The sequence below is a fragment of the Limosilactobacillus vaginalis genome (assembly GCF_025311515.1).
Lineage (GTDB): Bacteria > Bacillota > Bacilli > Lactobacillales > Lactobacillaceae > Limosilactobacillus > Limosilactobacillus vaginalis.
Map to the genome: position 1 here is coordinate 346,030 of NZ_CP104399.1, position 57,671 is coordinate 403,700.

Here is a 57,671-nt window from a genome sequence, read left to right on the forward strand (position 1 = left end):
CTGTTACCCTTAAGTAGTCTAACTTCAAATAATTTTCAAAAGAGGTTGAACAATTCTGTTCAGCCTCTATTTTTGTTTAAAAATGTCGCTTTATAAGACAGATATCCAAAAATGAGTTTGCTATCTCTTTTACCCTTTTATAAAATAAAAGTAGGTTCTATGTAACCGTTAACATTTACTATAGGGAGGAGATAGGATGTTATTTTAAATTTATGGTAGCCAGTCAGGTTGGCAATTATTTGGTTGGGTATTAGTATTTGCTTGTTTGATTATCACAAATGAAATAGCACGTCGAAGCAAAGCTGGAGGCCTGTTTTTCTTCGTTATTCTACCAATTGCGCTGACAATTTACTTTACAGCAATTTATATTGGTGCTGCTCATGGACAGGCATGGGCGTTACATAATCAGACCTATGTTCATATGAATAGCTGGTTCCACTATGCGAAGCTATACGCTGCGACATTTGGCTGTATTGGTTTTATGATCCTTAAGTATCATTGGGGTAAATTAGGAAAAGCATACTGGTTTAAGTGCTTCCCGTTTGTAATTGTTGCAATTAATATTTTTATCGCTGTAGGGAGCGATTTTGAATCAGCTATTCGTGGGATGAATGCGTTACAAACTACCGGAAGTCAGTGGTGGCTTTCTTCAGAAGGTGTTTGGCTTTATGGTGGTTGGTGGAATGTCCTTAATGGTATTGCTGGAATTATTAATGTTTTCTGTATGACTGGTTGGTGGGGAATTTATTCTTCAAAGAACGAGGACGATATGTTGTGGCCTGACATGATTTGGCTATTCATTCTTGCCTATGATGTTTGGAACTTTGAATATACCTACAGCAACCTTCCAATCCACTCATGGTATTGTGGGGTTGCTCTTCTGCTTGCGCCAACCTTTGCAGCCGCAATTTGGAATAAAGGTGTTTGGATTCAGAACCGGGCAAATACGTTAGCAATTTGGTGTATGTTTGCTCAGGTGATTCCAGAATTTCAAGACAGTGGTCGATTCGCAGTCTTACCAGTTCTATACAAGAATGGTGTAATGAATCCAGCTGTTCACCCAGGGGCTGCTGATCCAACAATGATGGGAGTAATTACTATCCTTTCACTTGTAATTAACGTTGTGGTCTTTGCAATTATTTGGAAACGGGCTACTAGTAAGGGAATCAACCCTTATACTCACGAAGTCTTTGTTGGAACCAAGGATTACGAAGAAGCTATGGCTCGGGCACAAAAGTAAAACTAGCTTTTGCGGAAATATTTAATTATTGAAATAGTGAAAAGGGACGTAACGAGGAGGAAAAACTTCTCGTTGCGTCTTTTTTAGTGCGGCAAATAAATTCAGTGATAAATAAAAGATTCTCCCTAATAAAAATAATTTATTGGGAGAATCTTTCTAATTATTATTTTTTTCTTTTAAAAGTTCGGTGATTTCTTTAAGGTACTGAACTTCCTCACTTGGCTTGGCAGGCTCTTCATCCTTTTTTGTTCGGAAACGATTAATTGCTTTGACCATCAAAAAAACGACGAAGGAGATGATCAGGAAGTTAATTACTGAATTAAGAAAGGTTCCGTACTTAAATTGAGCATCGCCGACTGTCCAGACGAGGTTTGAAAGATCGATTTTGCCGACAAAAATACCAATTAATGGATTGATGAGGTTATTTACTAATGACTTTACGATTGAAGTAAATGCAGCCCCAACGATAATCCCGACTGCCATATCAACCACATTTCCCCGTGCAATAAAATCCTTAAATTCTTTTATCATGTGAGCCTCCTTTTTGTGGACTGTTACTTAGGTAAGATATATTTTATCAAACTAAATCACAGGAACTAGGAAAAGATCAATCAAATTTAATTAAATTTTAAGATCATACTATATTTAAATACAATATTATACATGATATAATATTGTGGAAGTTAAGGAGGAAGATTAAATGAAAATTCAAATAACTGCTGAACTCCTTGATGGACTGGTATTAGCGATTCTCAAACAGGATGATTATTATGGTTATGCGTTAACCCAGAAAGTAAAAAACGTAATTGATGTTTCTGAATCAACAATGTACCCGGTCCTTCGCCGCTTAAAGAAAAATGGTGACCTGACGACGTATGATAAGTCATTTCAGGGAAGAAACCGGCGATATTATCAAATAACGGATGTTGGTAAGCAGCACCTACAAGAAATCTTGCAATTATGGGAAGAATATAAGAGTAATTTGGACCGAATCTTTTATCGGAAGTGTGGAGAAGAATAATGGATGGTCGCCAGAAATATATTTCGGAATTAAAGAAATTATTAGCACCATTAACTGTTGAAGAGCGAACGGATGCACTGGACTTTTACAATGAGTATATTGAAGATGCTGGTTACAATAGCTATCAGCAAATTGTTAAGGAGATGGGTAATCCGCGGCAGCTAAGCCATAAAATTTTAGCAGACTATTCGATTAAGGCTAATGATGAGGAAACTAAAAGCGGTCATACGGCATCTCCACATTCCAGTTGGCGGGTCTTTTGGCTAATTATCATTGCAATTGTCACATCACCAATTACGTTTGCGATGAGTTTCGGAGCGCTAGTTGTTCTTATCTGTGCTTTAGCAGCTGTCTTCGGCGTTAGTGTTGGTATTTTGGGAACTTTAGCTGGCTTGGTGTTCGCCGCTGGAGTGCTTCTCTATTCAGGAATTGGGGTTGTTGTTGCGGCTCCGATGACCGGAATCTTATATATCGGCTTTGGGATAACAATACTGGGGATTCTGTTATTCTGTATTCCGTTAGTTTATTGGATCATTCGCTGGCTAGCACAGGCAATTGCCAATTTAGCTAAGTATATTTACCAAAAGTTAGTTCAGAGGAGGGCAGAAAAGCATGAAAAGAATGTTTAAGATTAGTTTGGGAATACTAATTATTGGAATTATCCTGATGATAGTTGGTTTTGCTGGTCATGGGATGAAAAATATCAGTTTTAAGGGAACAACTCCGGTGATTGAAAAACAAGTTACTAAGGAATTAAGCACTAATAAGGAATTTACTAAAATTAATCTGACTAGTTCGACTGCTAATGTTCTGATTAAGACGGGCTCAAAATTTTCCATTAGCTATCAAGGAAGTAACGCTCGTCTCCCTAAGGTTAGGGTAACTAATCAGGTTGCCACTATTAGTCAAACCGGTAGTCATGGAACGTTCTTCTCTTATAATGACGGGGATGACACCATTGTCATTACGGTACCTAAAGGAAGTAAATTAACCGGGGAACTCGATATTGCTGATGGTGATTTGAGTATTACAAATGTTGATTTAGAGAACATGGATGTTAACGATGCTGATGGTGACGTTGTTTATAATAATCTCACGGTAACTGGAGGAAAGACAACTCTTGGCGACGGTGACTTCACTAGTAACAGAGTAATCTTTAAGGGACACTACACGGTGAAAACTGATGACGGTGACAATAAAGTGATTGCTTCGCATGCCGATGGCTTTATTCTCCATACTGATGATGGGGATAATAAACTCGATGGGGTTGACCATGGAACTGAAGACCTTCAGCAAAATGAATCAGCAGCGAACCTTCTTCGCTTGGAGGCAAATGACGGTGATAATTCGGTAATTAACATTAAAGCGGTCCAATAAGTAAAAATGGTCCTTAGTATTAGTAAATTCTTAGTACTAAGGACTTTTTGTATTTATTTTATTCAAACGATCACTTGAGGTGAGTTCCTCATTCATTATGAATTGCTCTGCGAACGCAAAGGGGAGCTTAATTATGCCTTTTTTAAGGAATGACAGTAATTAAGAAGGAGCGTTGCAACTTGCTCTTGGATGCTTGTCCTTGGTCCATAGGGATAGGAGAGATAAATCCTTCTATGAAAGCCATTCTTCCCAATTTTATGTAATGAAATTTTTTCAAGGTTAGTTGTACAGTTCCAGGATAACTCAGGAACAAAGCATGAAGCATAGCCCTGAGCTACTAAATTAATCATGAGATTACGATCGCCTGTTCGCAAGACAACTTGAGGATCTATTCTTTGTGCAGAAAGAAAGCGTTGGGTAAAGTCGGCAAATGGTGACTCGTTCATTTCAATTAGGGGTAGTTGGTTAATTTTTTCCAATTGAAATGTTGACTGTGAATTTTCCTTACTCGTCGCCAAAAAGACTTCTTCGGATAGTAACAATTCGTTATGTTGCTCGGGGACCGGTAGAGGTACAAGCTGAAAATCATAATGCCGAGGATCATTGTCGATTTTACTTTGGATAAATTGGAGGTTAATTTGGGGATATTTGTGATGAATGATTTTGAGAAATGAAACCAGTAAGGGAGTAGTTTCACACATCTTAATAGTGATCGTTTTATTGTTAAGTGAGTGAATTGCCTTTACATTTTCCTTTGCTAACCGTAATTGATTGAATGACCGATTAACTACCGTAAAGAAATAATTACCTTGAGCGGTTAAGATTAACTTTTTCCCTTGACGAATAAATAGCGAAACGCCTAATTCGTTCTCTAACTCCCGAATACTGCGACTAATAGATGGTTGAGCAATATGTAATTTAGTTGCTGCCTTTGTCATATTCATTGTTTTGACGACTTCGGTAAAGTATTTTAATTGCGTTAAGTTCATCTTTGTTACCTCTTTCATAGCAATTTTGTTATTAACTAGGCAGATTGTAAAATTTAAGTTGAACATTTTAGTGGACAGAAAAACCCATAAAGGTCTTTAATGGTGTCGTCACAACATTCCATTAGAAAGAAGGACCTTTATGGGCACCACTATTTTATCATTTGAAGACCGCATTGTCATCGAAACGCTTCGTCATGAAAATCGATCTCTTCGATATATCGCTGATTACCTGGGCTTTAGTAAGACTACTATCTTTAATGAAATTCACCGGTTAAAGGGTGAATACCATGCGACTAGTGCGCAAGCCGACCACGAAACTAAACTTAGTTATCGTGGCCGGAAATGCTTATTAACGGTTAACCTCAAACGACTAATCGAAGAAAAGATCAAGGTTCAAAAATGGTCAATTGAACAAGTAGCCCATGTGGTTATGATTGCCTATAAGACTATCTATAACTGGGTTGATCAAGGCCTCTTAGAGATTAGCTTAGCTGACTTACCAGATCATGGTATTCGCCGTAAGCGGGCTAAAGAAACTCGTGGTACTTTTAGTCATGGTCGTTCGATTGAAGATCGTCCAGCTGAAGCTTCTGATCGTAATATTGCAGGCCATTTTGAAGCTGATACAGTTTTATCTGGTAAGCGCAAAGGTCAAGCAGTAGCTACGTTTGTCGAACGCAAGAGTCGCCTTACTATCGTTAAACGGCTTGATGGACGAGATAGCACTTCAATGACTAAGGCTATCCTTGAGTTAACTAATCAATTAGGAACTAATCTCAAGACACTGACGGTTGATCACGGGAAAGAGTTCGCCAACTACCAATCAATTGAGAAAAATACCGGCGTGCCGTTGTACTTTGCACATGCTTATTCTCCGCATGAACGTGGTAGTAATGAGAATCGTAATCGAGTGTTACGGCGATTTATTCCTAAGGGTCAGCCAATTGAAGAGATTAGTGATGATGAATTGATTCAGATTAACTGGTATCTGAATTCACGGCCTCTCAAATGTTTGAACTGGCGAACTCCAATTGAGATCTTTTTGCTTAATCTGCGTCATTAAATTTGTTCAAGTTATTTATTGCAATCTGCCACTACATAAAAAGTAATATTGGATTTTAAAAATAAATGATAATATTCTAATTATATTATAATTTTGGAGGTGATGAAATGACGATTGATGACTATGTTAGGGAAAATCAGCAGCAGTTTATTAATCTATTAGCTAACTTTGTAAGTCAAAAAAGCCTTAGTCAAACAGGAGAAGGAATCCAAACAACGGTTAAATTCTTGAAAGAACTTTTAGAACAATTCATTCATGCGAAAGTTGAGATTATTGAAACGGCTGGTAATCCAATTATTATCGCAACCCTTTCTCCAGAGAAGGATAATGAATACTTGTTTTATGGGCATTATGATGTTCAGTTGCCAGGAAAATTGGCTGAATGGAAAGTAAAGCCATTCAAATTAACTCAGCGTGACGGCCGCTTGTATGGTCGCGGTACTGGCGATAATAAGGGCCAATTAGTGGCACAAATATGTGGTTTTTATGTTTATCAGCAATTATATGGGGAGTTACCTTTTACAGCCAGAATTCTCATTGAGGGTGAAGAGGAGATTGGAAGTCCGCACCTCCTTCAAACAGTTCGTGCCTTGAAGGATCCGTACCTAAATAACCTTTCAGCAGTTTTTGTAATGGATGGATCAATGAGCCAATCAGGAGACCATGTTTTACGATTAGGAAACCGGGGTGTTTTATCGTTTAGGTTAGGAGTAAGAACTAACGAAAGCGCTCTGCATTCAGGGAATTTTGGAAATGTTAGTAAGAATGCGGCCGTTGAACTTATGCGGGTTTTAAATAAGCTAATTAACCCACTAACTGGTCAATGTAGAATTAAGGAATTTTATAAAGAAGTGGTTGAGCCAAGCAGTCAAGAACGAGAGTGGCTAAGTTCTCTGCCAAGTCCGTACAATATTCCAGCACCAATTTATAAGGATAAATTTGATTATTATTATCGGCTAATGTTTCAACCATCAATGACAATTAATGGTTTGAGTAGCGGCTATGAGGGTGACGGGGTAAAAACAATTATTCCTGGTAAAGCAACTGCAATTATTGACTGCCGCTTGGTTGCTAACCAGACATGTGATGAGGTAATTAAATTAATTAACAACACGCTTAAAGCGGAATTAAATGAAGAACAAATCCAAATTAAGTACTTGGTTAAGCTTGATCCTGTAAAAATTGCAGCAAGCAACCCATTAATCCCTCGGCTGGTTTCTACAATTACAGAAGCCACCGGTAAAGCACTGATTGAGCCGGTAATGCCTGGCAGTGTGCCTAATTATATTTGGAAAGATATTATCGGGATTCCGCCATTTACTATTCCATTGGCAAATTATGATCAGCATAATCATGCACCAAATGAGAATATAACAATTGATGCTTTTCTTGATGGAATAAAAATTATTACTTACCTCTGTCGAAATTTAAATTCTAAATAGTGGAAAGAAGGTTACCTTATGGATGAATCACAACAGTTAATGGGCCAGAATGAAAGGCTAAAGTCATATCGAACACTAGTATTGGTTTTCTTGGGATTTATTGTTTGTTTTATTGATCGTTCCGCAATGAATATTGCGCTTGCTTATGTTGGAAAAAGCTTTACGTTGACTCCGGCTCAATTAGGAGTAGTCGGCTCTGCGTTTTTCTTTAGTTATTCATTAATGCAGGTTCCAGGTGGTTGGCTTGTTGACCGGTTTAGCACTAAATGGATGACGGTACTCTCGCTTTTGGCCTGGTCAGTATTTACTGTGATGACAGGATTTGCCTGGTCATTTACTTCGCTGATTATTATTAGGGTTCTGTTTGGAATTGGTGAAGGATCATATCCGTCAGCAGCAATGAAACAGGTTCGCTTGGCATTCCCGGAAAATAAACGTGGTCAAGCATCCGCGGTTGCTATTTCATCTAATTATATTGGGAACGCACTAGCACCGTTTATTGTGGCTCCCTTGATTGCCCTGTTAAGTTGGCGTGGCGCGTTTCATGTTGTTGGAGTGTTAGGCCTTGTTTATTTGGCGTTCTATTACTTCTTCGAACGACCATTAAATCGCGAAATTCCAGATTATGATACAGGAGATCAAAAGGTTAAAGGAAAGTTTGACTGGCGAGTATTAAGCTTTTCGGTAGTTGTGTTTGGCTTTAGTGTGATTACAAAGGGATTAGATACTTGGATGCCTACTTATCTTCTTCAAGCACGCCATATTAATCTAAAAGGAATTGCTTGGTTAGTTCCTCTTCCTTCCATTACGGCAGGGATTGGATCATTTATTGCCGGATTCATCATGGTTAAGTTCTTTACCGGTCATGAGAAATGGTTAATTTCTCTTTCAGCATTAGTGACTATGGTATTCATGTATGGAATGTTCCATTCGCTAAGCTTAACTGGAGTAATTACCTTTGAAGTGTTGGCCTACTTTACTAAATCAATTGGTTTCGCTGCCTCCTATGCGTTTGTGGCACAATTGGTTGCAAAAACAAATTACGGAGCATCAATTGGGGTAGTTAATTTTGGTGGACAACTTGCGGGCTTCTTAGCACCAATTTTAATTGGCCTTGTTATCCAAGGTACTCATAGCTATACGGCAGCCTTCTTGGTATTAACATTCTTTGCATTACTGGCATTTGTTGCTTCATTAACTATCCATGGTAAAAAGGCAAACTAGTAGGGAGAAAGTGATAAGATGAAAATTGAAAAAGCACGATTATTTAAAATTGATTTACCCTTAAGGAATGCTTTTGAGGTTAGCTTCGGGGTAATTAAGTATAAGCGCACGATTATCTTAGAGTTGACGGATCAGGATGGCAATTGTGGATATTCAGAGTGTTCAGCTTTTGATGTTCCGTTTTATAATGAAGAATTTCGCTCAGGAGCATGGGACCTATTAAAAGAACAATTATTACCTAAAGTTGTTGGCCATGACATTAATCATCCAGATGATATTTATCAACTATTTAGCCATATTCGGCGAAATAATATGAGCAAGGCATGTGTAAATTGCGCACTCTGGGATTTATATGCTAAACGGCTTCAGCTACCGTTAGCAAAAGCGCTGGGCGGAGACAAACAAAAAGTTGAAGTTGGGGTTAGTATTGGTGTTCAATCCTCACCGGAGAAATTAGTTGAAACAGTTCGTGGCTATCTCAACGATGGCTATCGGCGAATAAAAATGAAAATAAAACCGGGAGCCGATTATCAGTTCATTAAAGCTGTCCGGAACGAGTTCCCAGAAGCAATGCTCATGGCTGATGCCAATTCTGCATACCGCTTAAAAGATCTACCAATGTTACAACGGCTTGATGAGTTGGGGTTACTCATGATTGAACAGCCGTTGGAACCGGGCGATTTAGTTGATCATGCACAACTTCAATCCAAATTAAAGACAGCAATTTGTCTGGATGAAAGTATCCTTTCTTTGGCTGATACTAAGAAAATGATTCAATTAGGTAGTGGTCGTATTATTAATATTAAAGTTGCTCGGGTTGGTGGACTAGGAGCAGCAAAACAAATTCAGGAATATGCAAGTAAGCATGGTATTCAATGTTGGTGTGGCGGGATGTTAGATTCTGGAGTTGCAAGGGCAGAAAATGTTGCAATTGCTACTCTCCAAGGATATACACTTCCTAATGATATTGCTGCCTCAACTCGTTATTATAATCAAGATATTATCAAACCAGTAGTTGAGCTAGATGGAACTTACGTCAATGTTCCTCATCAGCCCGGGCTAGGCTACGAAATTGATTGGGACAATATGAGAAAATTTTGTAAAGCGGAACTGGTATTAAAGTAAGGAATTTAAGTAGCAAAAAGAAGACCGAGAAAACTCGATCTTCTTTTTGAATTTAATCAGTTGATTAGTCTTTTTCTACACCAGTACCTTCGTAGCAACGTTCAAGGAGTTCCTTAAGTTGGCTAACGAGTGGTTCAACTGGGTTAGTGGTAGTACATTGATCTTCGTAGGCAAGAACAGCAAGCTTATCAACAACTTTGTCAAAGTCTTCCCGGCTAACACCGTTGTCCTTAAGGCTTAACTTAACACCACACTTGTGAGCAAGTTCAATTACTTTCTTGGCGTATGCTTCAGCTAATTCTTCATCAGAGTTTCCTTGAAGACCGATGAAACGAGCAATGTCAGCATAGTCCTTAGTTGCGTGGTAAGTTTCGTAGTGAGGCCAGAGAGCAAGCTTTTGTGGCCGCTTAGCATTGAAGCGGATAACTTGTGGAAGGGCAATTGCAATCAATAAACCGTGAGGAAGGCCGAATGCTCCACCCATCTTGTGGGCAAGAGAGTGGTTAATTCCAAGGAATGCTTGACCAAATGCCATCCCAGCCATTGTTGAGAAGTCGTGCATCTTCCGACGAGCAAGCTTGTTACCCTTTACGGAGTTAGGAAGGTATTTCATAACCCCCTTGATAGTTTGAAGTGACCAACCACGAGTATAATCAGTTGCCATTACTGAAACATATGATTCAGTAGCGTGACAAAGGACGTCCAAACCCGTGTAAGCAGTGGTCTTGGGAGGAACAGTTTCAACGAATTGTGAATCGACAATCGCAATGTTTGGAGTTAATGCGTAGTCAGCAAGTGGGTACTTAACGTGGGTCTTGGAATCAGTAATTACGGCAAATGGAGTAACTTCTGAACCAGTTCCTGAGGTAGTAGGAATTCCAATTAATTGTGACTTAGTAGGCTTCTTGATTTGGTAAGCACGCTTACGGATATCAAGGTACTTTTGCATAACACCGTACCAGGAAGTTTCTGGGTGCTCATAGAACATCCACATTGCTTTGGCAGCATCCATTGGTGAACCCCCACCGAGGGCGATAATGGTGTCAGGCTTAAAGTCGTTCATCATAGCAACACCCTTTTCAACGGTGTTAGTTGATGGATCTTCTTCAACATCATCAAATACCAAGAAAGCAGTTTCGTTTTGACGAAGACGTAATTCGTCAATTACTCGTTGAACGTAACCACGCTTGCTCATTCCTGGACCGGTAACGATAAAAGCCCGGTCAATGTTAGGAATGTCGCGCAATTCTTTTAGTGAGTTGCGTTGAAAGTATACTTTTGGGGGAATCTTAACCCATTGACGGTTTTCACGACGCTTAGCAATAACCTTAATGTTCAATAGATCCCAGTCAGTAACGTTGTGTGATACTGAGTTACCACCGTATGAACCGGTACCAAGAGTAAGGGATGGAGTCATGTTGTTGTAGATGTTACCAATACCGCCGATACCAGATGGTGAGTTAACGATAATCCGGGAAGCACGCATTTCAAGACCGTACTTAGTAGCCAAATCATCATCAAGGGTATGAATGGCAGCGGTGTGTCCTTCACCACCGTAGTGAAGTAATTGACGACAAATATCAAAGGCATTTTCGTGAGAAGTTGCCCGGTACATAGTAAGAACTGGGGAAAGCTTTTCAGCTGAAAGTGGGTAATCGTCACCCACACCTTCGTATTCAGCAATAATTACCTTAGTGTGTTCAGGAACATCTTTCAAGCCACACATTTCGGCAATTGCGTTAGCAGAACGACCAGCAATCGGGCCACGTACTTGGTGCCGCTTAGTGTCAATAAATCCTTCAGTGAAGGTATCTAATTCATTTGGCTTAACGAAGTAACAATTCCACTTCTTGAATTCTTCTTTTACTTGGTCGTAAATTTCGTCATCAACAACGACTGAGTTTTCAGTAGCACAAATCATACCGTTATCAAAGGTCTTAGATAAAACAATGTCGTAAACGGAACGAGCAATGTTAGCAGTCTTTTCAATGTAAGCAGGACCGTTACCAGGACCAACACCTAATGCAGGGTTACCTGAACTGTAGGCAGCCTTAACTAATGCAGGACCACCAGTTGCCAAAATAGTAGCAATGTTAGGGTGACGAAGCAATGCATTAGTAGCTTCAAGACTACATTGTGGAATCCATTGAATCATGTCCTTAGGAGCACCAGCTTTTTCAGCAGCTTCCTGAAGAATCTTTGCGGTCTTAATGGATGACTTCAAAGCTTGAGGGTGGAAGGAGAAAATGATCGTGTTCCGTGTCTTAGCGGAAATAATGGATTTGAAAATTGTGGTTGAAGTTGGGTTAGTAACTGGGACAACACCAGCGATAATTCCCAGCGGATCAGCAATTGTAATTGTTTGATCTTCATCATCGTCTTTGATAATACCAACAGTCTTATCATGACGAATGTTGTTCCAGATGTATTCACTAGCATAGATGTTCTTAATTGCTTTATCTTCAGCAACACCACGACCAGTTTCGTTCGCAGCGTCTACGGCTAAATCCATGTGGTGTTCTTCTGCTGCCAATGCCATTGCTTGACAGATCTTATCAACTTGTTCTTGGCTGTAGTAACGTAATTTGTCAAAAGCCTTTTGACTACGCTCTACTAAGTCATTAATCATAGTTTGAGCTTCTTGTTCTTTATCAACAGGTGTTGTAGTTTCAAGATTTTTCTTATCTTTAGCCATGAGAATAAGCTCCTTTAATTTTTATTTTTGTTAATCATTGAACATAAATAAATATACTATATTTTTAGAAAAAGTAAATAGATATGTGATTGAATGAACAATGGTAAATACTAATGTTAGCGTTTCCAATATTATAGCCTCAATGACTGTAAAAACAATAAAAATATTGGTATTATTTTTGGGATAGTCCACTGATAAAAGATCTTTTATTTGTTAACGATTGAAACTTAGTTCACAATCTTATAATAGAGATATTCAGTGTATAATTGATAGCCATGTTCTTAGTTGAACAGGATAAAGAAAAAGCTGCGAGATAACTTTAAGTAATGATTATCTCGCAGCTTATTAAATAAGATGTTTAATTTTATTCTTTATCGTTCTTATCTTTTGTAGCGTTTGGATCCGCAACGTTGTAGTCATCATCATTCATTGCTTCAACAGCACCTAAACGGTAGCCATTTCCTACTTGGCTAAAGAAGTCATGGTTTGCCGTTGATGTGGAAATCCCGTTCATAACGACTGGATTGACATCTGAAGCAGTATCGGGGAAGAGCGGGTCTTGCCCGAGGTTCATTAGTGCCTTGTTGGCATTGTAACGAATGAAGGTTAAGACGTCTTCTGTCCAGCCAACTTGATCATAAAGCAAGTGGGTGTACTTTTCTTCGTTATCATATAACTCGTAAAGGAAGTTATACATCCAGTCCTTCATGTCTTGTTGTTGCTTTTCTGTTCGGTCGTGCATCCCCACTTGGAACTTGTAGCCAATGTAAGTTCCGTGAACTGACTCGTCCCGTAAAATTAACTTAATAATTTCGGCAACGTTATTCAGCTTATTGTGTCCTAGATAATAGAGTGGGGTATAGAAACCAGAATAGAAGAGGAAAGTTTCAAGGAAAACATTGGCAACCTTCTTCTTTAATGGATCTTCCTCTGGATTGCGGTAAATATTAGCAATTTGAACCGCCTTATTTTGTAAGTACTCTTCGGAATCTGACCAGTCAAAAATTTCGTTAATTTCTTCAGGGGTATTTAATGTTGAAAAAATTGTTGAGTAACTCTTGGCGTGAACTGATTCCATGAATTGGATGTTATTCAAGACTGCTGTTTCGTGTTGTGTTTTAACGTCTTGCTTTAAGGCTGTTAAACCAGCTTCAGACTGAACAGTATCCAGAAGGGTTAATCCACCGAAAACGTGACCAACAGTCCATTGATGATCGGTGTCAAGTTCTCGCCAATCATCTAAGTCGTTTGAAACGGGAATCCGCGTATCGAGCCAGAATTGCTCTGTCAGCTTTTCCCAAGTTGCTTTATCGATCATATCGGAAACTTCATTCCAATTAATCGCTTTGTATTCTGTCAAAGGTTTATATTCTTCAAGCTTCATTTATTAGGCTCCTTATTCGCAATCAACCATTTTTAAGACGTGAATTTTTAAAATTCATATATTTTTAAGTTTAGCAAGCATCGATCTGAAAATCAATTTAATCCCGCTTAGATAACACAGCTTTCACATTGGTTTGCACCAATTTCATCATTATCATCGGTAAATGTCCGGACGTAGTAAATTGACTTGATCCCTTTCTTATAAGCGTAGTGGCGCAGAATATTGAGATCACGAGTAGTCATTTTATTTGTCCGACCGTTCTTCCATTCATAGAGGCCCTCTGGCATTGTTGAACGAACAAAGAGGGTAAGAGATAGTGATTGATCAACATGTTGTTGGGCAGCTGCGTAAGTATCAATTACTGTTCGCATATCCATGTCATATGCGGAACGGTAATATGGCATTGTGTCATTAGAAAGATATGGAGCGGGGTAGTAAATCTTCCCAATCATCTTCTCTTGCCGTTCTTCAATCCGGTTAATGATTGGTGTCAAGCTTGCAGTTGAATCATTAATGTAGGAAGTAGAACCATTAGGCGCAACCGCTAACCGATATTCATTGTAAAGTCCATCAGCCATAACGTCATCCTTTAGCTTCTTCCAGTCATCAATCGTTGGGATATGGATGTTCGCAAAAAGCTTCTTAACAAGGTCAGACTTAGGACCCCAATCCTTACTTACGTACTTATCAAAGTATGAACCATCGGCGTACTTGCTCTTTTCAAAATTATGGAACGTTTCGTGGCGTTCCTTTGCAATTTCATTAGAAGCAACTAGTGACCAGTAATTAAGTAGCATGAAGTAAACGCTAGTGAATTCAACAGCAACCGGACTTCCATATTGGATATGATTCTTGGCCAAGTAGCCATGAAGTCCCATTGCCCCAAGTCCGATTGAGTGACTAAGCTCATTTCCCTTTTTGATTGAAGGAACCACGTCAAGACTTTCTACGTCACTGATCCGTGTTAGACCGCGAACAATTGCGCGAATTGAACGGCCAAAATCTGGTGTATTCATCATATTGGCAATATTAGTAGAACCTAAGTTACAGCTAATGTCAGTACCAAGAGTCTCGTAGCTTTGATCATCGGCAACAATGGATGGGGTTTGAACCTGGGCAATTTCAGAGCAGAGGTTGCTCATCACGATTTTACCGTCAATTGGATTGTCACGGTTAACGGTGTCAATGTTGATAATGTAAGGGTAGCCAGATTCTTGTTGAAGCTTACTGATTTCATCTTCGAGGTCACGGGCATTCACTTTCTTTTTGTGAATCTCATCGTTAGCAACCATATTATCGTATTCTTCGGTAATATCAACATAGGAGAATGGTTTGCCGTATACCCGTTCTACATCGTAGGGGCTGAAAAGGTACATATCTTCATCTTTTTCAACCAATTCATAGAACTTATCAGGAACAGTAACTCCAAGAGAGAGGGTCTTTAACCGAATCTTTTCGTCAGCATTTTCCTTTTTAGCACCTAGGAATTCAATAATATCCGGGTGGAAGACGCTAAGGTAAACAACCCCGGCACCTTGACGCTGACCTAGCTGATTAGAGTAGGAAAAACTATCCTCTAACAATTTCATTACCGGGACAACCCCACTAGCAGCATTTTCGATTTTCTTAATTGGGGAACCTGCTTCACGAAGATTGCTCAGATTGATTCCCACACCGCCACCAATCTTAGAAAGCTGGAGCGCAGAATTGATTGTTCGACCGATAGTGTTCATGTTATCCGTTGGCTGAATGGCAAAGCATGAAACGAACTCTCCCCGCCGTTTCCGACCAACGTTCAAGAAGGTAGGGGTTGCTGGTTGATAGCGTTGATGAATAATCTCATCAGCCAGGATCATTGCTAGCTCTTCATCTCCATTCGCTAAGTAAAGGGCGTTCATTGCAACCCGGTCAATATAGTTTTCAAGGTAATATTCCTTGTCATTAGTCCGCAGAGCATATTGGGCATAGAATTTGTAAGCGGCCATAAATGAATGAAAATGAAAATTTTGTTGCTTTAAGTAGTCGTATAACTTTTCAATAAAAGCATCACTATACTTATCCATAAAGCCGTCTTCAATGTAGTCATTGTCTTCTAACCACTTATAGCGAGCGGTCACGGAAGCAAATTGCTTGGTATTAGGCTTTACGTTATTCTCAATAAAGTCTTTGAGAGCAGCTTGATCCTTATCTAACTGGATTTTGCCATCCTTGGGAATATTAACCTCATTGTTAAGGTCATAGTACTTAACTTGTGTTAAATCAATATCAGATAGTGCCATGTTTATTCTCACTTTCTATCATTTTTTAAAATAGCGAATAAAAAAAGCGGTTGCGATAAAAAATACTTTCTATCACTAACCACTCTAAAATCACCAAATTCCGGTATAAATTGATGAATTTTGAATAGTCCTTGCGATTAGATTAAATTGCTTGAGTTAATTTGTTTAATTCGTCAGGACGGAAACCAGAAAAGGCATTACCATTTGGTAACTTAACAACTGGTGTTGCCATGAAACCTTCTGACTTTAAACTGTTAATAAATTCTGGTTGTTCATCAATATTATGTTCAACGAAATTAATGTTGTGGGCTTTTAAGAATTTCTTAGTCATTTTGCATTGGATGCAGTTATTTTTAGAAAACACAGTAACCATTTTGATCCCCTCACTCGTCTTATTTGATGTTTTCTAGTATAGCGATCTTATGTAAAAAATCAATGAAAAAGTGCTATATATTGTGTGACTTTAAATAGTGAAACACAATATATAGCACATGAGGTGGGCAATTATGTATGTGAAACTTTTTGATTTATTTCTTGATAAATGATAGATTGATCAACAAACTAATATTATACACTTGAAAAGAGAAATTTAACATAAATTAAAGGAGAATTTTTACGATGAAGGAAAGAGTAACAGTTCCCCGAGAAGAACAAGTAAAGTTTATGCGAGCGGCCATTGCTGAAGCAAAAAAAGCAGCGTTGCTAGATGAAGTTCCTATTGGTGCAGTAGTGACCTATCAAGGGAAAATTATAGGACGCGGCCATAACATGCGAGAAAAATTTCAGGACGTGACTTATCATGCAGAAATGCTAGCAATTATGGAGGCCTGTTCCTACCTTCATAGTTGGCGCCTTGAAGATTGTGATCTATACGTTACTCTTGAGCCGTGCATGATGTGTAGCGGAGCAATTGTAAACGCGCGAATCAGAAATGTCTTTTACGGGGCAACTGATCCTAAGGCGGGAACAGTCGATAGTTTATATCATTTACTTGGTGATGACCGATTAAATCATCAGGCTTATGTGACTGCTGGCGTTCTTGGTGAACAGTGTAGTCAAATGTTAAAGGATTTTTTCCGGGCAGTGCGGAAAAAACGTAAACTGGCCCGAAAAAAGAAAAAGACTAGTAATTCTAAATAAAATGTTGTATGATGATATTTGCCGTAAGGCCTTAGAGCAAGGGTATGCTTACGAACCGTGTCAGGTCCGGAAGGAAGCAGCACTAAGTTTGATGTATCTTGTGCTCTAAGTTTTTTAAGAAATTAACCGTGAGGTCGGGATACTATTTCCTGGCCTCTTTAATTTTATAATTGAAAATTTTATTTATCTTAAATTCGGTTCAAATGATTTTTCTTTTGATAAAAGCTAGTATAATATTAAGCAGCATTAAAATTACGGAAAGGAAGCTGATTAATGAGTTACCAGGCATTATATCGTGTATGGCGTCCACAGCGGTTTGACGATATGGTTGGTCAACAAGTTGTTACCCGGACACTCAAAAACGCCATTATTACTCACCAAATTAGTCATGCCTACCTCTTCGCTGGGCCGCGGGGTACTGGGAAGACTTCTGCGGCTAAGATTTTCGCCAAGGCTGTTAATTGCCACCACTCTCAAGATGGTGAACCATGTAATGAATGTGATACTTGTAAAGCAATTACTAATGGTCAATTAAATGATGTTATTGAAATTGATGCTGCATCAAATAACGGTGTGGAGGAGATTCGTGATATTCGTGATAAGGCGAAGTATGCGCCAACGCAAGCGGACTATAAAGTTTACATTATTGACGAAGTTCACATGCTCTCAACAGGGGCGTTCAATGCTTTGCTTAAGACGCTGGAAGAGCCGCCTGCCAATGTAATCTTTATTTTGGCGACAACTGAGCCGCATAAGATCCCGCTTACAATTATTTCGCGGGTTCAGCGGTTTGATTTCCGCCGTATTTCGGCTACTGATTCATTCGAACGCATGAAGTACATTTTGGATCAGAAAAAGGTGGAGTATGACGAAAAGGCACTATGGGTGATTGCAAATGCTGCAGAGGGAGGAATGCGGGATGCGTTAAGTATCCTGGATCAGGTTCTTTCCTTTAGTGATAACCAGGTTAAGCTTGACGATGCCCTTTTAGTAACTGGGAGTGTTACTAAGCAGCTGTTAAAGAAGTACTTCCTGGAAGTTTGTCAAGGCCAAAGTGCTCCTGCGCTGGAAACGATGAAGCAGATTCTCGGCGAGGGTAAAGATGGTCAGCGGTTTATTGAAGATTTGATCTCGTTCATTCGAGATGTCCTTTTGTATCAGGAGTCGCCTGATTTAATAAAGGTTGAGAGTACGGGATTAAAAGATGAAGATTTTGCAGAACTGAGTAAAGCAGCTTCATCAACAATATTATACCGAATGATTGATGACCTAAATAATATTCAAATGGAAATGCGGTTTACGACTCATCCGGATGTTTATTTAGAGGTTTTGACCGTTAAATTATCCCAGCCAGAAGCAGAGCAGCCTGTCGCTAGCGTATCAAAACCAACTCAGGCTCACCAAGAAGCAAACCAAGCAGAAGTTGATAAACTTCAAGCGCAGATTCAAGCACTGCAACAGACTGTCCAGGTGCTTCAGCAACAAGGAACTACTACTATTAGTAAGCCAGTTGCTAATAGTGCTTCTAAAGCAGCAAAAGAGCAACCACGTGTTAAATCACGAAGTAATCGTGTCAATTTGCACCAGATTTATCCAGTTCTTGGTGCAGCTACGCGTCAGGATCTTGCTAAAATGAAGGAACTCTGGGGAGATATGCTTAATATGCTTAGCGTCCCTCAACGATCGCTCTTACACGTTTCTCAACCAGTGGCCGCCAGTCCGGATGGAATTATCGTGGCGTTTGACTATGCATTTCTTTTTCAGCAGGCAACTGATGATCAAGCTTTAATTCAAGCGATGGAAGATGGTCTTCAACGCTTAAGTGGTGATCAGCGAAAAGTTGTGTTTGTCCCTAAAGATCAATGGCCGCAAATACGTAAAGAGTATATTCAAAGTCATGGCTTAGGAAAAGGGTCTTCTCGTTCTACTGGTAATAATCCGCAACCCGCGGCAGCAAGTGCTGAAGCGCCAGCAGAGGAGCCGGTTTCAACCGCGCCGGCAACGGTTCAAGAACCACAACCAAAGTCAGACGAGCAAAAAGATTTGGTTACAACTGCCCAAGAGCTGTTCGGTAGTGATATTGTTAAAGTAGAAAATAATTAAAGGGGAATGATAAATTATGATGAACGGTATGAATATGCAACAAATGGTAAAGCAAGCTAAGGAAATGCAAAAGAAAATGATGGCTGAACACGAAGAACTTGCTAAGCAGCAATTCGTTGGTCAAGCACCAGATGGCATGGTAACCGCAACTTTTACTGGTGATAATAAGTTAGTTAATCTGGAAATTAAGCCAGAAGCCGTTGATCCTGATGACATTGACATGCTTTCAGATCTTGTACTGGCAGCCGTTAATGATGGGATGAAGAAGGTCAACGATGCTACTCAAAGTACTTTGGGTAAGTACACTCGTGGCTTGGGGATGTAAGAGTGCAGTATCCTGAACCGCTAGCAAAGCTAATTGAAAGCTACACAAAACTACCGGGTATCGGTCAAAAGACGGCTACCCGGCTAGCTTTTTATACACTGACGATGCAAGGCGATGACGTTACAAACTTTGCTAAATCATTATTATCAGCTAAGCGTGATCTCCATAGTTGTAGTATTTGTGGCAACATTACGGAAGATGATCCTTGCCCAATTTGCCAAGATAAGACTCGTGATCTTTCACAAATCCTTGTGGTTGAGCAATCACAGGATGTCATGGCAATGGAACGAATGCATGAGTACCATGGCTTGTACCACGTCTTAAATGGTGTAATCTCACCTGTTGCAGGGACTGGCCCGGAAGATATTAATATTACTAGCCTATTAGATCGTCTGAAAAAAGACGATGAGATAAAAGAAGTGATTATTGCAACTAACGCTTCGTCGGATGGCGAGTTAACTGCTAGTTACCTTGCAAAATTAATTAAGCCTGCCGGAATTAAAGTTACGCGGTTAGCCCACGGACTTTCTGTTGGGGCTGATATTGACTATGCGGATGAAGTAACCCTATTTAAGGCTGTTCAAGGACGGACGGAGATGTAACGAATGCTTTTCCATCATCGAAATCAAGAAGAGATAAAGCAAGAGCGTGACCAGCGATTATTGAATTTGATCTATGAAACAAAAGCAAGCTGGGATCATGCAAAGGAAACCGAGCGAGCTGTTTATGAGGCTAATGCAAGTACGGAACTTCATTATCGAAGTCGCTTGCAAGAACAAAAATATTTGTACCTTTACCGAATTGCGCGCAAATTTAAGGTACATGGTGAACTAAACCAGAGCGTAATCGATCGTTAGGAAGAGGATTAATGGCAGGAAAATTTATTTCATTTGAAGGACCGGATGGCGCAGGGAAAACAAGCGTAATTACTGCAATTCAAGCTGAACTAGAGCAACAGCTTGGTAAAGAAAAGGTAATGTATACGCGGGAACCTGGTGGTAATCATATTTCTGAGCAAATTCGCCGGGTTTTGTTTGATGAGCACAACACTGATATGGATGGCCGAACGGAAGCGCTATTATTTGCGGCTGCCCGTCGTCAGCATATCGTTTCAGAGATTTTGCCAGCCTTAAAAGATGGCAAGGTAATTCTTTGTGATCGCTACGTCGATAGTTCAATTGCCTATCAGGGAGCTGGACGCCATCTCGGTGAGCAGAAGATTTGGCAAATTAACCAGTATGCGATTGATGGGTTGTTGCCTGACTTAACTATTTATTTGGATATTGAGTCAAAATTAGGGTTGCAGCGAATTGCTGAACACCGGGCCGATCAAGTTAACCGGTTAGACGAAGAGCAGTTAAGTTTCCATAAAACTGTTCGTGAAGCATTTCTTCGCCTTCAACGAGAAAATCCAGAAAGAATTAAGTTGATTGATGCTAGTCAGTCACTGCCTAAGGTAATTAGTGACGTGAAGCAAACGATTCATGCGAAGTTTAATGATTTATTTTAAGCTAGTGGCATTTAAAGAAAGGTGATTTATTATGAAAATGATAATTGCGATTGTTCAATCCAAGGACAGTAATCGGCTCCGGAAAGCATTTGCCAAGAACCATATCCAAATGACTCAGCTTTCTACAACAGGTGGCTTTCTCCGTGAAGGGAACGCAACGTTTTTGATCGGGATTGAAGATGAACGGGTTCAAGATGTTCTTGAGATTATCAAGAAGAACGCTAAGTCTCGTGAACAATATGTTACGTCGCAAATGCACATGGATGTTGAAGGTGGTTCTGCCTTTCCAGTTAATGTTCAAATTGGTGGAGCAACCGTCTTTGTAATGCCAGTGGAACAGTTCCACAAGTTTTAGTTGAGTAGGTGAAAAGAAGTGGCTGACCAGTTGCAGGCAGAGCGTTTGCAGCCTTTAATAGTTAAACAACTGCAAACGGTAATAAAAAATCATGAATTAGCACATGCTTACCTCTTTGTTGGTCCAACCGGCTCAGGAAAAAGTCAATTGGCCACGTGGTTAGCGTTACGACTTTTCTGTCTCCATTTGCAAAATGGTGAGCCTGACCTTACCTGTCCAGAGTGTCAGCGAATTTTAAGCGGTAATCATCCTGATGTGGTCGTTGCTAAACCGGAAGGCCGACAGATTAAGGTTGACGAGATCCGTCACTTGAAGGATGAATTTACTAAAAGTGCTGTTGAGGGCAATAAAAAGCTTTTTGTAATTCATGATGCCGAAAAGATGACGAATAATGCTGCTAATAGCTTGTTGAAGTTTATTGAAGAGCCGGGTCCAGGAATTTACATTTTAATGTTAACAACCAATAAGAGTGCTGTCTTACCAACAATTCGCTCGCGGACACAAGTGATTGAGCTGCGTCCATTGGCACGGGCTGAACTTGAAAAAGCATTGGCTAAGCAAGAAATTCCACGGACCGAACGAAGTGTTGCTATCGGGTTAACGGATTCTGTAAGCGAGATTCTGGAATGGCGAAAAGATGACTGGTTAAAGCAAGCAATTTCAGCAATCGCACTGTGGTATCGGCATACCAGTAATGCAAACATGCTAGGTTTCGTTGATATTCAAACAGAGATCGTCAAACTAGCAACCGATCGTCAAAAGCAGCAGTTGATTCTCGACCTCATGGCATTAATTTGGCGAGATACCTTACTGGTTGCAAACGGGATGACTGCTGAAGAAGATCTGCACTTTTTACAGGCTCAGGAACTTCTAACGACAATTGCCCAACAATATTCTGTACAAACATTGTTAGAAATTAGTCAGGAAACATTGACTAGCCGACACCTCTTGGATCAAAATATGGCATTTCAAAACGTTGCGGAACAGTTAACTATCAAAATTGTTCAAGCACTTTCGGCATAGGAGGGTAATCACAATGAGTGAACATGGTAATCCAAGTAATATTTATGATCGCTTCGCTCAGGTAACTAAGCAAACGCATGACCTAGTTGCTAATATGGAACAGCTCCAGGCCCAGGTGACAGAATTAATGGAAACGAATGCTGAACTTTCAATTGAAAATGACCATTTACGAACAATGTTAAAGAAGATGCATCAGCAAAAACATGATGATGATCATCTTTCTGGTTCACGGGAAAACTTAAAGAAATTGTATCAGCAAGGTTTTCATGTTTGCAGTGAATATTTTGGCAAGCGGCTTGAACAGAATGAATCGTGTACTTTTTGTTTAGACACGATTTTTGGTCATGATCAGCCAACGATTAAGTAGGGAGAGGACAATGCAACAGGTTAGTAGCTTTCAAAATCAGGATTCAGGAACGTTATACCTTGTGCCGACACCGATCGGTAATTTAGATGACATGACATTTCGAGCAGTTAAGGTGTTAACTGGGGCTGACTTGATTGCAGCTGAGGATACGCGGCATACTCAACAATTATTAAACCATTTTGATATTCACACGCCTGAGATTAGTTTCCATGAACATAATACGGAACAACGCATTCCAGAATTAATTGGTAAATTAAAGGCTGGCCTTACGATTGCGCAATGTAGTGATGCGGGGATGCCATCAATTTCTGATCCCGGGAAAGAATTAGTTGCAGCGGCAGTAAAAGAAGGGATCCCAGTTGTTCCGTTACCAGGTGCTAACGCTGGGTTGACCGCTTTAATTGCCTCTGGCCTCGTTCCCCAGCCGTTTTACTTCTATGGCTTTCTTGAACGGAAGCACCAGCAGCAAGTGCAAGAATTAGAGCAATTACGGAATCGTTCTGAGACCATGATTTTCTATGAAGCACCTCACCGTTTGAAGAAAACTCTCAAAGTGATGGCCGAAGTTTTTGGTGACGACCGCCAAGCAGTTTTAGCTCGTGAATTAACTAAACGTTATGAGGAGTTTAGTCGGGGAAGTTTAGCTGAGTTAACTGCCTTTTATGATGAACATCAGCCACGAGGAGAATATGTTGTGCTAATAGCTGGGAATCCTCATCCTGATGAATATGTTCAAAATGATGAAGCCGGAACACCAATTGAACAGATTGATCAGAAAATTAGTGAAGGGTTATCTACTAATGCAGCAATTAAATTAGTTGCCAAGAAAAATAAGTTGAATCGTCAAGAACTCTATAAGCAATATCATAATATTTAGGAGCAAAAATGGAATTAAAACAATCGGCACAGGAATATGAAATACCGCATCAGCTTGCTTATTACGAATGCAATGAATTAGGTCATCCAACTCTAAGTATGGTAATGAGTATGCTTATGGTTGTTGCTGATAAACAAAGTGACCAACTGGGGTTAAGCCAGGAAAATATTCAGGCGACTGGTGGAACCTGGGTTATTGTTAGTTTTGAAGGAACGCTTGACCTGCAATCACTAAAAATTGGTGATACCGTTATCCTTGGAACGCGGGCGACCGGATATAATCGTTTCTTTGCGACCCGTGAGTTTTGGCTCCGTGATAAGGATGGTCAAAAAGAGTATGCTCATGTTCAATCTTTATTGGCATTCATGAATTTAACCAGTCGAAAAATGGAACCAATTCCCGAAAAGATAATTACAGCTTATCAAGCACCAAAAGTTAAACGTGTGCCACGGGGACGACGACCTAAGCCGATTGCCGCAGATGTATTATTAACAGAAAAACGATACCATGTTCGTTATTTTGATTTAGATGCTAATCGTCATGTCAACAATGCCCGCTACTTTGATTGGCTCTTGGATCCGCTTGGTGAGCAGTTTTTAACGACCCACCAATTAAAGTCGTTTTCAATTCAATACCATCAAGAAGTTCGTGCCGACCATGATATTACTAGTGAGTTTACGATGGCAGATCCATATACCAGTCTTCACCAGATTAAAAGCAACGGTAAACTTTGTACGAAGGCTAAGTTTAGCTGGTTGGGTTAAGAATTGCTGAATTTAAGATATTCGAAAAAGGGTTCAGAAAAAACATTTTGCTTTTTCTGAACCCTTTTTAGCACGCCCTTTATGTCCATTAATGGTAGACTTAAAGTGGAAAAACATTGAGGGGTGATTAGAATGAAAAATTCGTTGACGGCAGTAATTTATTTACAACCGGACCAGATTTTCTTACGGATTATCGAGCTCCCAAGCCTCAAAGTAGTTAATGACGTCCGTTCTGGATTATTTGCTATTGGTGAAGATAATAAAACTGCTAATTATCGAAAGAACATGGCAGCAATCACTGATAATATTGAAGGCTTCAAGGAACTGATTAGCGATTATCAGGTTGATGATATTAAATTCTATGGAGCCTATGAAGATATGGATAGCGTCACCGCAAGTTATGTTGGTGATCAGCTGAAGGTTCGTACGGGACTGAAAATTGAATGGCTGAATAATAATCAATTAATGGCCCAGTCAATGAGTTATATTGTTGATCAGTTACCAGAATTTAAGAATTTAAGCAAGCATTGCCTGTATATTTTGAGTATTGGATTAGATAGCTCAACACTGGCATTTTTCCATCATGGTAATTTTGAGACTTCATGGGAAATTGATCTTGGCGGGGCCCAGATTCACCGCCTTGTTAACCAGTTACGGCAGACGACGACTAATCCGACAGAAATTATTCAGGATTACATTGGTAGTAAGCTTGGTTACTTAGCGCCTGAATTAACGCGGCAAAAGAAGACGACGATGATTGTTCAGAATGCGCCTTCGTTAGCAAAACGCTATGTGGATAAGCACCAAAAAATTGGTGAAATTGACCGTCAAAAATTCCGTGAAACGTTTAATCACCTATTAATTCCTCAGGATCGATACATGTATAACAATGATATTGACCCGACAGAAGCTCAGGATGAATATATTTTACCAAACTATTTGGTGATTGCTCGAATGTCAGATCTGATTAATCCATCAAGTCTTTATGTGACAAACCTTTCGATTATGGATGGCATTTCAAACGGGATCGCAACGGCCAATGATGTTTCTCAAGCTACCGTAAATAATATGATTCGGACCTCTGCTGATAATATTGCTAAACGGTACGGGATTGATTTTAATCATGCAGACTTTGTTAAGAAGTATGCACTTCAATTCTTCGATGAATTACGACCGATTCATCGGTTAAGCAACCATTACCGTCTTTTGCTTGAAGTGGCGGCTAAGGTTGATGATATTGGGAATTTTATTAACCAGCAAGGGCACTATCGACATTCGGCATATATTTTGGAGGCTAATCCCATGATCGGTCTCTCCAATGAAGATAACCTAATTATTGCGGAAGTTGCCCGTTACCACAGTACTGAAAGCCCAACCATTGACCAGTCTCATTATCGTCATTTGGACGAGGATATTCAGATGCCAGTTGCCAAGTTAGCGGCAATCTTAAGATTAGTTGATTCCCTAGATGATTCACGACAGCAAAAGATTAGTCGGATTCAGCTAAAATTAAAGAACGGGCGACTAATTATTAAAGCGACTAGCTCAGACGATTTAGTACTAGAAAGCTGGTCATTTAGCCAAAAGTCACAACTCTTTGACGATGTCTTCGGTATTAAACCTGTATTAAAGGAAAAAGAGGGGCGGTAAAATGTACAAGGAATTTTATAAACCACAAAATTATGTTAATCGAGAACTTAGTTGGATTGACTTTAATGGACGGGTTCTTCAAGAAGCAACTGATACCAGCAACCCGCTTCTTGAACGGGCTAACTTTTTAGGGATTACCCAAAGCAACGTCGATGAATTCTTTATGGTACGGGTTGCGTCACTTCATAAATTGGCAGCGGCGAATGTAACAACAACGGATGCTTCGGGAATGACACCTGAGGAACAATTAACGGCCGTAAATAAAAAAGAACATGAAATGGTGAAGGAACGTTATGAAGTTTATAACAAACAAATAATTCCTGACTTAAGGCAACACCAGATTAATATTATGCACCTAGCTGATTTAGATGATCGACAAAAGGAATTTATTCGGCGGTACTTCAGTGATGAGTTAATGCCGGTACTAACACCAATGGCAGATGATACTTCACGGCCATTCCCGTTCATTGCTAACAACTCACTTAACATTGCAATTCAATTACGCCGGGATCCAAAGCAAAAGAAAGCTGTTCAGGAACAAGAAATTCTTGAAGGTGATCAGGAGGTTAAGAGTCGTCAGCTAGAACCCCATGATGATAGCCGAGAATCAGATATTAAGTTTGCCACTGTTCGTGTTCCGTCCATTTATAAGCGACTAGTTCGCTTACCGGGAGAGAACAACTTTATCCTAATTGATGAAGTCATTAAGCGTTTCCTTGGCCAGCTCTTCCCAGGTTATCAAATTTTGGCTTCAGCAACTTACCGGGTAATGCGTGATATGGACTTGGATGTTGCGGAAGAAGATACTTCTGACCTATTACGGGCCGTTAAGCACCAATTACGTGAACGGGAACACGGTGAGGTAATGCGGCTTGAAGTTGAAAATTCAATTGATGAGTGGCTAGAGGATCAGCTGATTGACAACCTGCACGTGAATGAACGTTCAATTTACCGGGTAAATGGTCCGGTAGACTTAACCTTCTTGAAGAAACTTTCTGGAATGGTTGACGGACATGCTGATCTCCGTTTTCTACCGTTCCACGCCTACCAAAATCCTGCTTTAGACATGGAACACAATATCTTTGCTGCTATCCGGAAGCACGACTACCTAATGCAGCACCCGTATGATAGTTTCCAATCGGTAGTTAACTTCATTCACCAGGCTGCCCTCGATCCAGAAGTTCTTGCAATCAAGATGACCCTTTACCGGGTATCCGGAAATTCACCAATTATTAAGTATTTAGGGATGGCTGCTCAACGAGGAAAACAAGTAACCGTTCTGGTAGAAGTCAAGGCTCGGTTTGATGAACAAAATAACGTTCGGTGGGCTCAACGATTGGAACAAATGGGCTGTCACGTAATTTACGGGCTTGTCGGCCTTAAAACGCACTGTAAGGTTGCCTTGGTTATCCGGCGGGATGAAGATGGCCTTCGTCGTTACATGCACCTAGGCACCGGGAACTATAATGATGTAACTGCTCATTTCTACACTGACATGGGACTTCTGACCTGTGATCAAGAGATTGGGATGGATATGACCAACCTCTTCAACATGCTTTCAGGATTTGCTCGGCCACCGTACTTCAATAAGATCCGTGTATCACCAAACGGAATTCGGAACTTTATTAACCAAAAGATTGATCAGCAGATTAAAATTGCTGAAAGTGGCAATTCGGCACTCATTCGGATGAAGATGAATTCACTCTCGGATAAACAAATTATCGCGCACCTGTATGAAGCAGCATCTAAGGGAGTTAAGATTCAGCTGATTATTCGGGGAATCACCTGTTTACGGAATGATCTGCCAGAACTGCACGGGAATATTGAAGTGCACTCAATTGTTGGCCGGTTCTTGGAGCACTCCCGGATTTACTACTTTGAAGGCAATGGTAATGAAGAAATTTACCTTTCAAGTGCTGACATGATGACCCGAAACCTTAATCGGCGGGTTGAGGAACTTTATCCGGTGGAACAAGCAGATACCAAAGAGAAGGCAATTTCAATCCTTGACGATATGTGGAAGGATAACGTTAAGGCTCGGGTTCTTGTTGGTGATCACTATGAACGAATTGACAACCATGGTGAAGAGCCATTTAATTCCCAAGAATTCTTTGTTCAACGGGCAAATGTTGAAAGCAAGCAAACAAAACGACAGGAAAAGTCAAAGCGTCATTTTTCAAACGTCTTTGAAACTTTAAGCCGTCACGTTCCAAGTCTCCATCTCGATTCACGAAAGGGTGAACGCCATGAGTAAGGATTCTCAATACCTAGCAATTATCGATCTTGGTTCTAACTCAGTCCGCTTAAAGATTGATCAGATTAATCTTGATGGTTCATACCAGACAAAACAGTATGAGAAACGGTATGTTCGTCTTTCGTCAGATATGGGACCAGAAAAGATTTTAAAACCTGAACCAATTAAACGAACGCTAAAAGCCCTGACTGAATTTCGACAGATTTGTGATCAGTATAAGCATCTTAAAATTCTTGCTGTGGCGACGGCAGCGGTTCGTCAAGCACAGAACCAGAGTGATTTCTTACAACAAGTTCAGGAAAAAACTGGCTTTGTAATTCACGTGATTTCTGGTGAACAGGAGGCTTACCTTGACTATATTGGGGTTAGTCATACTCTGGCGCTTAAAAACGGTGCCATCTTAGATACTGGCGGTGCTAGTATGGAGATTATCCTGGTTAATGACGGTCAGGCTGAAGAAGTGGTCAGTATTCCACTCGGTTCAGTTTTGCTCTCGCAACGGTATGACCTTGGTGACCAAATTAGTGCTACCAATCTGTTTAACGCGATTGTAAAGGTTGATCAGGTCCTAAGTAAGGAATTATGGTTAAACCGTGTTCGCCATGGAGAACTGGTTGCGCTAGGAGGTTGTAACCGAGCATTGGCAAAAATCTTTCGTTGGCAACAAGCAGTTAATTCAAGTCGGGTTGCGCCAGTTCATGGCTTAACAATGAGTCCCGATGAAGCATTTACAATTATGCAGCAGCTGTTGAGAAGCTCGCGAAGTGAACGGGCTAAGATTCGTGGTGTTAACAAAGAACGAGCTGATGTTATTGTGGGTGGCCTATTACCATTAATGAGTATTGTCCGCCAGCAGCAAATTCAACAAATCCAATTTAGTGATAGTGGTCTTCGCGAAGGATTGCTATTTCGGTACCTTGAACACGAAACTAGCTTAGAAAACTTAATCACTTTGTAATCGGTTACATTATTTACTAAAATTTTACTTAATTTTACTAAACGGCCAATTATAAAAGTGCTACAATCATATTTGAACAAGGAATTAGTAGACAGTCTGGTAATAGCAGATGTTGTCGGATAAGGAGGAAACAACATGGCAATTTTAGTTGCTGGTGGTGCCGGTTATATCGGTTCACACATGGTTAAGGACTTAGTTGAACACGGTCAAGAAGTTGTCGTTGCTGATAACCTTTCTACAGGTCACCGTGACGCAATCAACCCAAAGGCAAAATTCTACGAAGGTGACATTCGTGACCGGAAGTTTTTGGACAAGATCTTTGATAATGAAGACATTGAAGCGGTTGTTCACTTCGCTGCCTTTTCAATTGTCCCTGAATCAATGAGCAAGCCTTTGAAGTACTTTGACAACAATACTGGTGGAATGATCACTTTGCTTGAAGCAATGCGTGACCACAATATCAAGTACATTGTCTTCAGTTCAACAGCTGCTACTTACGGTGTTCCTGAACACATGCCAATTAAGGAAACTGATCCACAAAACCCAATCAACCCATACGGCTTGAGTAAGTTAATGATGGAAAAGATGATGCACTGGGCTGACAAGGCTTATGGCATTAAGTTCGTTGCTCTTCGGTACTTTAACGTTGCCGGTGCTGCTCCAGATGGAACTATTGGTGAAGACCACGGTCCTGAAACACACTTAGTTCCGATCATTCTCCAAGTTGCTCAAGGAAAGCGGAAAGAATTGAGCATCTTTGGTGATGACTACAATACACCAGATGGGACTAACGTTCGTGACTACGTTCATGTTATGGACTTGGCTGATGCTCACATCTTATCAATTAAGTACCTTGAAGCTGGTAACGAAAGTAATGCATTCAACCTTGGTTCATCAACCGGGTTCTCTAATAAGCAAATGCTTGAAGCAGCTCGAGAAGTTACTGGCGAACCAATTCCCGCAAAGATTGCCCCACGGCGTCCAGGAGACCCTGATTCATTAGTTGCCGCTAGTGACAAGGCCCGGAACGTTCTTGGCTGGGATCCAAAGTACGATGATGTTCATGACATTATCGCAACTGCATGGAAGTGGCATTCAACCCACCCAAAGGGCTACGATGACCGCGACTAGTTATTAATGCTTAGAATGTACTCATAATAATAAACCTTCAAAAAGTAACGTTTAGCAGGGGGAGTTTAGCTAAACGCTACTTTTTATTTTGACGTAAAATTAATGCAAAAAGTGGCTGGTGTGATAAGATGTTAGATGATTGAAAGGATGATCGAAGAAATGAAAGTACTTGCCATTGATACGTCAAACCATCCAATGAGTGTTGCGGTAGTTGAGGATAATCAGCTTTTGGCAACTGAAACATTGAACATGGTACGTAACCATAGTATTTATTTAATGCCAGCAATTGATAAGCTATTTAAGCTTGTCAAGTGGCAACCAGAAGACGTTGACCGGATCGCTGTTGCCCAGGGACCAGGATCGTATACTGGCATTCGAATTGCAGTTTCAACCGCTAAGGTACTCGCTGACACCTTGAAGAAGGAGTTAGTAGGTATTTCGAGTCTTGAAGTGTTAGCGCGGAATGTTGTTCCAACAACTAAAGAAGTAATTGTGCCATTTTTCGATGCCCGGCGCGGAAACGTTTTTGCAGGCGTATACCAGTGGCAAGATGGAAAATTAGTTAATCGGATTCCCGATCAACATTTGGCAATGAAGGAACTCCTGCAGCAACTTGCTCAATTACAGCAACCAATTTTATTAGTTGGGCACTTAACTGAGCGAATTGAGAAGACAATGGGAGAAATGCCAGCCAATATTAAGTTAGCCCCACGACCATTTGCCATCCCTTCGACTTACCAGTTAGCACTTGCTGGAGAAGATGCTCAGCCAGTTACGGATATTGATTCGATGATTCCACATTATCTACGGATTACAGAAGCGGAAGCCAATTGGCAAAAGCTTCACCCAGGTGAGACTAGGCAAAATTATGTTCGCGAAGTTTAAGAACTGGCTTAAACATCATCAGGAAGCTGGTCAATTAATTTTTGAACAGCAAACGAAGCTAATCAATGGACGCCAGTTTACCATTCGCCGTGCAAGGTTCACCGATATTTCTTCAATTATTAGAATTGAGGAATTGATTTACGGGACGGCTCCTTGGAACGCAAATGCTTTTCAAATTGAACTGGAGCGGGATCACGATCGACTGTATCTTGTAACGGTCTACGATGGGCAGGTAGTTGGCTATGCTGGTTGTTCATTTAATTGGTATAAACACGAAAGCCACATTACCAATATTGGTGTGAGTCCGGCATATCAGGATCAAGGAATCGGTGCTAATTTGATTCAAATTTTAAAGACTTATGCTGGCAACCATGGCTATCCGCGAATGACACTAGAAGTGCGGATTCATAATCTAAGAGCACGAAAATTGTATGAACGACTAGGATTTCATCAAACCAATATCAAATCGCACTATTATATTGATAACCGAGAAGACGCGGTTGAGATGGAAGTAAAATTGCAAAGTAGAGGGGAAAATACTTAGTTATGGCAGAAAGAACGTTAATTTTGGCATTTGAAACGAGCTGTGATGAAACAAGTGTCGCGGTTGTTGAAAACGGCACTAAGATTTTATCAAATATTGTTGCCACTCAGATTGATAGCCACCAACGATTTGGCGGTGTTGTTCCGGAGGTGGCTAGTCGGCACCATATTGAGTGGATTACCCGATGCACTGATCAGGCGCTAGCAGAGGCCAATGTTTCATATAACGATATAGCAGCTGTCGCGGTTACTTATGGTCCGGGACTAGTCGGCTCATTATTAATTGGGGTTACTGCAGCTAAAGCAATTGCGTGGGCACACAATTTACCATTAGTTCCGGTAAACCACATGACTGGTCACTTATATGCTGCTCGGTATGTTGGCGAGTTTAAGTATCCACAAATGGCATTGCTTGTTTCAGGTGGTCATACAGAGTTGGTCTACATGAAGGCTGAACATGAATTTGAAATCATTGGTGAAACGCGTGATGATGCTGCTGGTGAGGCCTATGATAAGATTGGTCGGGTTCTTGGAGTTAATTATCCTGCAGGAAAAACGATCGATGAATGGGCAGCTAAGGGAGAAGATACTTTTCACTTCCCACGCGCAATGGAAAAAGAGGCAAACTATGACTTTAGTTTTAGTGGCTTAAAGAGTGCCTTTATTAATACGGTTCATAATGCGGATCAACGGGGTGAAAAACTAAATAAGTATGATTTAGCAGCCAGCTTCCAACAAAGCGTTGTTGACGTGTTAGCAGAAAAAACGATGCGGGCTCTTGAGCGTTATCCGGTAAAACAGCTAATCTTAGCTGGCGGTGTTGCTGCTAACCATGGCCTTCGTTCTCGGTTAGACCATGACATGCATAAGTACCATCCAGACGTAACGATGCTCCAGGCACCATTGAAACTATGTGGTGATAACGCAGCGATGATTGGTGCTGCTGGATATATGTGCTACCAACACGGTGATCGTGCCGGAATGGATTTGAATGCAGAACCGGGATTAATGTATGGGCGAATGAAGTAAAGATAAGTGTGTAAAAATAAAATGTGAACTCCAGTGCTCGGTAAAGCCGAACTCTGAAGCTCACATTTTTTTTATTTCCGGATTTGTCCATTACCGGTAATTTCATACTTAATCGTTGTTAACTGGTGTAGCCCCATTGGTCCACGAGCATGAAGCTTTTGGGTACTAATACCAATTTCAGCACCGAAGCCAAACATTCCGCCATCCGTAAACCGGGTAGAAGCGTTAACGTAAACACACGCAGAGTCAATTTGCTCCTGGAATTTCCGTCCTCGTTCTAAGTTATTAGTGATAATTGTTTCGGAGTGATGGGTACTATGGTCATTAATGTGAGTGATTGCAGCATCAAGACTGTCAACAACTTTAACCGCCATAATGAGATCATTGTACTCAGTGTCCCAGTCTTCTGCGGTTACTGGGATAATCTCGGGAACAATTTTCCGTGCCGCTTCATCACCGCGAAGTTGAACACCGTGTTTGATTAATGCTTTAGCAATCACTGGTAAGTAGGTTGAAGCTACCTGACGATGAATTAGTAGCTTTTCAGCAGCGTTGCAGACGGATGGGCGTTGAACCTTGGCGTTAACCGCAATTGCAGTTGCCATTTCAAGATCGGCATCACGATCGACGTAAACGTGACAGTTACCGGCTCCTGTTTCAATTACCGGAACGGTTGCAGTTTTAACAACTCGTTGAATCAGGCCGCGGCCACCTCGGGGGATGAGGACATCAATATACTTAGTTAAATTCATCATTTCCTGAGCACTTTGATGGCTTGGATCAGCGACCATTTGAATAGCATCGGCTGGAAGCCCGGATTGGGTAAGAGCCTCGCGAAGGGCCTTGGCAATTGCCAGGTTAGTTTGTAATGCTTCCTTACCGCCACGGAGAATTACCGCATTACCACTTTTAAAAGTAAGACCAGCAGCATCAGCAGTAACGTTTGGTCGGGCTTCAAAAATAATCCCAATGACACCCAATGGAACTCGCCGTTGAATAATTTGTAATCCGTCAGCACTAATCCATCCCCGGTCAATTTGCGCGGTCGGATCGGAAAGTTGGGCGATAGAACGAAGACCATTTGCCATGTCAGTGATTCGCTGTTCGTTGAGCATTAAGCGGTCAAGAAACTTCTTTGGCATTTCATTAGCATTAGCTAAGTCTTGTTTATTTGCTGTAAGAATAGCAGTTTGATTGGCTATTAAAGCATCAGCCATTGCAATTAGGCCCTTATTTTTAGATGCAGTATCAAGAATTGCTAATTGTCGTGCAGCTATTTGCGCTTGTTTACCGATTTGATTGAGTGATGTCATGATATGATCCTCCTTGGTTGAATTTTGAGTTTTCTCCTATTGTTATGTAGTCTTTGTTCGCCAGGGCTTGCTAGAGCTAGTGTTTTAGGCGACTGAGTCGAAATGTGTTCGCCGTGACTTTCCTCGAGCTAAGGTTCTAGGCAACTGAGTCAAGATCTGCTCGCCAGGAACTTGCTAGAGCTAACAACCTCCCTCCCAGATGCTTCCAGCATCTAGTCGGGAGAAATTGTTAGCTTTCCGCAAGTTCTTTGCTGGCTCGCACTCTATTTTCCAAACCTTGTTCCCACTTCTTCGCTACCGTCGAGGATTTGGAAGATGATTTTGGGATCACGGCCGTTGCAAAGGACCATGTGCTGGTTAGCTTGCATAATAGTGGCAGCGGCGCGGAGCTTAGTGACCATCCCACCGGTGCCAAATTGGGTACTGCTACCACTTGCGGCTTGCTCAAGTTCTGAAGTCATTTGATTAACGTGACGAATGGGTTGGGCATCGGTAAATTTATGCGGATCACGATTATAAAAGGCATCGATGTCAGAAAGAACGATTAACAGATCAGCCTTAATTTTAGTCGCAACTTGGGCAGAGAGTTCATCGTTATCACTGAAAGTAGTGTGGTGATCCAGCTCATCAACTGAAACTGGATCATTTTCGTTGATAATTGGGACAACCGCATCACCAAGAAGAGTTTCGATCGTATTAAGAATGTGCTGACGGCTAACCGGGTAGTCAAGGACATCTCGGGTTAATAAAATTTGTCCGACCTTAGTCTGATAATCCAGAAATCGTTGCGAATAGATCCGCATTAACTCGGTTTGACCAATTGCGGCCAGGGCCTGTTGCTGAGCAATTTCAGCTGGTCGCTTTGTTAAGCCGAGACTGGCAAGGCCAACACCAATCGCACCTGAAGAAACTAAAACCATTTCGTAACCTTGATGATTCAGCGTTGCAAGAGTATACGCCAGGCGGTCAATTGTCCGTAAATTAACCTGACCGTTGGGGTAGATTAAACTACTTGTCCCAACTTTAACAACAATGCGTTGATGCTGCTTTCCCATATTAACCATCCCTTCTAAACAAAAAACATGCCTAAGTCGAGGCACCAGTTACGGCGTTACCATCCTCGTTCAAAGACATGCTTTACTCTTTTTCAAAAATATTATTTACGTGTTGGATTAATAATGATTAGGATTCGGAATTATGTAAGTGGCTTTCAGCCGATGACCACTATTCTCTGGAACTTCCTACTTGGATCATTTGATTGCAGTTTACTTTCTTCTTGGTTAAAAGTCAACTATTTTCTTGATCAAACTTTTCTAGCTCCTCGGCTGCATTAGTCCACTCCAACTCGACTTCTTCAGACTGTTCATTTAACTTATTCAGTTGTTTTTGCAAATCCGCGAGTTGTCCAATATCAGTAGCAACTTCTGGTTGACTCATCTGCTCTTGAATTGCTTGTGACTGTTCTTCAAGGGAAGCCATTTGATCTTCTAACTTGTCAACTTGTCGCTGAAGCTTTCGCCGGGCTCGCTGAGTTTCCTTACTTTGCTGGTAAGACTGTTGAGCGCTGGATTTTTTGGGCTTAGCTGTTGAGTTTACTTGTTGCTCATCCTGTCCTGCAGTTGAAGCTAATTCCTTATTGACGGCTTCAAGGTAGTCATCATAGTCACCTTCATAATGCTTAATTCCGGTAGCGCTCATGTCAAGAACATCCGTGGCAACTTGGTTAATAAAGTATCGGTCGTGGGAAATAAATAGTACCGTGCCAGAGAACTCGTTGATTGCGTTCTCAAGGACTTCACGACTATCAATATCTAAGTGGTTCGTTGGTTCATCAAGAATTAAGAAGTTGATTGGTTTAAAAGAAAGCTTAGTTAGCTCTAGGCGAGCTTTTTCGCCACCGGAAAGGTCATGGACAAGTTTATAAACATCATCGCCAACGAAGAGAAAACTACCAAGTAGGGAGCGAATATCCTTTTCAGGAACGTTTGAGTGATCGTCCCAAACTTCATTTAAAACAGATTTTTCGGGATGAAGCTGCTGCTGTTCCTGATCGTAGTAACCAATTTGCAAGTTAGCGCCTAGTTTAATCGAACCGCTAATCAGTGGGATCCGATCCAAAATTGACTTTAGCAGGGTTGATTTACCGATTCCGTTGGGCCCAATGATTCCAACTCGTTGGGGCTTACGAACGGAAAACGAAAGCGGCCCGGCAAGCTTTTGATCATTATAACCAACTACTGCGCGGTCAACATCCAGGACTTCGTTACCACTATCCTTATCACTGTGAAAATGGAAGTGGATTGACCGATCGTCAGTCTCGGGACGATCCATCCGATCCATTTTTTCTAGTTGTTTCCGACGCGCCTGAGCACGTTTTGTGGTTGAAGCCCGAACAATGTTGCGGTTGACAAAGTCTTCAAGCTTTGCAATCTTCTTTTGCTGTTGTTCGTAGTGCTTCCATTCAGCAGTAAGCCATTCTTGTTTATGCTGCATAAATTGGGTGTAATTGCCAGTATAATGACGCAACGTATGGTTATCGAGATCGTAAATATCAGAAACAACTCGATCAAGGAAGTACCGGTCGTGAGAAACGACAAGCAGTGCGCCCTGATAGCTCTTTAGATAATCTTCTAGCCATGCAAGAACGTTCATATCTAAGTGGTTTGTTGGTTCGTCTAGGATCAAAAGATCAGGGGACTGCAAAAGAATTTTAGCAAGGGCTAGTTTTGTCTTTTGTCCTCCAGATAGGGAATTGATCGCAGTTTGGTAGTCAGCTTCTTCAAACCCAAATCCTTTTAAGATTCCCCGCATTCGTGACTCGTATTCAAAACCGCCCTGTTTCTTGAAAGTAGATTGGAGCTGAGAATATTTTTCCGTTGTTAGCTGGAATTCTTTAGTTGCTGGATCGAGTGAAGCTAACTGGTTTTCTAACTGGTGAATTTGCTTTTCCATTTTATGGAGAGGAGCAAATACTAGATCAAGTTCGGCCCAGATACTATTTTGGCTATCTAACCCTTGATCCTGAGCCAGGTAACCGATAGTTAGATCCTTGCTTTTAGAAATTGTCCCTTCATCGGGGTTAGTGATTCCGGCAATCATTTTTAAGAGGGTCGTTTTCCCGGCACCATTGCGACCGACAAGGGCTGTCCGGCCATGTTCCTGAATTTGGAGATTAATGTCATGAAAGAGGACATCAGCGCCAAAACGACGCATTACATTATTGGCTTGCAAAAGAATCATTTTGTTTACCTCGTTCTTCAAAAGATGTACTTTTCCATTATACGCTGGTTAGCCTTGATTTCACAAAGTTTAGCTTGTAAATTACGTTAATGATTAAGCAAATGAAAAAATTTTGAAAATAATTTTGTTTGAGTGTTCACAATGAGAGAGTTTGTTGCTAGAATAATAAGAGAATTGGATTTCACAAACTAGCAAAATTGAGTAGAAAATATAAGCTCACTAATGTTGAATAATATAAAAATATCGTAGGAGGAATAACAAAGAATGGCTACCAAGAAAATTCCTAAGGCAACGGCAAAGCGTTTACCAATTTATTACCGTTACCTTAGCGTACTATTAAGTGCAAATAAGCGACGGGTTTCATCAACGGAACTCTCAGAGGCGGTTCAGGTTGATTCCGCAACTATTCGTCGTGACTTTTCTTATTTTGGTGAATTGGGTAAGCGGGGCTATGGTTACGATGTTGAGAGCCTGTTGAATTTCTTCAAGGGGATCCTAAATCAGGATACTCTTACTAACGTGGCCCTTGTTGGAGTCGGTTCATTAGGGAGTGCGCTTCTTAACTATAATTTCCATCAAGATACTAACTTACGGATTAGCGCAGCGTTCGATACTAAGCCTGAATTAGCAAACACTGTAAAGAGCGGGATTCCAATTTATCCAGCAAGTGAAATGCAAAAGCAGATTAAAGAACAACAGATCGATGCCGTGATCTTGACTGTTCCAAGCTCAACTTCCCAAAAAGTTGCGGATCAATTAGTTAGTGTTGGGGTAAAGGGAATCTTGAACTTCACGCCCGTTCGTCTCTCAGTTCCAAAGAATGTTCAGGTTCAAAATATTGATTTGACAAATGAGCTCCAAACATTAATTTACTTCATCAAGAATTATGCTGAAAATAATCATGATGAAAAAACAAACTAAATTATAAAATCGTCGGTGGTTACGCTAAATGTAATTGCCGGCGACTTTTTAGTTAGCATCGTCTGAAAGGTATATTGGTTGCAATCAACTCTAAAAATGGTATAGTAGAAAATGTAATTAGCACTTGGAAGATGAGAGTGCTAAATTAACTTTTGATTATCAAAATGGAGGGATTAACGTGTTAAAACCATTAGGAGATCGCGTGGTTCTTAAAGCTGAAACTGAAGAAGAAAAGACAGTCGGTGGTATTGTTCTTGCTTCAAACGTTAAGGAAAAGCCAACAACAGGTAAGGTTATTGCTGTTGGTGCTGGCCGAACATTAGACAATGGTGAAAAGTTAGCACCAGCTGTTAAGGAAGGCGATCGGGTCCTCTTTGATAAGTACGCTGGAAATGAAGTTGAATACAACGGTGAGAAGTACCTCGTTGTTCATGAAAAGGATCTCGTAGCCGTAATCGACTAATTAGCAGGATTAATCAAAAACGTTACAGATTTTAATTTTGAGGTGAATAATATATGGCAAAAGAAATTAAGTTTTCTGAAGACGCCCGGAACGAAATGCTCCATGGTGTTGATAAGTTAGCAAATACTGTTAAGACTACTATGGGTCCAAAGGGACGGAATGTTGTCCTTGAACAAAGCTATGGCACACCAACCATTACTAATGATGGTGTCACAATTGCCAAGAGCATTGAATTGGAAAACCACTTTGAAAACATGGGGGCAAAGCTTGTTTCTGAAGTAGCTTCCAAGACTAACGATATTGCCGGTGATGGTACTACTACTGCTACTGTATTGACTCAAGCAATCGTTAATGCCGGAATGAAGAATGTTACTGCTGGTGCTAACCCAGTTGGTGTTCGTCGTGGAATTGACAAGGCTACTCGGGCAGCCGTTGAAGCTTTGAAGAAGATGTCACATGATGTTAAGACTAAGGACGACATTGCCCAAATTGCTTCCATTTCTGCTGACAACAAGGAAGTTGGTAAGTTGATTGCCGATGCCATGGAAAAGGTTGGTAATGATGGTGTTATCACCCTTGAAGACTCCCGTGGTGTTGATACAAGTGTTGACGTTGTTGAAGGGATGAGCTTCGACCGTGGTTACATGTCACAATACATGGTAACTGACAATGATAAGATGGAAGCTGATTTGGACAACCCATACATCCTGATCACCGATAAGAAGATCAGCAACATCCAAGACATTTTGCCACTTCTTCAATCAGTTGTTCAAGAAGGCCGTGCTCTCCTGATTATTGCCGATGACATTACTGGTGAAGCTCTTCCAACCCTTGTCTTGAACAAGATTCGTGGGACCTTTAATGTTGTTGCTGTTAAAGCTCCTGGCTTTGGTGACCGGCGGAAGGCTCAATTACAAGATATTGCTGTATTGACTGGCGGTACTGTTATTTCTGATGACCTTGGCATGAACTTGAAGGACGCTACTGTTGATCAATTAGGCCAAGCTAACAAGGTAACGGTTACTAAGGACAGCACTACAATTGTTGATGGTGCTGGTGCTAAGGAAGCCATCGCTGAACGGGTTGACCAAATTAAGCAAGCTATCAGTAAAGCAACCTCTGACTTTGACAAGGAAAAGCTTCAAGAACGTTTGGCAAAGCTTTCTGGTGGAGTTGCCGTTGTTCGTGTTGGTGCCGCAACTGAAACTGAAATGAAGGAAAAGAAGTACCGGATCGAGGATGCTTTGAACGCTACCCGGGCTGCTGTTCAAGAAGGATTTGTTCCTGGTGGTGGTACTGCATTAGTTAATGTTCTTCCAGCCTTGGATAAGGTTGAAGCAACTGGTGACGAGGCTACTGGTGTTCAAATCGTTAAGGCAGCTCTAGAAGCACCAGTTCGGCAAATTGCTGAAAATGCTGGTGTTGAAGGTTCAGTTATTGTTAACCAATTGAAGAGCGAAAAGCCAGGAATTGGTTACAATGCTGCTGACGGTAAGTTTGAAGACATGGTTGAAGCCGGAATTGTTGACCCAACTAAGGTTACCCGGTCTGCCCTTCAAAATGCCGCTTCAGTATCTGCATTGCTTCTTACAACTGAAGCCGTTGTTGCAGATAAGCCAGAACCAAAGGATAATCAAGCTCCTGCTGCACCACAAGGCGGTGCCGGCATGGGTGGCATGATGTAATTTCGCTAATCACAAATTAAATCTAATTAATTAAAAGACTGTCAGTCCTTTGTTATAGAATGAAAGGGCTGATAGTCTTTTTGCTTTAAAGCAGTTAATCCAATTTTTTGTAAGAAAAATTATTTAATTAAGCTTTTTTGAGAAAATCCTGCCATTTTTTAGCAACCTCGTTAAGGGAAAATTTAGCAGCGGCATGTTGAGCATTTTGTGTGTACCGATGAGATAATTCAGGATCAACCAGTAGTTGGCGCAAACTTTGGTAAAGGGCATCACAATCATTAGCCGGAATTAGTTCCCCGCTAATATTATTATCAATAATTTCAGTGGGACCATAGTTAATATCATAACTAATTGCTGGGCAACCATGCCCTTGCGCTTCTAATAGTGCCATGGCAAATCCTTCGTACTGACTTGTTAGAATTTCAGCTTGGGCAGTTTCGTAGACTCGAGTAAGATCATGTTGATAACCACAGAAATGGATGTAGTGATCAGCACCTTGGTTATTAATAATCTTTTTAAGTTCGTTCACTGTTTGATAATTATTCCAACCATCAGAATAGCCGTAAATATCTAGTTGTACTTTAGGGAAATCTTCATGAAGGCGGATGATAACGTTAATTAATTGATCAAGTTGTTTAACCTTTGTAAGACGGGCAACGGCAATAAAATGACCGACCTGCCGTTGGGTGGGTGGAATGCTTTTCTCAAGTTGTGTTTGGCTAAGGAAAGTTACCGGAATGGCGAAACTCATATTGGTATTGAAACGGCGACTGGCATCCATTGCTTCGCGTTTTGTTGATGAGATCAGTCCAGTTAGCTGTCCTTGATTTAGCATTTCATTAATGGGCTGGTAAATAGGTGAGATCTCACTGTTACTTTGTCCATCTTGGGTAAATGCAGAATGAAAAACTTGGTAGCGTCGCGGAGAGGTATGCATTAACCGAAAAGCGGCTAATGTCACGTCAGAACGATCATTAATTAATAATGCATCAGGATCGTTAGTAACTAGCTGATCAAGAAAGTATGCGCGAAATTCGTTTTGGTTATCAAACTGTAATTCTTGATTCTGATCAACTAATTGGATCAGAGTAAGAACGGGGATGTTTCCCTGACCACCACGATAATGATAAGTTATTTTGACCGCTCCTGACTGGTCATAGTATTGCCGACAAACTAGCCGGGCGCGATCTTCAAAGAATTCGGTATAAGTTTTGCATCCACAATCATAATAGTCACGCCGATCAGTAAACCCATACTGATCTAAATAATCGACATAGTAAAGACGATTATTATCTTGGTTAACTTTAATTCGCACTTTCCCATTGCGTTCAGCCTGGTTGCCTTTTACCTGATAACCTGGAACATTTAAAATTTGCTTAATAAGGGATTGATCGAAGCCTGGATCCATATGATAAGGAAGTCGTTGGTAAAATTGGAAAAGATTAATTACCCGTCCGCTAGTACCTAGCTTGTTTTCAGCATCAAGATGAGCAAAATTATAATACATGGTCACAATCTTGGCTGGTTGATGAAGGTAATCAAAAATTTGTAGTCGTTTAACTTGAGCTAGTTCAATCGCTGAAGTTTTGATGTCTTCACGGCTAGTGATGAAATAATTCATAATGACTCCTTTAGTTTTAGATTATTTTAACAAAAAAACTGGAAGTCTAGTACTAATTCCGAAAACAACGTAAGCTAATGCTGATAGGACGATCCCGATAATATACATCAGCTTAAAATTGAATTTTTCTAATCCCTTACCAATAAATGGCGAGGTGATTGAAGAAGCAACTGCGCCAAAGGTAAAAATCAACATGATTAATCAATTTTATTCTCCTCTCATCATTTCATTTGTGGCAATTATCATTTATATTATCGAGCTATTGCCTTAGTAAATTAATTAAAGCGGAGCGCTATTTTAAAATTAAAAAAATAAATAATAATTATATATTTATCAAATGATGCTTGTATTTTTTGATTTTGATAACAAAGTGTTAAAGTTAGTGGTATGATAAATTGTCTATTCAAAAGAAGAAGCTAACGGGAGAGAAAGCATGGATAAGTTGAAACGGCATAAAATTACGTTATTTTCCGGTGTAATGCTGGCACTGAATTCGTTGATCGGTTCTGGGTGGCTATTTGGTGCCGGGACCGCTGCTAAGGTTGCTGGACCGGCAGCAATTATTTCATGGATTATTGGTGCGGTTATTATAATCAGCATCGCCCTGACCTACGTTGAATTGGGGGCAATGTTTCCAGAAAGCGGTGGAATGAGTCGCTATGCACAATATAGTCACGGCTCGCTTCTCGGCTTTATTGCGGCTTGGGCTAACTGGATTTCATTGATTACTCTTGTCCCAATGGAAGCAGTTGCATCTGTTCAATATATGAGTTCATGGCCATGGTCATGGGCTAACTGGACTCATCACTTTGTTAGCGGGGGCAACGTTACTCCAATGGGGATGTTCGTTGTATTCATTTTTATGGTGATTTTTACCTTAATTAACTTTTGGTCTGTTAAATTAATGACTCGTTTCACCAATTTAATTTCAGTGTTTAAGATTCTATTACCGACTTTAACGATTGTAATGCTAATCATTAGTGGCTTTCATGCTGGGAACTTTGGCCATAATGTTCAGACGTTCATGCCATACGGGAGTCGTTCAATATTCGAAGCAGCAGCGGTATCCGGAATTATCATGTCGTATGATGCTTTCCAAACTGTCATTAATATGGGTGGCGAAATGGTTAATCCGCATAAGAATATTGTGCGGGGAGTCTTAATTTCGATGCTGATTACTGCTGCAATTTATATCATGCTTCAAGTAGCATTTATCGGTGCGATTAGTCCTGCGTCACTAGCAAAGAGTGGCTGGCATGGAATTAACTTTGCGTCACCATTTGCTGATATTGCAATTTTGCTGAGTTTGAACTGGTTAGCAATTCTCTTATACATGGATGCGTTTGTTTCACCATTTGGGACAGGGGTTGCGTTTGTAGCAACGGCATCACGAGCATTGGCCGCAATGACCCATACTGGACACTTGCCAAAATGGCTTGGCCGGTTGGAGCGTCGTTATATGATCCCACGATTTGCGATGGTTGCTGACTTGATTTTAGCCACGATTTTGGTAAACGTCTTCCGGAACTGGAGCTTGTTAGCAACGGTTATCACTGGCTCAACTCTGATTGCCTACTTAACTGGGCCGGTAACGGTTATTTCTTTACGAAAAATGGCACCAGAATTAAAACGGCCGTTTGCACCTAACTATATGAAGTGGCTGGCACCATTCGCGTTTGTGGTAACGGGGTTGGCAATTTATTGGACAATGTGGCCAACAACGATTCAGGTAATTTTTGTGATTGCACTTGGTCTACCGATTTATCTTTACTATGAATGGCGCTATCAAAAGACAAATTGGCGTCAGCAGCTGAGAAGTGCCGCATGGTTAATTTGTTATATGATTTTTATCTCCTTAATTTCTTATGCAGGGAGTGAGGGCTTCGGTGGTCAAAACTGGATCCCGTACCCATTTGATTTCATTGTGATTATTTTAGTTTCCTTATTCTTTTATGCTTGGGCAGTTAACAGTCGAATGACTAAAGTCGACCCGGCAGCCAAGAAAGTTAATGAGCGACTTAAATAAAAATGGACGGTTAATAGTAATTACGTCTTGTCTTAGCAATTGCAAAGAAGTTAAAATAATTGTATTATTGTTCAGTTATCCGAAATCGATTAAACGATTACATTCCATGAATATTGGGAGGATAGTATGTGGCGTTATATTAAACGAGTTTTAATTGGGAAACCTTTGAAAACTTTAGATGAGGGGCAAACTCACCTAACTAAATTTAAAGCATTAGCGATGCTGTCATCCGACGCAATTTCGTCAGTCGCTTATGGTCCAGAGCAGATTACTACGGTTTTAGTAACCTTGTCTGCGATGGCAATGTGGTATTCGATTCCGATTGCCGCAATCGTATTATTGCTGTTGCTAGCAATTACTCTTTCGTATCAGCAAATCATTCGTGCGTACCCAAGCGGTGGTGGTGCCTATGTTGTTGCTACCCGAAATTGGGGAAGCAATGGTGGATTGTTTGCCGGGGGATCGCTGTTAGTTGACTATATGTTAACCGTAGCGGTTTCTACAACATCAGGAGTAGAAGCGATTACTTCTGCAATCCCGGCACTTTACCGGTTCTCTGTTCCAATTGCAATCGTTATTGTTCTATTAATTATGTTCATGAACCTGCGGGGAATGAGTGAGAGTGCTAATTTCCTGACAATTCCGGTTTACTTTTTCGTAATTATGATTTCTGTAATGATCCTTTGGGGTGCTTACAATATCATCACGGGACAAGTTCATTATCAAGCACCTGCTGATTATGGAACTCCAGTTACGGGGATGACATTTGTACTGTTTGTTCGTGCATTCTCTGCTGGGTCATCTTCATTAACTGGGGTTGAAGCGGTAAGTAATGCTGTACCAAACTTTAATAAGCCAAAGGAAAAGAACGCTTCGGTTACTCTGGCAATTATGAGTACGATCCTGGCAATCTTCTTCATTGCCATTATCTTCTACGGTTTTTACTTTGGAATTGTCCCTAATAAACGGACTACCGTGCTTTCGCAAATTGGTTTTGCTGTATTTGGCGGCCATGGGATTGGCTTTTACCTTCTTCAATTATCAACGGCAATGATCCTTGCTGTTGCTGCTAATACTGGGTTTTCTGCTTTCCCAATTCTTGCTTTTAACATGGCTAAAGACAAGTACATGCCTCACGCATTCATGGATCGTGGGGATCGCTTAGGCTATTCTAACGGGATTATCTCGTTAGCAGTTGGCGCAATTATCCTGATTTTGATCTTCCATGGACAAACCAACATGTTAATTCCGCTTTATGCCGTTGGGGTCTTTGTTCCGTTCACACTGTCTCAATCCGGGATGATTATTCACTGGTTCCGTGAACGTGAAGGCTTCTGGTTAGGGAAAGCATTTATTAACCTTGTTGGTGCACTGATTTCGCTTGCGTTAGTTCTTGCATTATTCTGGCAGCACTTTGGCAATGTTTGGCCGTACCTAATTATCATGCCGTTATTGCTTTACATGTTTCATGCAATTCACCGTCACTACATTAAGGTTGCCAAGCAATTGCGGGTTGCCGAAAAGACAAAGGTGCAGTTACATGACTATGATGGCGCAACCGTCATTGTTCTAGTTGGGAACGTTACGCGAGTTACTCGGGGAGCAATTAACTATGCGCGTTCCATTGGTGATTACGTGATCGCAATGCACGTTTCGTTTGATGAAAATCCGGGCAAAGAGCACAAGACAGCTAATGAATTTAAGGCTGAATTTCCAGATGTTCGTTTTGTCGATATTCATTCGTCGTATCGGTCTATTGCTAAGCCAACTTTGCGGTTTGTGGACGTAATTGCTAAAAGAGCAGCTGCTCGTAACTATTCAACCACTGTCTTAGTTCCGCAATTTATCCCTAAGCACCCATGGCAGCTTGCCCTCCATAACCAGACGAGTGTTCGGCTACGGACGGTTCTTAATTCGCGTCAGAACATTGTTGTTGCAAGCTACAATTATCATTTACATGAGTAATGAATACTAATGAAGTTCAGGGCAGTTTTCAATGTTATACAAAAGTTAGCTTGAAATTTCCCGGGAAATTATTTGCGGGGTGGATAACGTGAGAAAAAGAAATATTGTCTTGGGCTTGCTGTTTGCTAGTGGCCTGTTCTTAATGGGCGGCTACAGTCTTGATCGGTTTGGCTTTCACTCTGATTTGATCGGGATACTAGGGACATTTCTCCTAATTGTTTCCTATATTGGCTTTAATTGGTCAAAATTAAAAAGTGGTGATCACAAAACAAAGGTGGTCACCACATGGGTTATTATTTTATTGCTGCTTATCGTTATTCTTAACGTAATTGAAGCAGTATTAAACTAGTCAGTAAGATATGGAATCTCGTGTTCGCGCGAGGTTCCTTTTTTGATCGTTAATTGATCGTTAAAGCGATCGATTAGTAACTTAGTAAAAGTATCAACTTTATCCTCATCAACATAGACGTTTGTTTGCACAGTAGCACTAAATTGCTCATCAGCAACCTCGATCTTGTATTCTTTTAGATAGTGGAGAAGTGAATCATGTTGTGCATAACTAACGGTGATTTCAAGAATAGCTTGAGTAACCAGTTGAACTAGTCCTGCTTTGTGGATTGCATTGGTAGTGGAGTTGCTATAGGCACGAATAAGTCCCCCAGCACCTAGCTTGATTCCGCCAAAATAACGGGTAACAACGGCAACTACATTATGGAGCTTAGCTAACTGAAGTGATTCTAAAATTGGTACTCCGGCTGTACCACTCGGCTCACCGTTGTCGCTTTCTCGTTGAATTTGGTCACGATCGCCGACCATGTAGGCATAGCAGTTGTGAGTTGCCTTTCTGTTTTCGGTACTAATTTGGTTAATAAATTGTTGGGCTGCTTCATCAGAGGTTACCCGGGCAATTGAACATATGAAACGAGATTTTTTGATGACCATCTCGTTGCTAGTGTTTTTAGCGATAGTGAGAAATGGTTCTGACATTAATTATTACTCCTTTGATGAATTCCTGATCTTTTTCCGTATTAACTTAATGGGAGGGACCAGAATGGATATTAGTGAATTATATGGGCGGCGAGTACTATGCCCTCAAATAGATCGATTACCAATTGAAAGTCAGCAAATTCAGACTTTACCAACATTGAAGGTAGGAGAAAAGACGATTACCTGTTTGCGCTGTGGAACGGTAACAAATAAGGGCGTTACTGAAATGCCTAATCGGCAATACTATTGCCCACAATGCGTTACATTAGGACGGGTTTCAACTCTTGATAAATTTTACCATGTTCCAGAACCAAATCAATTTGAAATTCCTGATCGCATTTTAACGTGGATGGGGCAACTTTCATCATTACAAACTAGGGTGTCGACAATGGTGAAAGAGCGAATGGATCAGCATTGTCACCAATTGTTATGGGCAGTTACTGGTGCAGGAAAGACGGAAATGATTTTTGCAGGAGTTGCTGCCGCGTTGAAACGGGGTGAGCGGGTAGCAATTGCGTCACCACGGGTTGATGTTTGTCTGGAACTATATCCTAGACTCCAAGCTGCTTTTGCTGATTTTCCAATTGCACTTCTTCATGGGAGAGCGCCACAGGAATATAAGTATCGTCAGCTGACAATTTGCACGACTCACCAGTTGTTACGCTTTTACCATGCCTTTGATAATTTAATTATTGACGAGGTTGATTCCTTCCCGTATGCTGCTAATTCGGCATTGCTTTTTGCTACTAAACAGGCCGTTAAAGAAAATGGCGGTATATTGTTCATGACCGCGACTCCCGGGAAAGAACTAGTCAGTCAAATTAACAAGAAAAAATTAATGGTTAGTTATCTTCCGCTCCGGTATCACGGGAACCTTCTTCCCCAAATTAAACTCTTTCTAACATTTGATTGGCGAAAACAGTTGCAACGAAGAAGACTCCCTAACAGACTCTTGAATGAATTGAAAAAGACGCTGGTCAATCATTGCTGCCTCCTATTTGTTCCCCATGTTTCAGATCTCCAACCAACTTTTTTATGCTTGCAAAAAATCTTAACTGATAAGAAATTTACTACCGTTCATGCTGCAGATCCTAAGCGACTTGAAAAGGTTCAGCAAATGCGAGAAGGAAAGTATGAATTCTTAATTACTACCTCAATTTTAGAACGTGGGGTTACTTTCCCGGAAATTGACGTTTTTGTTCTTGGTGCTGATGATCAGGTCTTTTCATCGTCGGCGCTAGTTCAAATTGCGGGACGGGCAGGACGTTCGGCTAGTCGCCCTACCGGCAAAGTGATGTTCTGGATTCAGTCATATAGTCGCCAAGTCCGGGAAGCTCAGCGACAAATTGCTTATATGAATCGGAAAGGTCGGCGGTTGCTTCATGGCTAATTGCTTGCTTTGTAACCATTCATTAACAAAAAAATTAACGATTAGTGAGATCATTTTTCCTGGGCCAATCAGAGAACAGGTAGTTTGCGATGATTGCTTTCAAAAATTTAATCGTTATTCTGATAAGGATGCTTGTCAAGGCTGCGGGCGTGAGAATGATGGGAATTTATGTGGTGATTGTCGAAGGTGGCAACAACAATATGGGTGGCATTTAAGCCACTACCCGATTTTCCATTATAACCAGGCAATGAGAGAGTTCATGCAACAGTATAAATTCCAAGGGCAGTATCATTTGCGGGCAGTTTTTCAACAATCACTACAAAAAGTAATTAACCAAATGGATTATGACTTTTTAGTTCCGATTCCCGTTACTAATCATACTATGAGAACACGAGGCTTTAATCAGGTGACGGGATTGATAGAAAACGTTCAGTATACGGAATTGATAAAACATCGTGAAAAGCAAAAAGTAGCCCAATCAAAGAAAGACCGTCAATCGCGGCTCAAAACTAAGCAGCCGTTCTTTCTTGATAAAGATATTAACTTGCGCGGGCGGAAGGTTCTCTTAGTTGATGATATTTACACCACCGGACGAACCTTATATCATGCTGCAGAACTTTGCTATCAGAATGGCTGTAAACGCGTACAAAGCCTTTCGCTTGCTCGTTAAAAAAATCTAAATATTCCCCTGATCTATTTGTTAAATAGTATTAACTACACTATAATATAATTAAGGATATGAGAAGAGTGGTCCTTCTGATACCAGATCAAGCAAATTGCTTGAACTGAAAGGAGAAATTACTATGTTAAAGTTCAATATTCGTGGTGAAAATATCGAAGTAACTGATTCAATTCGTGATTATGTGGTAAAGCGGATTAATAAGTTACAAAAGTTCTTCGAAGACAACGTAGAAGCAACTGCCCATGTGAACTTAAAAGTTTATCCTAACCGTACTTACAAGGTAGAAGTTACTATTCCGTTACCATACCTTACATTACGGGCCGAAGAAACTTCTAATGACATGTACGGTAGTGTTGACCTCGTTACCGATAAGCTTGAACGGCAAATTCGGAAGTACAAGACTAAGGTTAACCGGAAGTCACGTGAAAAGGGCTTCAAGAGCTTAGAATTTGTCCCAACCGATGACGATGCTGAAAGTCAAGATGACTTAAAGATTGTGCGGACAAAGCAAATCTCACTCAAACCAATGGATCCAGAAGAAGCTGTTCTCCAAATGGACATGCTTGGACATGACTTCTTTGTTTTCCAAGATGCTGAAACCGACGGAACCAGCATTGTTTACCGTCGTAAAGATGGCCGTTATGGTTTGATTGAAGCTGAATAATCAAATATAAGTGAGACTGGTGAAAAAACCAGTCTTTTTTATTAATGTCTTTAGACCTAGTTGAGCACGGGAGCGTAGCGAGTGTGCGAAACAAAAAACCACCTGCTTTGCGGGTGGGGGGATAAAAATTATATAAATAAAGACCTCTTTTGCCTTAAGATGTAGGTGTTCAAGCCAAAATCAAATAAGGGAAAAGAGGTTTTATAAATATGGCTAATAAACTAAATAGCTTAGCCCATACGAAGTGGTTATGTAAGTATCACATCGTATTCATTCCAAAGTATAGACGGAAAATAATTTACAATCAATATCGGAAAGACTTACGCGATTACATCAAATTATTATGTCAGTATAAAGGTGTAAGGATTGTTGAAGGTCACTTAATGCCTGACCATGTACATTTGTTAGTAAGTATTCCACCGAAGCTAAGCGTTTCGCAATTCATGGGATATTTAAAAGGCAAAAGCGCTTTGATGATGTTTGATCATCATGCTAATTTAAAATATAAATTTGGTAATCGTCATTTTGGGCAGAAGGATATTATGTCAGTACAGTGGGATTGAACGAATCCACCATTAAGAAATATATCCGAGACCAAGAAAAACATGATATGGTGGTAGATAAGTTAACCACTGTTGAATACTCCGACCATTTTAAGGGTAAGGTGAAGTAATACGAACACTGCTTAAAGCAGTAGCGAAGTAGTCAGAGCATTTTGGCTTGGACGAAGGAAAAGCCAGCGCCTTGAGACGCTGGCTTATCTTATCGGCTTTTAGCCGAAGAGCAAACCACCCGTTTCACGGGTGGTTATGATTTTAGTTGGTGTTTCAAGCAGCATCGTATTACCTAGACGCTTTTTACAGCTTCATACGCTACTGGCTCGCACTCTAATCCGAAACGTGTTAGAATATTAAGGTTAGAATATAAATTAAAATTGGCTTGAGTAGCTGCTAAATCTCAAGTTAAAATTTAAAAACGTTAATTAGGAAGGACGCTTTTATGGCTAACATTCTAAAAAAATGGATTGAAAGCGATCGTCGTGAACTGCGGCGGATTAATAAGATCGCTAATAAAGTTGAAAAATATGCTAAGCCAATGGCGGCACTATCAGATGATGAATTAAAAGCTAAGACTGATGAATTTCGTGCGCGCTATAAAAAAGGTGAAGATTTAGACCACATGTTACCGGAAGCCTTTGCGGTAGCTCGTGAGGGGGCAAAACGGGTCTTAGGGCTTTACCCATTCCATGTTCAAATTATGGGGGGAATCGTTCTTCATGAAGGTAATATTGCCGAAATGAAGACTGGTGAAGGTAAAACCTTGACCGCTACCATGCCTGTTTACTTAAACGCAATCAGTGGTAAGGGTGTTCACGTTATTACGGTTAACGAATACTTATCAAAACGTGATGCTACTGAAATGGGGCAGCTTTATAATTGGTTAGGCTGCAGTGTTGGTATCAATAATTCCGAGATGTCTCCTGACCAAAAGCGTGAAGCATATAAGGCAGACATTATGTATTCCACCAACAGTGAGATTGGATTCGACTATCTTCGTGATAACATGGCCGTTTATAAAGAAGACCAGGTACAACGGGGACTAAACTATGCCCTTGTTGATGAGGTGGATTCAATTTTGATTGATGAAGCGCGGACCCCATTGATTATTTCCGGTCCGGGAACAGGAACATCAAAGCTTTATAAGCAAACTGATCGGTTCGTTAAAACGTTAAAGAACGAGGTTGATTACAAGGTCGATCTTGAATCAAAGACGGTTGCCTTAACTGATGAAGGAATTCAAAAGGCTGAAAAGTACTTTAACTTGAAGAACCTGTATGATCCAGAAAATACTGCATTGACCCACCATTTGGATCAGGCATTACGTGCTAATTACATTATGCTTCGGGATAAGGATTACGTGGTTTCTGATGGTGAAGTTTTGATTGTTGATTCATTTACCGGACGGGTAATGCAGGGACGGCGGTTCTCTGATGGTCTTCACCAAGCAATTGAAGCTAAGGAAGGCGTTCAAATTCAGGAAGAGAACAAGACCATGGCTAACATTACTTACCAGAACTTGTTCCGGATGTACAACAAGCTTGCGGGGATGACTGGTACTGCTAAGACCGAGCAAGAAGAATTCCGTGAGATTTATAACATGGAAACAATCACCATCCCAACTAACAAGCCAGTTCAACGGAAAGACGAACCAGACTTGCTTTACCCTACATTGCAGAGTAAGTTTGCTGCGGTAGTTAAGCGGATCAAGAGTCTCCACGAAAAGGGACAGCCAATCCTAGTTGGTACCGTTGCCGTTGAAACTTCAGAATATCTTTCTCACTTGCTGGATCAAGAACATATTCCACATGTTGTTTTGAACGCGAAGAACCACGCAAAGGAAGCTGATATCATTAAAAATGCTGGTCAGCGAGGCGCGGTTACGATCGCAACGAACATGGCTGGACGGGGGACCGACATTAAGCTTGGCCCTGGTGTCCGTGAATTAGGCGGACTCGCAGTTATTGGTACCGAACGACATGAATCACGACGGATTGATAACCAGCTTCGGGGACGTTCTGGTCGACAGGGTGATCCAGGCCTTTCCCAATTCTACCTTTCCCTTGAGGACGACTTAATGAAGCGATTCGGTGGTGACCGGATCAAAGCCTTCCTGGAACGGATGAAAGTTGACGATGATGATGCGGTAATTAAGAGTCGGTTCTTAACTCACCAAGTTGAGTCAGCTCAAAAACGGGTTGAAGGGAATAACTATGACTCCCGGAAGAACGTTCTTCAATATGATGATGTAATGCGTGAACAACGGGAAATCATCTATAAAGAACGTCAGGAAATCATCACAGAAGATAAATCATTAAAGTGGGTCCTGATGCCTATCTTTAAGCGGACAATCCAACGAGAAGTTGAACAACATACTTTAGGTGATCGCAAGGATTGGGATCTTAAAGGAATTATTGATTTTGCGGAAGAAGTCATTGTTAAGCCGGATACAGTTACCGTTGCCGACTTGGCAGATAAGTCGCCACGACAGATGGTTGATTTCTTAATGGGATACGCTAAGCAGATCTACAAGGACAAGCAGAAGCAGCTTTATGATCCAGCTCAAATGCTTGAATTTGAAAAAGTTGTTCTCTTGCGGGTTGTTGACTCACACTGGACAGATCATATTGATGTGATGGATCAGTTCCGTCAATCTGTCGGTCTTCGTGGTTATGGTCAGTTGAATCCATTAGTTGAATATCAAACTGCTGGTTACCATATGTTTGAACAAATGATTGCGGATATCGAATACGAAACTACCCGACTCTTTATGAAGTCACAAATTCGGCAAAACGTTACCCGCTAATTGATAATTAAATATTGATAACTATCAAGGTACGGTAGCAGGTGGCCCCAAAGCGGTACCTGTTACCGTTTTGGTTTAAATTAAATATTGGAGGAACCATTTTGGAACTTAGTGAAGCAAAGAAAAAAGTAGAAGCAATGCAACAAGATGTTGCCCGCTTCGGGAGGTCTCTTTGACCTTGATGCTTTAGATGAAAGTATTGCAGAAAATGAACAAAAAATGGCTGAACCTGGTTTTTGGGACGATAATGTTGCAGCACAAAAAGTAATTAATGCAAATAATGAATTAAAGGATAAGCGCGATACTTTTGTAAAGCTCCGGGATAATATCGGTAATTTGCAAACGTCAATCGAGTTATTGGAACTGGAACCTGATGATGAGCTACAGAGTGAATTTGAAAAGTCGTTTGGTGAAACACAAAAAGAGCTAGAGCAGTATCGGTTAAATCAGTTGCTTGATGGCGAGTATGATGCTAAAAACGCAATTTTGGAAATTCATCCGGGAGCTGGAGGAACAGAAGCTCAGGACTGGGGAGCAATGTTGCTTCGGATGTACGTTCGTTGGGGTGAACAACATGGCTTTAATGTTGAAACTGCAAGCTATGAAGCAGGAGAAGAAGCCGGAATTAAAAGTGTTACCTTATTAATTAAGGGACACAATGCGTTTGGTTACTTAAGAAGTGAGAAAGGGGTTCACCGCCTTGTCCGGATTTCACCATTTGATGCGGCAGGCCGGCGACATACATCGTTTGCCTCAGTGGATGTAATGCCTGAACTTGATGAAAGTGTAAATATTGACATTGATCCTTCCGATCTTCGGGTTGATACTTTCCGTTCAAGCGGGGCTGGTGGTCAGCATATTAATAAGACGGAATCAGCAGTGCGGATTACTCACATTCCTACTGGGATTGTTACTTCTTCTCAAGCAGAACGATCGCAGTTGCAAAACCGGGTAACCGCAATGAACATGTTGAAATCGAAACTGTATGAATTAGAGGAAGAAAAGAAGGCAAAGAAGCGGGCTGAAATTGAAGGTGAACAGCTTGAAATTGGCTGGGGTTCCCAGATTCGCTCCTATGTTTTCCATCCTTATACTTTAGTTAAGGATAACCGGAGTGGTCATGAGACGCATAATGGGCAAGCAGTTATGGATGGTGATTTGGATCCGTTTATTAATGCCTATCTCCAATGGAAATTAAGCCAGAAGAATCCACAGTAAATCTAATTGCAGTTACCGGAAAAACACAGTAAGATTAAGCTATTAGGAGGGATGAATTATGTCAAAAAAGTTAACCCGATCCTACGATGATCGTTGGCTAGCTGGAGTCCTTAGCGGGTTTGCTAAGTATTTCAATACTAAGCCACTTTACTTGCGGATTGCCTATATCCTATTTACTGCAATTACCGGGATTGTTCCCGGGGTTATTGTTTACATTGTTTTATTGGCAATTATCCCGCCCGATCCAGCACATCCCGGAATTGCCGGTCTCTTTAAGACGTTTGCCGATTTGACGTCGACCCCGCAAAAGACACGGGATTCACAAGAAAGACGGCAATTAACTGATGTTGAAGAGAAAGATATAAAGAAGAATGGACGGTCGTAGATGGAATTTATTAAGCGTGTAATAATAGATACAATTCTCTTTATTGCATTAGCCGGTCTCTTTTCGCGGACTGGAATGTTCTATGTCAATAGTGTGGGAACTGCCCTGTTAGCAAGTGCTGTTTTAGCAGTGTTGAATGTATTAGTAAAACCAATTTTATTAATACTATCGTTGCCCATTAATGTGCTTACCTTAGGATTGTTTAGTATTGTGATTAATGCTTTGATGCTACAATTAACATCATCTTTTGTCGGATCATTTTATTTTCACTTCTCATCCTTTGGCTCAGCAATGTTGATTGCAATTGTTATGTCGATTTGCAATGTGATTATTTCCGATCACATTAATAATTAGTGAAGGAGTGGAAATAGTGGCAGATCATATTACCGTTAAAGAACTTGTTGATAATGTTCGATTAAAAGTTTTACAGGGTGAAGAATATCTTCAACGACCAATTACTACTAGTGATATTTCGCGGCCGGCCCTTGAATTTGCTGGTTATTTTAAACACTATCCAGCAATGCGGATTCAATTATTAGGGATTACTGAAACGTCCTTTGCCAAGGATCTAACTCACGAAAAACGGGAGAAGTATTTAACAAAAATGTGTGCTCCCCAAACACCGTGCTTTGTTATTTCAACTAACTTACCAATTCCTGCAGAACTGCAAGTTGCAGCTAAGAATGCCAAAATTCCAATTTTAGGAACCCACTTAACGTCATCACAAATTTTAAGTAACATGACTTCCTACCTTCTTGGTCGACTAGCACCGCGCCAGTCTTTACACGGTGTTCTTGTCGATATTAATGGTGTTGGGGTCTTAATTACTGGTGATTCTGGAGTCGGGAAGAGTGAAACTGCTCTTGAATTAGTTCGTCGGGGTCACCGTCTAGTAGCTGATGACCGGGTTGAAGTATATGCTCGAGATGAACAGACCCTTGTTGGTAAGGCACCAGCAATTTTAAAGCACCTTATGGAAATTCGGGGTATCGGAATTATTGATGTTTCTACTCTTTACGGAACCGGAGCAATTATGCCAAGTGATGTCATTAACCTAATCGTTCACTTGGAAACGTGGACTCCAGATGTTCAGTTTGACCGGTTAGGTGATCGGGGTGATAAGCAGACAATTCAAGGTGTAATTGTTCCTAAAGTTTCTGTCCCCGTTAAGACTGGGCGGAATTTGGCAATTATCATTGAATCTGCTGCAATGAACTACCGGGCAGAAACAATGGGGTATGATGCTACCAAGACCTTCGATGATAATTTGAACCGGTTAATTAAGCAAAATTCTGCACGGGATACAAAGGAAAAGTAAAGTAATGATTAATTTAAGCTTACCGCTTCTGGCATTTAATCCAATTGCCTTCAATCTTGGACCAATTCAAGTTCACTGGTACGGAATTATTATTGCGACTAGTGTTGTTCTCGCATTGATCCTTTCAGTGCGTGAGGGCCGACGACGAGGCATCAATGAAGATTACTTCTATGATTACCTTTTATGGGCGCTACCGATTGCGGTTATTTGCGCGCGGTTCTATTATGTTATTTTTCAGTGGGGTTACTATTCACATCATCCTGCAGAAATTATTGCAATTTGGGATGGTGGAATTGCAATCTATGGAGCGATTCTTGGTGGAATCCTCACACTATACTTTTTCTGTCGTGTCCGGCAAATTTCGATGTGGACAATGATGGATGTTATTTCGCCAACGTTAATTATGGCGCAGGGAATTGGCCGCTGGGGAAACTTCATGAATCAAGAAGCATTCGGGGCAATTACTAGCCGTGCAGCATTGATTAGTCAGCATCTACCAATGTGGATTATTAACCAAATGGATATTGGAAATCATTATCGCATACCGACTTTCTTATATGAGTCGCTATGGGATCTTGTTGGCTTTGCTTTATTAATGCTTTTGCGTCACCGTCACCACCTATTTAAGCGGGGTGAAGTTTTCTTGACCTATGTTATGTGGTATTCCGTGGGCCGCTTCTTTATTGAAGGGATGCGGACAGATAGTTTAATGATTGGTAATACGCTGCGAGTGTCACAGATATTATCATTGATCTTTTTTGTTGGGGCACTAATTACCTTAATCGTCAGAAGGCAACGGACAAATCTTCCGTGGTATGTAAATCAATAAGTTTAATTTGTTAAAGGAGAATAATTATGGCTGAACAAATTGCAGTTTTAGGAGCAGGTTCGTGGGGAAGTACATTGGCAAATATGTTGGTTGAAAACGGTCATGACGTTAAGCTGTGGTCGCGTAATCAAGAACAGGTTGACCAATTAAATAATGAACACGTAAATCCTCATTACATGAAGGATCTTGTTTATTCAGACAAGCTAGTGGCAACTACTGACATGGCAGAAGCCGTTAAAGGGGCCCAAGTTGTTTTAATTGTTATTCCAACTAAGGGACTTCGCCAGGTAGCGGGCCAACTTAATAAAATTCTGGAACAGAACAATCAACGGCCATTAATTGTTCATGCTACTAAGGGGTTGGAACAAAATACTTATAAGCGCCCTTCTGAAATGCTGATGGAAGAAATAAATGAAGAAAATCGGCGAGACATCGTTGTTCTGTCTGGTCCTAGTCATGCCGAAGATGTTGCAATTAAGGATATGACTGCTGTAACCGCTGCATGTGCTAACATCAATGATGCGGATAAAATTCAGAAGCTTTTCAGCAACAATTATTTCCGGGTTTACACGAACAATGACGTCATTGGTGCAGAATTCGGTGCTGCCCTGAAAAACATCATTGCAATTGGTGCAGGGGCACTTCAAGGGCTCGGTTACCATGACAATGCTCGTGCTGCATTAATTACTCGGGGACTTGCTGAAATTCGGCGTCTTGGTGTAGCGTTTGGTGCTAATCCGATGACCTTTATTGGCCTTTCTGGTGTTGGTGACCTTGTCGTTACCGCAACCAGTAAGAATTCTCGAAACTGGCGTGCAGGTTATCAATTAGGTCAGGGGAGAAAGCTT

Annotated in this window: 54 protein-coding genes, 1 other RNA gene and 2 pseudogenes (2 of these 57 only partly in view); 45 read left to right on the forward strand and 12 right to left on the reverse strand. The window is 40.8% G+C overall.

The genetic code is table 11. The annotated features are described in order from the left end of the window. Positions 1–17, forward strand: partial view of a 50S ribosomal protein L7/L12 gene (gene rplL / locus N4627_RS01560; protein ID WP_003717532.1) — the 3' end only. Its footprint begins 349 nt before the window's first position; 17 of the gene's 366 nt are visible here — the last part of the coding sequence; its start codon lies off the left edge, out of view; the stop codon is at positions 15–17. Between the two features lie 191 nt (positions 18–208). After that, on the forward strand, positions 209–1,240 hold the full coding sequence (locus tag N4627_RS01565) for a DUF5692 family protein (protein ID WP_260965069.1): 1,032 nt from the start codon (positions 209–211) through the stop codon (positions 1,238–1,240). A gap of 156 nt (positions 1,241–1,396) precedes the next feature. Here the strand turns inward: N4627_RS01565 and mscL are convergent, their stop codons facing one another. Further along, entirely contained in the window at positions 1,397–1,771 is a 375-nt protein-coding gene (gene mscL, locus N4627_RS01570; protein WP_098044907.1) for a large-conductance mechanosensitive channel protein MscL, read from the reverse strand. 169 nt (positions 1,772–1,940) lie between these two features. Between mscL and N4627_RS01575 the strand changes: the two genes are divergently transcribed. From N4627_RS01575 to N4627_RS01585, 3 genes are read left to right on the forward strand one after another with little or no spacing between them, the layout of a single operon-like run. Beyond that, a complete protein-coding gene (locus tag N4627_RS01575) occupies positions 1,941–2,261 on the forward strand; it encodes a PadR family transcriptional regulator (RefSeq protein ID WP_003717535.1) in 321 nt (106 codons plus the stop codon). Continuing rightward, positions 2,261–2,890: a DUF1700 domain-containing protein gene (locus tag N4627_RS01580; RefSeq protein ID WP_260964863.1), complete on the forward strand. Its 630-nt coding sequence runs from the start codon at positions 2,261–2,263 to the stop codon at positions 2,888–2,890. The genes N4627_RS01575 and N4627_RS01580 overlap by 1 nt, the downstream gene beginning before the upstream one ends. After that, positions 2,874–3,638, forward strand: coding sequence for a DUF4097 domain-containing protein (locus N4627_RS01585; protein WP_260964864.1), 765 nt, complete (start codon positions 2,874–2,876; stop codon positions 3,636–3,638). The genes N4627_RS01580 and N4627_RS01585 overlap by 17 nt, the downstream gene beginning before the upstream one ends. 131 nt (positions 3,639–3,769) lie before the next feature. Here N4627_RS01585 and N4627_RS01590 read toward each other — a convergent pair whose 3' ends face one another. Continuing rightward, entirely contained in the window at positions 3,770–4,627 is an 858-nt protein-coding gene (locus N4627_RS01590; protein WP_260964865.1) for a LysR family transcriptional regulator, read from the reverse strand. Positions 4,628–4,766: 139 nt separating this feature from the next. On the opposite strand from N4627_RS01590, the gene N4627_RS01595 reads away from it, so the two are divergent. The 4 genes from N4627_RS01595 (at position 4,767) to menC (ending at position 9,481) form a co-directional block, all read left to right on the forward strand. Further along, positions 4,767–5,690, forward strand: a complete 924-nt coding sequence (locus N4627_RS01595) for an IS30 family transposase (protein ID WP_260964619.1) — start codon at positions 4,767–4,769, stop codon at positions 5,688–5,690. A 107-nt stretch (positions 5,691–5,797) separates the two neighbouring features. After that, positions 5,798–7,132, forward strand: a complete 1,335-nt coding sequence (locus N4627_RS01600; RefSeq protein ID WP_191336993.1) for a M20/M25/M40 family metallo-hydrolase — start codon at positions 5,798–5,800, stop codon at positions 7,130–7,132. A gap of 18 nt (positions 7,133–7,150) precedes the next feature. Beyond that, positions 7,151–8,356: an MFS transporter gene (locus tag N4627_RS01605; RefSeq protein ID WP_260964866.1), complete on the forward strand. Its 1,206-nt coding sequence runs from the start codon at positions 7,151–7,153 to the stop codon at positions 8,354–8,356. An 18-nt stretch (positions 8,357–8,374) separates the two neighbouring features. After that, positions 8,375–9,481 (forward strand): o-succinylbenzoate synthase, encoded by a 1,107-nt coding sequence (menC, locus tag N4627_RS01610; protein ID WP_003717541.1) that lies wholly within the window; start codon positions 8,375–8,377, stop codon positions 9,479–9,481. Positions 9,482–9,545: 64 nt separating this feature from the next. Here menC and adhE read toward each other — a convergent pair whose 3' ends face one another. From adhE to nrdH, 4 genes are all read right to left on the reverse strand, one after another. Further along, positions 9,546–12,176, reverse strand: a complete 2,631-nt coding sequence (gene adhE, locus N4627_RS01615; RefSeq protein ID WP_260964867.1) for a bifunctional acetaldehyde-CoA/alcohol dehydrogenase — start codon at positions 12,174–12,176, stop codon at positions 9,546–9,548. 364 nt (positions 12,177–12,540) lie between these two features. After that, positions 12,541–13,560, reverse strand: a complete 1,020-nt coding sequence (gene nrdF / locus N4627_RS01620) for a class 1b ribonucleoside-diphosphate reductase subunit beta (protein ID WP_003717543.1) — start codon at positions 13,558–13,560, stop codon at positions 12,541–12,543. Between the two features lie 107 nt (positions 13,561–13,667). After that, positions 13,668–15,839 (reverse strand): class 1b ribonucleoside-diphosphate reductase subunit alpha, encoded by a 2,172-nt coding sequence (nrdE, locus tag N4627_RS01625; protein ID WP_260964868.1) that lies wholly within the window; start codon positions 15,837–15,839, stop codon positions 13,668–13,670. A 142-nt stretch (positions 15,840–15,981) separates the two neighbouring features. After that, positions 15,982–16,212: a glutaredoxin-like protein NrdH gene (gene nrdH / locus N4627_RS01630; protein WP_003717545.1), complete on the reverse strand. Its 231-nt coding sequence runs from the start codon at positions 16,210–16,212 to the stop codon at positions 15,982–15,984. 245 nt (positions 16,213–16,457) lie between these two features. On the opposite strand from nrdH, the gene tadA reads away from it, so the two are divergent. The 19 genes from tadA to tsaD all read left to right on the forward strand — a co-directional run bounded on the left by tadA (position 16,458) and on the right by tsaD (position 32,753). Beyond that, a complete protein-coding gene (gene tadA / locus N4627_RS01635; RefSeq protein ID WP_003717546.1) occupies positions 16,458–16,979 on the forward strand; it encodes a tRNA adenosine(34) deaminase TadA in 522 nt (173 codons plus the stop codon). A gap of 22 nt (positions 16,980–17,001) precedes the next feature. Beyond that, an RNA gene (gene ffs / locus N4627_RS01640) (signal recognition particle sRNA small type) lies at positions 17,002–17,099 on the forward strand. A gap of 153 nt (positions 17,100–17,252) precedes the next feature. Next, entirely contained in the window at positions 17,253–19,082 is a 1,830-nt protein-coding gene (gene dnaX, locus N4627_RS01645) for a DNA polymerase III subunit gamma/tau (RefSeq protein ID WP_003717547.1), read from the forward strand. Between the two features lie 16 nt (positions 19,083–19,098). Beyond that, complete coding sequence (locus tag N4627_RS01650; RefSeq protein WP_003717548.1) at positions 19,099–19,407, forward strand: YbaB/EbfC family nucleoid-associated protein; 309 nt, start codon at positions 19,099–19,101, stop codon at positions 19,405–19,407. Between the two features lie 2 nt (positions 19,408–19,409). Next, entirely contained in the window at positions 19,410–20,009 is a 600-nt protein-coding gene (recR, locus tag N4627_RS01655; protein ID WP_260964869.1) for a recombination mediator RecR, read from the forward strand. 3 nt (positions 20,010–20,012) lie between these two features. After that, a complete protein-coding gene (locus N4627_RS01660; protein WP_003717550.1) occupies positions 20,013–20,264 on the forward strand; it encodes a YaaL family protein in 252 nt (83 codons plus the stop codon). 11 nt (positions 20,265–20,275) lie between these two features. Continuing rightward, positions 20,276–20,917, forward strand: a complete 642-nt coding sequence (tmk, locus tag N4627_RS01665) for a dTMP kinase (RefSeq protein ID WP_098044899.1) — start codon at positions 20,276–20,278, stop codon at positions 20,915–20,917. A 31-nt stretch (positions 20,918–20,948) separates the two neighbouring features. Beyond that, positions 20,949–21,272 carry a cyclic-di-AMP receptor gene (locus tag N4627_RS01670; protein WP_003717552.1) on the forward strand — a complete coding sequence of 108 codons (324 nt, stop codon included), beginning with the start codon at positions 20,949–20,951 and terminating at the stop codon, positions 21,270–21,272. An 18-nt stretch (positions 21,273–21,290) separates the two neighbouring features. Next, positions 21,291–22,295, forward strand: a complete 1,005-nt coding sequence (holB, locus tag N4627_RS01675; RefSeq protein ID WP_191336987.1) for a DNA polymerase III subunit delta' — start codon at positions 21,291–21,293, stop codon at positions 22,293–22,295. 13 nt (positions 22,296–22,308) lie between these two features. Next, positions 22,309–22,662 carry a DNA replication initiation control protein YabA gene (locus N4627_RS01680; protein WP_003717554.1) on the forward strand — a complete coding sequence of 118 codons (354 nt, stop codon included), beginning with the start codon at positions 22,309–22,311 and terminating at the stop codon, positions 22,660–22,662. A 10-nt stretch (positions 22,663–22,672) separates the two neighbouring features. Then, positions 22,673–23,539: a 16S rRNA (cytidine(1402)-2'-O)-methyltransferase gene (gene rsmI, locus N4627_RS01685; RefSeq protein WP_191336986.1), complete on the forward strand. Its 867-nt coding sequence runs from the start codon at positions 22,673–22,675 to the stop codon at positions 23,537–23,539. 8 nt (positions 23,540–23,547) lie between these two features. Continuing rightward, positions 23,548–24,303, forward strand: a complete 756-nt coding sequence (locus N4627_RS01690) for an acyl-[acyl-carrier-protein] thioesterase (RefSeq protein WP_260964870.1) — start codon at positions 23,548–23,550, stop codon at positions 24,301–24,303. A gap of 132 nt (positions 24,304–24,435) precedes the next feature. Continuing rightward, positions 24,436–25,953, forward strand: a complete 1,518-nt coding sequence (locus tag N4627_RS01695; protein WP_260964871.1) for an exopolyphosphatase — start codon at positions 24,436–24,438, stop codon at positions 25,951–25,953. 1 nt (position 25,954) lies between these two features. Continuing rightward, on the forward strand, positions 25,955–28,207 hold the full coding sequence (locus N4627_RS01700) for an RNA degradosome polyphosphate kinase (protein ID WP_191336983.1): 2,253 nt from the start codon (positions 25,955–25,957) through the stop codon (positions 28,205–28,207). After that, complete coding sequence (locus N4627_RS01705) at positions 28,200–29,165, forward strand: Ppx/GppA family phosphatase (RefSeq protein ID WP_003717559.1); 966 nt, start codon at positions 28,200–28,202, stop codon at positions 29,163–29,165. Before N4627_RS01700 ends, N4627_RS01705 begins: the two co-directional genes overlap by 8 nt. A gap of 135 nt (positions 29,166–29,300) precedes the next feature. Beyond that, the gene (galE, locus tag N4627_RS01710; protein WP_260964872.1) at positions 29,301–30,296 is read left to right on the forward strand and encodes a UDP-glucose 4-epimerase GalE; all 996 of its coding nucleotides are present in this window, start codon (positions 29,301–29,303) and stop codon (positions 30,294–30,296) included. A gap of 159 nt (positions 30,297–30,455) precedes the next feature. Beyond that, a complete protein-coding gene (gene tsaB, locus N4627_RS01715; protein WP_260964873.1) occupies positions 30,456–31,181 on the forward strand; it encodes a tRNA (adenosine(37)-N6)-threonylcarbamoyltransferase complex dimerization subunit type 1 TsaB in 726 nt (241 codons plus the stop codon). Next, positions 31,165–31,725, forward strand: a complete 561-nt coding sequence (gene rimI, locus N4627_RS01720; RefSeq protein ID WP_098044891.1) for a ribosomal protein S18-alanine N-acetyltransferase — start codon at positions 31,165–31,167, stop codon at positions 31,723–31,725. Before tsaB ends, rimI begins: the two co-directional genes overlap by 17 nt. A 2-nt stretch (positions 31,726–31,727) precedes the next feature. Beyond that, the gene (gene tsaD, locus N4627_RS01725; protein WP_260964874.1) at positions 31,728–32,753 is read left to right on the forward strand and encodes a tRNA (adenosine(37)-N6)-threonylcarbamoyltransferase complex transferase subunit TsaD; all 1,026 of its coding nucleotides are present in this window, start codon (positions 31,728–31,730) and stop codon (positions 32,751–32,753) included. 71 nt (positions 32,754–32,824) lie between these two features. Here the strand turns inward: tsaD and N4627_RS01730 are convergent, their stop codons facing one another. The 3 genes from N4627_RS01730 to N4627_RS01740 all read right to left on the reverse strand — a co-directional run bounded on the left by N4627_RS01730 (position 32,825) and on the right by N4627_RS01740 (position 37,306). Further along, positions 32,825–34,066: a glutamate-5-semialdehyde dehydrogenase gene (locus tag N4627_RS01730; protein WP_003717564.1), complete on the reverse strand. Its 1,242-nt coding sequence runs from the start codon at positions 34,064–34,066 to the stop codon at positions 32,825–32,827. A gap of 263 nt (positions 34,067–34,329) precedes the next feature. Next, positions 34,330–35,130, reverse strand: coding sequence for a glutamate 5-kinase (proB, locus tag N4627_RS01735; protein ID WP_390893938.1), 801 nt, complete (start codon positions 35,128–35,130; stop codon positions 34,330–34,332). A 223-nt stretch (positions 35,131–35,353) separates the two neighbouring features. Next, positions 35,354–37,306: an ABC-F family ATP-binding cassette domain-containing protein gene (locus tag N4627_RS01740; RefSeq protein ID WP_260964876.1), complete on the reverse strand. Its 1,953-nt coding sequence runs from the start codon at positions 37,304–37,306 to the stop codon at positions 35,354–35,356. Positions 37,307–37,570: 264 nt separating this feature from the next. Between N4627_RS01740 and N4627_RS01745 the strand changes: the two genes are divergently transcribed. The 3 genes from N4627_RS01745 (at position 37,571) to groL (ending at position 40,375) form a co-directional block, all read left to right on the forward strand. Further along, positions 37,571–38,227 carry a redox-sensing transcriptional repressor Rex gene (locus tag N4627_RS01745; RefSeq protein WP_003717567.1) on the forward strand — a complete coding sequence of 219 codons (657 nt, stop codon included), beginning with the start codon at positions 37,571–37,573 and terminating at the stop codon, positions 38,225–38,227. Between the two features lie 178 nt (positions 38,228–38,405). Continuing rightward, the gene (gene groES / locus N4627_RS01750; RefSeq protein ID WP_040531580.1) at positions 38,406–38,690 is read left to right on the forward strand and encodes a co-chaperone GroES; all 285 of its coding nucleotides are present in this window, start codon (positions 38,406–38,408) and stop codon (positions 38,688–38,690) included. 53 nt (positions 38,691–38,743) lie between these two features. Further along, positions 38,744–40,375 (forward strand): chaperonin GroEL, encoded by a 1,632-nt coding sequence (groL, locus tag N4627_RS01755; protein WP_003717569.1) that lies wholly within the window; start codon positions 38,744–38,746, stop codon positions 40,373–40,375. A 127-nt stretch (positions 40,376–40,502) separates the two neighbouring features. On the opposite strand, the gene N4627_RS01760 is transcribed toward groL, so the two are convergent. Both N4627_RS01760 and N4627_RS01765 read right to left on the reverse strand, forming a co-directional pair. Beyond that, positions 40,503–41,996 carry a glycosyltransferase gene (locus N4627_RS01760; protein WP_260964877.1) on the reverse strand — a complete coding sequence of 498 codons (1,494 nt, stop codon included), beginning with the start codon at positions 41,994–41,996 and terminating at the stop codon, positions 40,503–40,505. A gap of 27 nt (positions 41,997–42,023) precedes the next feature. Then, positions 42,024–42,188 (reverse strand): annotated as a pseudogene (locus N4627_RS01765) (conjugated bile salt MFS transporter); the annotation flags it as partial. A 241-nt stretch (positions 42,189–42,429) separates the two neighbouring features. Between N4627_RS01765 and N4627_RS01770 the strand changes: the two are divergent. The 3 genes from N4627_RS01770 to N4627_RS01780 all read left to right on the forward strand — a co-directional run bounded on the left by N4627_RS01770 (position 42,430) and on the right by N4627_RS01780 (position 46,336). Next, positions 42,430–44,022 (forward strand): APC family permease, encoded by a 1,593-nt coding sequence (locus N4627_RS01770; RefSeq protein WP_098045451.1) that lies wholly within the window; start codon positions 42,430–42,432, stop codon positions 44,020–44,022. 126 nt (positions 44,023–44,148) lie between these two features. Continuing rightward, entirely contained in the window at positions 44,149–45,987 is a 1,839-nt protein-coding gene (locus N4627_RS01775; protein WP_260964878.1) for an APC family permease, read from the forward strand. Between the two features lie 88 nt (positions 45,988–46,075). Beyond that, positions 46,076–46,336, forward strand: coding sequence for a hypothetical protein (locus N4627_RS01780; RefSeq protein ID WP_040531583.1), 261 nt, complete (start codon positions 46,076–46,078; stop codon positions 46,334–46,336). On the opposite strand, the gene N4627_RS01785 is transcribed toward N4627_RS01780, so the two are convergent. Next, on the reverse strand, positions 46,333–46,974 hold the full coding sequence (locus N4627_RS01785; protein ID WP_003717575.1) for a YigZ family protein: 642 nt from the start codon (positions 46,972–46,974) through the stop codon (positions 46,333–46,335). The two genes, N4627_RS01780 and N4627_RS01785, sit on opposite strands and share 4 nt — an antisense overlap. A 64-nt stretch (positions 46,975–47,038) precedes the next feature. On the opposite strand from N4627_RS01785, the gene N4627_RS01790 reads away from it, so the two are divergent. The 11 genes and pseudogenes from N4627_RS01790 to N4627_RS01840 all read left to right on the forward strand — a co-directional run. After that, on the forward strand, positions 47,039–48,364 hold the full coding sequence (locus N4627_RS01790; protein ID WP_260964879.1) for a DEAD/DEAH box helicase: 1,326 nt from the start codon (positions 47,039–47,041) through the stop codon (positions 48,362–48,364). Continuing rightward, entirely contained in the window at positions 48,357–49,034 is a 678-nt protein-coding gene (locus N4627_RS01795) for a ComF family protein (protein WP_003717577.1), read from the forward strand. Before N4627_RS01790 ends, N4627_RS01795 begins: the two co-directional genes overlap by 8 nt. A gap of 133 nt (positions 49,035–49,167) precedes the next feature. Further along, the gene (gene hpf / locus N4627_RS01800) at positions 49,168–49,710 is read left to right on the forward strand and encodes a ribosome hibernation-promoting factor, HPF/YfiA family (RefSeq protein WP_040531589.1); all 543 of its coding nucleotides are present in this window, start codon (positions 49,168–49,170) and stop codon (positions 49,708–49,710) included. A 209-nt stretch (positions 49,711–49,919) separates the two neighbouring features. Beyond that, positions 49,920–50,383, forward strand: a pseudogene (gene tnpA / locus N4627_RS01805) (IS200/IS605 family transposase). A gap of 326 nt (positions 50,384–50,709) precedes the next feature. Further along, positions 50,710–53,073: a preprotein translocase subunit SecA gene (gene secA / locus N4627_RS01810; RefSeq protein WP_003717579.1), complete on the forward strand. Its 2,364-nt coding sequence runs from the start codon at positions 50,710–50,712 to the stop codon at positions 53,071–53,073. A gap of 101 nt (positions 53,074–53,174) precedes the next feature. Continuing rightward, positions 53,175–54,291 (forward strand): peptide chain release factor 2 gene (gene prfB / locus N4627_RS01815; RefSeq protein ID WP_098045258.1). Its coding sequence is split into 2 segments (ribosomal slippage): positions 53,175–53,246 and positions 53,248–54,291, totalling 1,116 coding nucleotides; the frame shifts between segments, so codons are not numbered across the junction. Between the two features lie 58 nt (positions 54,292–54,349). Then, on the forward strand, positions 54,350–54,676 hold the full coding sequence (locus N4627_RS01820) for a PspC domain-containing protein (protein WP_003717582.1): 327 nt from the start codon (positions 54,350–54,352) through the stop codon (positions 54,674–54,676). Continuing rightward, positions 54,677–55,030: a phage holin family protein gene (locus N4627_RS01825; protein ID WP_003717583.1), complete on the forward strand. Its 354-nt coding sequence runs from the start codon at positions 54,677–54,679 to the stop codon at positions 55,028–55,030. It begins immediately after the preceding gene. Between the two features lie 16 nt (positions 55,031–55,046). Then, positions 55,047–55,994 (forward strand): HPr(Ser) kinase/phosphatase, encoded by a 948-nt coding sequence (gene hprK, locus N4627_RS01830; protein WP_098045257.1) that lies wholly within the window; start codon positions 55,047–55,049, stop codon positions 55,992–55,994. Between the two features lie 4 nt (positions 55,995–55,998). Next, entirely contained in the window at positions 55,999–56,823 is an 825-nt protein-coding gene (lgt, locus tag N4627_RS01835; protein WP_098045256.1) for a prolipoprotein diacylglyceryl transferase, read from the forward strand. A gap of 26 nt (positions 56,824–56,849) precedes the next feature. After that, on the forward strand, positions 56,850–57,671 hold the 5' portion of the coding sequence (locus N4627_RS01840; RefSeq protein ID WP_003717586.1) for an NAD(P)H-dependent glycerol-3-phosphate dehydrogenase. 195 nt of this gene lie beyond the right edge of the window; the window shows 822 of its 1,017 coding nt (coding positions 1–822); it begins with the start codon at positions 56,850–56,852; its stop codon lies beyond the right edge, outside the window.

What these genes read in the sequence shown, in the direction of transcription:
- mscL (WP_098044907.1), bottom strand. Translation starts at nt 1,771, where the DNA reads ATGATAAAAGAATTTAAGGATTTTATTGCACGGGGAAATGTGGTTGAT.
- N4627_RS01575 (WP_003717535.1), top strand. Translation starts at nt 1,941, where the DNA reads ATGAAAATTCAAATAACTGCTGAACTCCTTGATGGACTGGTATTAGCG.
- N4627_RS01580 (WP_260964863.1), top strand. Translation starts at nt 2,261, where the DNA reads ATGGATGGTCGCCAGAAATATATTTCGGAATTAAAGAAATTATTAGCA.
- N4627_RS01585 (WP_260964864.1), top strand. Translation starts at nt 2,874, where the DNA reads ATGAAAAGAATGTTTAAGATTAGTTTGGGAATACTAATTATTGGAATT.
- N4627_RS01590 (WP_260964865.1), bottom strand. Translation starts at nt 4,627, where the DNA reads ATGAACTTAACGCAATTAAAATACTTTACCGAAGTCGTCAAAACAATG.
- N4627_RS01595 (WP_260964619.1), top strand. Translation starts at nt 4,767, where the DNA reads ATGGGCACCACTATTTTATCATTTGAAGACCGCATTGTCATCGAAACG.
- N4627_RS01600 (WP_191336993.1), top strand. Translation starts at nt 5,798, where the DNA reads ATGACGATTGATGACTATGTTAGGGAAAATCAGCAGCAGTTTATTAAT.
- N4627_RS01605 (WP_260964866.1), top strand. Translation starts at nt 7,151, where the DNA reads ATGGATGAATCACAACAGTTAATGGGCCAGAATGAAAGGCTAAAGTCA.
- menC (WP_003717541.1), top strand. Translation starts at nt 8,375, where the DNA reads ATGAAAATTGAAAAAGCACGATTATTTAAAATTGATTTACCCTTAAGG.
- adhE (WP_260964867.1), bottom strand. Translation starts at nt 12,176, where the DNA reads ATGGCTAAAGATAAGAAAAATCTTGAAACTACAACACCTGTTGATAAA.
- nrdF (WP_003717543.1), bottom strand. Translation starts at nt 13,560, where the DNA reads ATGAAGCTTGAAGAATATAAACCTTTGACAGAATACAAAGCGATTAAT.
- nrdE (WP_260964868.1), bottom strand. Translation starts at nt 15,839, where the DNA reads ATGGCACTATCTGATATTGATTTAACACAAGTTAAGTACTATGACCTT.
- nrdH (WP_003717545.1), bottom strand. Translation starts at nt 16,212, where the DNA reads ATGGTTACTGTGTTTTCTAAAAATAACTGCATCCAATGCAAAATGACT.
- tadA (WP_003717546.1), top strand. Translation starts at nt 16,458, where the DNA reads ATGAAGGAAAGAGTAACAGTTCCCCGAGAAGAACAAGTAAAGTTTATG.
- dnaX (WP_003717547.1), top strand. Translation starts at nt 17,253, where the DNA reads ATGAGTTACCAGGCATTATATCGTGTATGGCGTCCACAGCGGTTTGAC.
- N4627_RS01650 (WP_003717548.1), top strand. Translation starts at nt 19,099, where the DNA reads ATGATGAACGGTATGAATATGCAACAAATGGTAAAGCAAGCTAAGGAA.
- N4627_RS01660 (WP_003717550.1), top strand. Translation starts at nt 20,013, where the DNA reads ATGCTTTTCCATCATCGAAATCAAGAAGAGATAAAGCAAGAGCGTGAC.
- tmk (WP_098044899.1), top strand. Translation starts at nt 20,276, where the DNA reads ATGGCAGGAAAATTTATTTCATTTGAAGGACCGGATGGCGCAGGGAAA.
- N4627_RS01670 (WP_003717552.1), top strand. Translation starts at nt 20,949, where the DNA reads ATGAAAATGATAATTGCGATTGTTCAATCCAAGGACAGTAATCGGCTC.
- N4627_RS01680 (WP_003717554.1), top strand. Translation starts at nt 22,309, where the DNA reads ATGAGTGAACATGGTAATCCAAGTAATATTTATGATCGCTTCGCTCAG.
- rsmI (WP_191336986.1), top strand. Translation starts at nt 22,673, where the DNA reads ATGCAACAGGTTAGTAGCTTTCAAAATCAGGATTCAGGAACGTTATAC.
- N4627_RS01690 (WP_260964870.1), top strand. Translation starts at nt 23,548, where the DNA reads ATGGAATTAAAACAATCGGCACAGGAATATGAAATACCGCATCAGCTT.
- N4627_RS01695 (WP_260964871.1), top strand. Translation starts at nt 24,436, where the DNA reads ATGAAAAATTCGTTGACGGCAGTAATTTATTTACAACCGGACCAGATT.
- N4627_RS01700 (WP_191336983.1), top strand. Translation starts at nt 25,955, where the DNA reads ATGTACAAGGAATTTTATAAACCACAAAATTATGTTAATCGAGAACTT.
- N4627_RS01705 (WP_003717559.1), top strand. Translation starts at nt 28,200, where the DNA reads ATGAGTAAGGATTCTCAATACCTAGCAATTATCGATCTTGGTTCTAAC.
- galE (WP_260964872.1), top strand. Translation starts at nt 29,301, where the DNA reads ATGGCAATTTTAGTTGCTGGTGGTGCCGGTTATATCGGTTCACACATG.
- tsaB (WP_260964873.1), top strand. Translation starts at nt 30,456, where the DNA reads ATGAAAGTACTTGCCATTGATACGTCAAACCATCCAATGAGTGTTGCG.
- rimI (WP_098044891.1), top strand. Translation starts at nt 31,165, where the DNA reads ATGTTCGCGAAGTTTAAGAACTGGCTTAAACATCATCAGGAAGCTGGT.
- tsaD (WP_260964874.1), top strand. Translation starts at nt 31,728, where the DNA reads ATGGCAGAAAGAACGTTAATTTTGGCATTTGAAACGAGCTGTGATGAA.
- N4627_RS01730 (WP_003717564.1), bottom strand. Translation starts at nt 34,066, where the DNA reads ATGACATCACTCAATCAAATCGGTAAACAAGCGCAAATAGCTGCACGA.
- proB (WP_390893938.1), bottom strand. Translation starts at nt 35,130, where the DNA reads ATGGTTAATATGGGAAAGCAGCATCAACGCATTGTTGTTAAAGTTGGG.
- N4627_RS01740 (WP_260964876.1), bottom strand. Translation starts at nt 37,306, where the DNA reads ATGATTCTTTTGCAAGCCAATAATGTAATGCGTCGTTTTGGCGCTGAT.
- N4627_RS01745 (WP_003717567.1), top strand. Translation starts at nt 37,571, where the DNA reads ATGGCTACCAAGAAAATTCCTAAGGCAACGGCAAAGCGTTTACCAATT.
- groL (WP_003717569.1), top strand. Translation starts at nt 38,744, where the DNA reads ATGGCAAAAGAAATTAAGTTTTCTGAAGACGCCCGGAACGAAATGCTC.
- N4627_RS01760 (WP_260964877.1), bottom strand. Translation starts at nt 41,996, where the DNA reads ATGAATTATTTCATCACTAGCCGTGAAGACATCAAAACTTCAGCGATT.
- N4627_RS01770 (WP_098045451.1), top strand. Translation starts at nt 42,430, where the DNA reads ATGGATAAGTTGAAACGGCATAAAATTACGTTATTTTCCGGTGTAATG.
- N4627_RS01775 (WP_260964878.1), top strand. Translation starts at nt 44,149, where the DNA reads ATGTGGCGTTATATTAAACGAGTTTTAATTGGGAAACCTTTGAAAACT.
- N4627_RS01785 (WP_003717575.1), bottom strand. Translation starts at nt 46,974, where the DNA reads ATGTCAGAACCATTTCTCACTATCGCTAAAAACACTAGCAACGAGATG.
- N4627_RS01790 (WP_260964879.1), top strand. Translation starts at nt 47,039, where the DNA reads ATGGATATTAGTGAATTATATGGGCGGCGAGTACTATGCCCTCAAATA.
- N4627_RS01795 (WP_003717577.1), top strand. Translation starts at nt 48,357, where the DNA reads ATGGCTAATTGCTTGCTTTGTAACCATTCATTAACAAAAAAATTAACG.
- hpf (WP_040531589.1), top strand. Translation starts at nt 49,168, where the DNA reads ATGTTAAAGTTCAATATTCGTGGTGAAAATATCGAAGTAACTGATTCA.
- secA (WP_003717579.1), top strand. Translation starts at nt 50,710, where the DNA reads ATGGCTAACATTCTAAAAAAATGGATTGAAAGCGATCGTCGTGAACTG.
- N4627_RS01820 (WP_003717582.1), top strand. Translation starts at nt 54,350, where the DNA reads ATGTCAAAAAAGTTAACCCGATCCTACGATGATCGTTGGCTAGCTGGA.
- N4627_RS01825 (WP_003717583.1), top strand. Translation starts at nt 54,677, where the DNA reads ATGGAATTTATTAAGCGTGTAATAATAGATACAATTCTCTTTATTGCA.
- lgt (WP_098045256.1), top strand. Translation starts at nt 55,999, where the DNA reads ATGATTAATTTAAGCTTACCGCTTCTGGCATTTAATCCAATTGCCTTC.